Origin of the sequence: Methylophilus sp. 13, assembly GCF_015354335.1 — a bacterium.
Taxonomy (GTDB): domain Bacteria; phylum Pseudomonadota; class Gammaproteobacteria; order Burkholderiales; family Methylophilaceae; genus Methylophilus; species Methylophilus glucosoxydans.
Window position 1 is genome coordinate 630,237 of record NZ_JADKYR010000002.1, and the last position, 57,671, is coordinate 687,907.

Below are 57,671 nucleotides of genomic sequence, written 5' to 3' on the forward strand. Positions count from 1 at the left end.
GCAAAAGCGTGCTGATTGCCGCAGGGGATACGTTTAGGGCCGCTGCCCGAGAACAGTTGCAGGTGTGGGGCGAGCGCAATGATGTGCACGTCATTGCCTCAGAGAGTGGCGACCCGGCGGCAGTGATTTACGATGCGGTGAACTCGGCCATGGCCAGAAAAATCGACGTGGTCATCGCCGATACCGCAGGCCGCTTGCCCACGCAATTGCACCTGATGGATGAGATTAAAAAAGTGCAGCGTGTCATCGACAAAGCGTTGCCTGGTGCGCCACACGAAATTTTGCTGGTGCTGGATGCCAACACCGGCCAGAACGCAGTCAACCAGTTAAAAGCCTTTAACGAGGCGCTCGGTGTCACCGGCCTGGCCTTAACCAAGCTGGATGGCACCGCCAAAGGCGGCGTCATTGCCGCGATTGCGCACCTGAGCCAGCAATCGGCAAGTAAGATTCCGGTGCGTTTTATTGGCGTGGGGGAAAGTATTGATGACCTGCGCCCGTTTGACGCCCATGACTTTATTGACGCCTTGATTGATGACTAGCCATGATTGTGTTTAAAAACGTCAGCATGCGCTACCCCAATAGCGCACACCTGTTCCGCCAGGTCAGCTTCAATATAGACAAAGGCGATTTCGTGCTCGTCACCGGCCACTCTGGCGCAGGCAAAAGCACCCTGCTTAAATTGATGGCGGGCATTGAAGCGCCTTCCAGCGGCCAGATTCTGATTAATCAGCAGGATATCGGCAAACTGCATCCGAATGCCGTGCCCTATTTACGCCGCCGCTTTGGCCTGGTGTTTCAGGACCACAAACTGCTTTACGACCGCAACAGCTTTGACAACGTGGCCTTGCCGCTCAGCATCCAGGGCATCACCGGCGAAGAGGCTGCTCGCCGCGTGCGGGCAGCGCTGGATAAAGTCGGCCTGCTCAATAAAGAAAAAGCCATGCCCATCACCTTGTCCGGCGGCGAGCAACAGCGGCTCGCCATTGCGCGCGCCGTGGTCAGCCGCCCCTCGATTGTGATTGCCGATGAACCGACCGGCGGCCTTGATCAGACGGCCTCGCTTGAAATCATGCAGTTACTCAAAGCCTTTAATGAAGTGGGCGTGACCGTGGTCATTGCCATGCACGATGTCGCCCAAGTCAGCAGCATCGCTTACCGTACACTGCATATCGACCACCAAACCATTAGCACCCTGCCTGCACAGACGGCCATGTTATGAGAATGAGTGCATGAAAAACTGGCTTAACCAACACACGCTGGCCTTAGACCTGGTTTTGCAGCGTTTAAAAAATCACTGGCTCAATACCCTGATTATCTGCATGGTGATTGGCATTACCGTCACCCTGCCCGGCCTGCTATTTGTCGCGCTGGATAACTTGCAGGACATGTCTGGCGCCATCAAGCAGGATGCGCAAATCAGCGTCTTTTTCAAACCGGCGACCTCCAGCAACCTGATTCAACGATTGATCAACGATACACAAGGCCTGCCACAGGTCAAAGAGGTGCGTTATGTCTCCAAAGAAGATGCTATCGAGCAACTGTCCCAGCAGTTTTCGCAAAAAAACTTGCTAGTTGATTTACCGCAAAACCCGCTGCCCGATGCCGTGTTCATTACCTTGACGGATACACAACCTGCCACCGTCAAACCGGTACAAACCCTGCTGCAAACCCGGCCAGAAGTCGATGAAATCGTCATTGATAGCGTGTGGATAGAACGCCTGCACTCCATGCTGCTACTGGGCAAACGCATTGCCATTATTTTTGCCAGTCTGCTCGGCATTGCCATGATTACCGTCATCAGCAACACCGTGCGCATGCAGGTTCTCACGCATGAAGCCGAGATTGAAGTCAGCCGCCTGATCGGCGCCACGCATAGCTTTATCCGGCGCCCGTTTTTGTATATGGGCGGCGCCTATGGCCTGGGCGGCGGCCTGATTGCCGTCGCACTCTTATTTGCCATTGTCTGGAACCTGCGGCAGCCGGTGCAATTGCTGGCTAACAACTATCAAAGCCATTTTCAGTTGGCTTTTCATCTGGTTCATGTGGGTGGGCTGATCTTGCTGTGTACTACTGCGATTGGGTGGATTGCCGCATTTATTGCGCTGACGCAGAAGAAATAGCACGTTCATTGTGTTGATCACATTACACGCCAACAGGGCCATTTTCTAGAATACTTAAAAACTTCTTTTCTTGGCTCAGAGACCTTTCTGTCGCGATACAAGTTACTCCCGTCCTCGAGTGCTGGCTAGAATCATTCATTTCGCCTTGATGGCGAGTTACTTTCTGGTGCTTGTCCCCCAGAAAGTAACCAAATAGGACGACACCCAGCCATCACGGCCTTCGGCTCCCTTGCGTTGCTCGACAAAATAAGCCGGTCACGAAACTCATCCTAGCAGCTCACACACTACGTGAGCTGCTGCGGGATTCGGACAGTCGCTCCCTCTACTCTTAATTTTGTCTCCGCTACTCAGCGTGATGGGATGGGATTTATCTCGCCAAAGTCACACTGTTGAAGTTTGAACCGTTCAAAAAAATAATTCTTTTATTCAATCCGCCAACAGTGGCAGTCGCATGGTGTTCCGGGGTCCCCATCTGCCGCGCCGAGTAGCGCAGGCAAAATAAGATGAAGCGAGCGGCTGTTCGAATCCCGCGGTGGCCTGCGGTGTGTGCAGGCCGCTAGGATGAGTTTCGCGAGCGCTTATTTTGGTGAGCAACGCAGGAAACAAGCGGAAGCTGGGGTGCACTTTCTTTTGGTTACTTTATCTTTGGGCAAGCAAAGAAAAGTAACTCGCCGAGAGGCGAAAAGGAATGTCACACATATGCATGTCTACTAGCACAATTTGCAATTAGGTCTGATTGCAAGTGTGCAAAGGCATACAGCGCACTACTTTATCCCTACCTGGTGGTAACCAAACGACTTCGCCAATTACTGCGAAACATAATTCGGCCCACTGCCCCCTTCCGGCGGTACCCAATTAATATTCTGCGTTGGGTCTTTAATGTCACAGGTTTTGCAATGGATGCAATTCTGCGCGTTGATCTGCAAGGCCTTTTCTCCGGCCTGCTCCACAAACTCATACACACCTGCCGGGCAATAGCGCTGTTCTGGGCCGGCATACTTCGGCAGATTCACGCGCACGGCCCTATCCGCAACGCCCAGTTTCAAATGGCACGGTTGCTGGTGATCGTGCGAAATATTGCATAAGCTGACCGAGCTCAGTTTATCAAAGGTCAACACGCCATCCGGTTTGGCATACACAGGCGGACGGCTATTGGCAGCCTCGGCCAAAGTCGCATGGTCTGCGCTGTCATGCTTGAGCGTCCACGGCAAGGTCACGCCCCAACTGGACAGCCACATTTCGGCGCCACCCAATACGGTGCCGCCCCAGGTGCCAAAGCGGGACAAATAAGGCTTGACGTTACGCACCGCAGACAATTCTTGCCAGACCCAGGAGGCGCGCAGTTTTTGCGGATAAGCACTCAACACTTCTGGACTGCCTTGTGCGATGGCATCAAACACGGCTTCCGCCGCCAGCATGCCGGACTTCATAGCGTAATGCGTACCCTTGATTTTAGGCACATTGACCAGGCCTGCACTGCAGCCCAGCAACGCGCCCCCTGGGAAAGCCATCTCAGGCAATGATTGGATACCGCCTTCTGAAATGGCACGTGCGCCATAGCTTAAGCGCTTACCGTCTTGCAGCAAAGCCTTGAGCTTGGGATGGGTTTTATAGGTCTGGAACACGTCAAAGGGGGACAAATACGGATTGCGGTAATCCAGATGCACCACATAGCCCACGGACACCAGGTTTTCGCCATGGTGATAAATAAAGCCCCCGCCACCGTTACTGGCATCCAGCGGCCAGCCCAAGGTATGTTCAATCAGGCCTTTCTGGTGCAGCTCGGGCTTCACGCGCCAAACCTCTTTAAATCCGATGCCGTATTTGGCTGGGCTGGATGTTGCGCGTAAGCCATAACGGGCTTCAAGCTGCTTGGTCAGTGAGCCACGTGTCCCCTCGGCCACCAGCGTGTGTTTGGCGCGGATTTCGATGCCTGGGGTGTAGTTGGCGGTCGGGTTGCCTTGCTTGTCCAGACCCATATCGCCGGTAATCACGCCATTCATGCGGCCTTGATCGTCATAACTGGGCGCTTGTGCAGAGAACCCGGTATAGATTTCTACGCCCAGTGCTTCTGCCTGCGTCGCCAGCCAGCGGCAGACTTCGCCCAGACTGATGATGTAATTGCCATGGTTGCGCATCAAGGGCGGCAGTGACCACTCCGGCATGGCCCAGGCATTTTCTTCACCCAGCACCACAAAGGTATCTTTATCGACGGCGGTATTGAGCGGCGCGCCCAAGGCCTGCCAGTCAGGGAACAACTCCTGCAGGGCTTTCGGGTCCAGCACGGCACCAGAGAAAATATGGCTACCGACTTCGGCGCCTTTTTCCAGGACACACACGCCCAGCTCCTGGCCTTGCGCCTGCGCCAGTTGTTTGAGACGGATGGCTGCGGACAAGCCCGCCGGGCCTGCCCCCACAATCAGCACATCGTACTCCATGACATCTCTTTCCATCTTTGCTCCTTCGTCAGGCAATGGCCGGGATATCGATCAGGTCGCTACGCGTCGCCCCTTGGGTAAACGCCTGGCAGAACGCCAGAAACTGTCGAATGCCACCGGTCTGGTATTTTTGCCTGTGCCATAAAAAATAAAAATTGCGGTGAAATTGCAAGCCGTGGTTCTCAATCGGCACCAGGCTGCCGCGCCTGAATGCATCCTTGAGGGCCAGCCGCGAAATACAGCCTATGCCAAGGCCCGATTCTACCGCGCGCTTGATCGCCTCGGTATGTTCCAGCTCCAGCGTAATATTGAGTTTTGAATAATCCTGTTTAAAGGCGCGGTCAAAGGTCTCGCGCGTGCCTGAGCCCTTCTCGCGCACGATCCAGGGCTGTAGCAGTAAATCCGCTTTGTGGATGGGTTTGCCGCTTTGTGCCCACAATGCCAACGGATGCGTGGGCGCGGCAAAAATGACCAGTTCATCGGCAATCCAGGGCGCCACCGCAATATCGGGATGATTGCACTCGCCTTCTATCATACCCAAATCCAGGGTGTGGTTGGCAATCTGCTCGACGATGGTCCGCGTGTTCTGCACCTGCAACTGGATGTGGCTTTGCGGATACTGCTGCAAGAACTTGGCCACCAGCAAGGTGACCAGATAATTGCCCACGGTCAGCGTCGCGCCAATCTTGAGATGGCCGTAGCCCTGCTGCCCCTGCAGCATGCGCTCAATTTCACGCGCGCGGTCCAGCAACTCGACCGCTTTGGGTAAAAGCTGCTGGCCCGCTTCATTGATGCGCAAAGACTTGCCGACCCGGTCAAACAACTGGATATCAAACTGTTTTTCCAGCTCGATCAGGGCGGTGCTGGCGGCTGATTGCGACAAGGCCAACTGGTCGCAGGCACGGGAGACGCTGCCAGTGCGGCTAATCGCGACAAAGATTTCCAGTTGCCTGAGGGTGTATTTCATGGAGGGGGCTGCGTGGCCGAGAGTTGCGCCGCGTCAAAATCAATCTACAGAATAGATATATAATATTATAATAATCAATTTAATAAATATTACAAGCTGGCTTAAAATGCCCGGTTACGAGTAAATACCCCAACAAAGGCAAACGTTTTATGAAAGCATTAGTAGCGATCAAACGGGTCGTTGATTATAACATTCAAGTCCGCGTCAAAGCGGACGGTTCGGATGTGGATATCGAGGGCGTCAAAATGGGAGTCAATCCCTTTGATGAAAACGCCATCGAAGAAGCCATCCGCCTCAAAGAAAAAGGCATTGTCACAGAAATCGTCGCCGTCACCATTGGTGCCGCGACGCATCAGGATATCTTGCGCCATGCCCTGGCCATGGGTGTGGACCGTGTGACGCTGGTTGAAACAGCAAACAGCCTGGCACCGCTGGCCGTCGCCAAGGTGCTCAAAGCCGTGGTCGAGCGTGAACAGCCTGCATTGATCCTGCTGGGCAAGCAAGCCATTGATGATGATGCCGGCCAGACCGGCCAAATGCTGGCGGCCCTGCTCAACCTGCCACAAGCTACGTATGCCTCTCAGATCACCATTGCCGAAAATCAGGCGACCGTGGTGCGCGAGATTGATGGCGGCACGCAAACCTTGTCCGTGAGCCTGCCAGCTGTGATTACTGCTGACCTGCGCCTGAACGAGCCGCGCTACGTCAAACTGCCCAACCTGATGATGGCCAGAAAAAAACCCATTGAAACCCTCCCGCTTGATTCGCTCAATCTGTCACTCACCCATAGTGTGCAACAACTGAAGGTCGCCGCCCCACCAGAGCGCCCAGCCGGCGTGATGGTGAAAGACGTGAATGAATTATTGAGCAAACTGCGTACGCACGAGGGACTGCTGCCATGAGAACATTGATTATTGCCGAACACGACGGCCAACATTTAAACGAACAAGTGGCACGCGCCGTGACTGCGGCCCAACACTGGCAGCAACCAGTGGATGTATTGATTGCTGCTGCACAAGCTGACGGCCTGGCCGCACAAGCCGCCGCTTTGCAAGGCGTCAGCACCGTGCTGGTTGCGACCGATGCCGCCCTGCAACACCCAACCGCAGAACACCTGGCTGCGCTGGTTGTGCCGCTGGCGGCCAATTACAGCGTGGTGCTGGCTGCGCACAGCGCTTTCAGCAAAAACGTCTTGCCACGTGTCGCAGCGCTGCTCGATGTCAACATGCTGTCTGACGTGATCGAGATCGTGAATAGCAACACCTATGTGCGTGGCATTTACGCTGGTAACGTGCTGGCAACGGTGCAAAGCAGTGATGCCAAACAAGTGCTCACCGTGCGTGCCAGTAAGTTCTCTGCCGCTGCGACTGGCGCCAATGCTGCCATTCAATCGGTGACTGCGCCAGCTGCACCAGAAGGCAGCCGCTGGGTGGCAGAAGCCTTTAACAAATCCGAGCGCCCCCCATTGGCCGCCGCTAAAGTGGTGGTCTCTGGTGGCCGTGCGCTGGGCAGTGCGGATGCATTTAAAGACGTGCTGGCCCCGCTGGCAGACAAACTGCATGCCGCCATTGGTGCCAGCCGTGCCGCGGTCGATTCCGGTTATGCCCCCAACGACCTGCAAGTCGGCCAAACCGGTGTAGTGGTCGCCCCAGAGCTGTACATCGCCGTTGGTATTTCCGGCGCCATCCAGCATGCCTATGGCATGAAAGACAGTAAAGTGGTGGTCGCCATCAATCAGGATCCAGAAGCGCAAATCTTCAAGATTGCCGACTACGGCCTGGTGGCAGATTTGTTTGAAGCCGTGCCGCAATTGACGGCTGCGTTATAATTAAGTGTTTACCAATTAACCTTTTGAATTCAGAAACCTGTTCATCTCATGAGTAAAAAATATTCCACCGAAACGGTGTTGAGCGTGCATCACTGGAATGACACGCTGTTCAGTTTCAAAACCACCCGTGATCCTGGCCTGCGCTTTGAAAACGGCCAGTTTGTGATGATAGGCCTGGAAGTCGATGGCCTGCCATTGACCCGTGCCTACAGTATCGCCAGCCCCAACTACGAAGAGCATCTGGAGTTTTTCAGTATCAAGGTGCCCAATGGCCCGCTGACCTCACGCCTGCAACACCTGAAAGTGGGCGACCCGCTGCTGGTGAGCCGTAAGCCAACCGGCACGCTGATCACCTCAGACCTCAAGCCAGGCAAACACCTCTATTTCTTCTCGACTGGCACGGGCTTAGCGCCGTTCATGAGCCTGATTCAAGACATCGAAGTCTATGACCGCTTTGAAAAAGTCATCCTGATTCACGGCGTGCGTTACGTCAATGAACTGGCCTACGAAGACTTCATCACCAAAGAACTGCCGAATAACGAGTTTTTTGGCGAAGAAGTGCGTAACAAGCTGATCTACTACCCCACCGTCACACGCGAGCCATTTAAAAACATGGGCCGCCTGACAGACCTGGTGGAAAATGGCAAACTGTTTACCGATATTGGCTTGCCGCCATTGAATCCGGAAACGGACCGCGCCATGATCTGCGGTAGCCCGGCCATGCTGGTCGACACGGCCGCCATGCTGGACAAACGTGGTTTCAAAGTCTCGCCGCGCATCGGCGAACTGGGTGACTACGTGATTGAAAAAGCCTTTGTTGAAAAATAAGGGTTAAGACACATTGCATGTCCGGCTGTCATGAAAGTACACGCGCATGACAGCCCATGCCACTCTTCAGTTTGAACACGCCACTCTGGCTGACCTGCCTGCCTTATGCGCGCTGCTCGCGCAACTGTTTGCCCAGGAACACGAATTCTCCCCTGACCACGCGGCCCAGCAGCAAGGCTTGAGCCACATTCTGCAACACCCTGACATCGGCCATATTTTAGTAGCACGGCAACAAGGGCAAGTGATTGCGATGGTAAGCCTGCTGTTTACGATTTCGACCGCATTAGGCGGCCGCGTGGCATTGCTCGAAGATATGGTGGTCGATCAGACCTGTCGCGGCCTGGGCATTGGCTCGCAATTGCTGACTTTTGCGATTGCGCACGCGCGCCAGCAGGCGATCCAGCGCTTGACCCTGCTCACCGACCAGGATAATCAGGCTGGCCAGCACTTTTACAGAAAACATGGTTTTCAACCGTCAGGCATGCAAGTCTGGCGCCTGATCCTGTAAAGGTTTATGTCGTTAGCGCTTGCGGTCCTGCATGCCCAGTGCCACCATGATCGCCAACACAATCACGGCAGATAGCAGCAAGAAGCCTTGGGCATAGGCCTCGAAAATACCCGGCGGCAGCTGTCCATAAATACGCTCACGCCACTCCATAAATACCGCCATCATGGCCACCCCTACCACGCCGCCTAACTGGCGGGCATAACTGACCACCACCGAAGACTGGCCCAAATGCTGCGGCTCCATTTCATGCAAGGTGGCCAGATTTAATGCCGGCAAAATCAGGCCAAGACCAATGCGGCCCACAATGGTCGCTGCAACAATTTCCCAGTAGCGCACCTGATCGGCGGCCACGGCAAATACGATAAAAGATGCGCCGAAAATGACCAGGCCAGCCAGCGTAATCCGCCGTGGAGACAGTTGATCAGCCATCCGGCCAGCGATCGGGATGGTCAACACCAGGGCCATGCCTGAAGGCAACAGCAACACCCCAGCCTCTGTGGCCGAAAAGGCCATGGCATTTTGTAAAAATACCGGGATCAGATAAGTGGAGGCATACAGGCCAAAGCCATAGGCAAAGGCCACCAAGGTGCCGCGGCTAAAGGTGGGCCGCTGGAACAGATGCAATTGTATGATGGCATGCGGTAGTTGCCGGGCATGACGCATATAACAAAGCAGCGACCCTACCGTGAGCAAGGCCTGCCCCCAGGTCCACGGCGCAAACAGCCCACTGTGATGCAAGCTGGAGACAAACTCAATCAAGCCGATGGTCGCCGCCGACAACCAGCCCAGGCCCGCCCAGTCAAACGCATTGACCGGCTGCTGCCTGGGCGCAGGCAACCACCGCCAGGCACACAGCAGGGCGATCAGCGCAAACGGCACGCCAAGCAGAAAAATCGCCTGCCAGCCAAACTGATCCAGCAACCAGCCACTGATAGAGGGCGCGATGGCAGGCGTAAACGCAATGCCGACGATCAGGATCCCCGACGCGCGTCCCTGAATGTCTGGCGGAAACAGACGCATGAGCGCCATCACCCCCAGCGGTTGCAGCACGCCTGCAGCCAGGCCTTGCAGCAGCCTTGCAATCACTACCTGCACAAAGCTGTGCGCATAAAAGCCCGCTACGCTGGCCGCCACCAACAGCCACAGCGTCCACATAAACACGCGCCGCAAGCCAAAGCGCTGCAACCACCAGGCGGCAGGCAACATGCCTATGGTCATCGCCGCCAAAAATGCCGTCATGGCCCACTGCACATGATCCTGCCCCAAATGAAACGTGCGCGTCAACGCTGGCACCGCCACGTTAAAGCTGGACGTACATAACACCCCCGCCATCGTGCCGACGCCAATGATCAATAACACCATCCATTTGTAGCGCTCCCCATACCGCTGGGACAAGGCTTCAAAAGAATGTGGCAACAGGCGCAGGGACATGGGGTGGATGGCTTGAGTGGGCTAACAAGAAAGAGGACCTTAGCATGCATTTTTTGCAGTGTCACGCTGTCCGACCCTGCAAAAAAAGCAGAGTTCACGCACCCTAGCTTACAACCAGCTTTCAAGCGTTCAAGGGCAAAACAGCAACTGTTTGATTTTTATACCTATTCAATCAGCGGCGCAGACTGGCATCGTTTTTGCAAAAATGGGATGACTCAACTGCATTTAATTCAATAATTTACGAGGAGTGATTGTGAAACGCTGGATGATCTATACCTGCCTGGCAATGCTGACCAGTGCTGCTTTTGCCGATGAAATGCTAGACAACGAACTGGCCACGCTGCAGCATGCCTGGGCCAAAGCGACCTATCAAACTAGCAAAGACCAGCAAGAACCCGCCTTCAAAGCCCTGACCGAGCAAGCCCATCAACTCACGACCCAGCATCCTGACGCCAATGAAGCCATGATCTGGGAGGCGATCGTGTTAAGCGGTTACGCGAAAAGCATGGGGCCACTGCATCCGGTGAATGCCTTGAAAGCAGCTGAACAAGCCCGCGACCTGTTGCTGGCCAGCATCAAAACCAACCCGCAAGCGCTGCATGGTTCCGCATATACCACACTGGGCTCGCTCTACTTCCGCGTCCCTGGCTGGCCGATTGGCTTTGGTGACAAGAAAAAAGGCCGCGAGTATCTGGAGAAAGCACTGCAACTGAACCCGACCGGCATAGACAGCAACTATTTCTATGCAGACTTTTTACGTGCCCAGGGCGACTACAGCCAGGCCGTGACCTACTACCAGAAAGCCCTGCAAGCCCCTGCCCGCCCCGGCCGCGAAGATGCCGATGCTGGCCGCAAGCAGGAGATTGAAGAAGGCCTGCGCCTGGCACAAAGCAAACTGAAATAACCGTATTTGAAATAACGTCACTTGGAGAAGCACTGATGCGTCAATCTGTTTTCAATCTGTTGGTCAGCAGCCTATTGCTGACAGCCCCTCTGCTTGGGCATGCCGAAGGCTTTTATGGCGGCTTTAATGTCGGTGTAGCCAACAACAACCTCAGCACGCCAAATGGCGTGGACAAGGAGAACCAGGCGATTGCTGGCGTCGTCGGCGGTTATCGATTCAACCAGTATATTGCCGTCGAAGGCCAATATACCGGGATAGGCAAGGTGACGGATAACCTCAGCGGCAGCGCCAAGGCCGATGCCCTCAGCTTGACGGCTGTGGGCAGCATACCCCTCAATGAATCCTTTGATTTTTATGGCAAACTCGGTGTCGCCGCCACCAAAAGCAAAGTCTCTTCTGGCTTGAGCGCCTATAACGATGCCACACACACCGGGGCCACCTATGGCCTGGGTGCGGAATATCACTACGATAAAACCTTGTCCATGCGCGTAGGCTGGGATCACTACCGAGCAGAAGTGGATGTGACTGGTGGGGGCAGTAAAGGCTTTGATACCAACGTCGGTACGGTGGGTCTTATCTACAACTTCTGATATTGAGCCGGCATGCGGCTGGCAACGATGACTCGCCTGCCAGCCCGCTAAAACTTGATTTTTGAGGCGACCAGCGAAGCAGCTGCAGTTCTGGTTTCAACCCCCAGCTTCTGGAACACATGCTCAAGATGTTTGTTGATCGTGCGGGGGCTGGTGCCCAAAATTTCGCCCACATCCTTGTTGGTTTTGCCTTTTACCGTCCAGTACAACACCTCGGATTCGCGTTTGGTGAGCTGGAACAACTTGCCCAAGGACTCGATCTGCGCATCGTCAGAATACTCGCGCAACACCACCACCCATTGCTCTTCGCTGGTATTGGCCACAGTCAGGCTCAGGCGGGCGTTGCCCTGATTCACATTCAGCGTCTGCATGGACTGGCCTTCGGATAACTGTTGTACACAGTTTTCCAGCCATTGGTAAATCATGGGCGGCAAGGTTTGCACGGCATGATAAGCCTCTTTGGCGGCCCACTCTGCAAAGTATTGCTCCAGATATTGCTTGGCCAGCGGGGTTTGCCATATCAGGCGCTTGTCGCCGGGCAAGATGGCAATGGTCGCCTGACCAAAGGCATCCAGCGCCGAGGTGGCCTGATGCATTCTGGTGGCATTTTGCACATGCGCCTTGAGGCGGGCCAACACTTCTGCCGGCCTGACCGGCTTGGTGACATAATCCACGCCACCGGCATCAAACGCCATGGTCACGTGCTCCACTTCGGTCAAGCCGGTCATAAAGATGACCGGGATATGCTGGGTTTCTGCCGCAGCTTTAATCCGCCTGCAGGTGGCAAAGCCGTCCATCCCGGGCATCATGGCATCCATGAAAATCACTTGCGGCTGCATCAGGTGCGCGATTTGCAAGGCCATCTCGCCAGAGTTGGCCACCAGCACCTGATAACCGGACTCATCCAGCGCGTCGTGCAGATAGGCCAGGTTTTCTGGCACATCATCCACAATTAACACGGTATGGCTGGGACTGGTCATTTGGCATACTCCTCAATCAAGCGCAGCAGTTTAGCAAAATCAAAGCGTTCCATGGCCTGTTGCAGTGCGTAAATAAATGTTTGATGTTGCGGATGCTCGCGGCTCAGTGTGGCCAGCACCTCGCGCACGCCTTTGACATAGCCCATGCGGGCAAACTGCACCAGGTTATCCAGTAATACCTGCGGAATCGCTTCCGCAGGCGTGGCCGCAGCCTCAGCACTCGCTTGCGGCGCCAGCACAGGGGCGGCTAACGCCGGTGCAGTGCCCTGGCTAGCTTCATAGCGCCAGGTCAGGTTTAACTGATGGCCTATCCAGTCCAGCACCTCTTCGAGGTTCACCGGCTTCACAAAAAAGTCGCGCGCCGGAATCTTGGCCTGATTATCCAGGTTACGGTCATAGGCATTGGCCGACACAATCGCAATCGGCAACTGTGCGTGATGCACCTGGCGGATGATGTAGGCAGCCTCCCAACCATCCATCACCGGCATCGCCAAGTCCATTAAAATCGCATCCGCCTTAAGCATCTGGTATTGATTGACGCAGGCCTGGCCATTGGCGGCCTCATGCACAATAAAGCCCAGCGGCTGCAAGGTGTTGCGCAACAACTCGCGGTCCACCTCTTCATTATCCACCACCAGGATGGTTTTCACCGGCCCTTCATAACCCAGGCGCTGGCGCACCGTTTTCTTGGGGAGATGCGCAGTTTCACGGATCTGCGGCAAGAACAACCGGATTTCAAAGCGCGTGCCGTGGCCGAGCACGCTCTCAAACTGCATTTCGCCACCCATTAACTGCGTCAACAACTTGCTAATGGTCAGGCCCAGGCCGGTGCCGCCTATGCCAACCACATCGGCCGCGCTACCGCGCTCAAACGGCTCAAAGATTTTTTCCACCTCATTAGGGGCGATACCCGGCCCGGTGTCGGCAATATCAATTTGCGCAATCTCGCGCGCATAACTCACCTTGAATGTCACACTGCCCTTGCTGGTAAACTTGACCGCGTTACCGACAATATTGACCAGAATCTGCATCAGGCGCTTATGGTCTGCCCGCACGTACTCGGGCAGGTTGCCTTGCTTTTCAAAAATAAATGCCAGGCCTTTGTTTTGCGCCTGAATCTCAAACATGCTGACAATCTGGTCGATAAACTCGGGGAAATGCAGCGGTTTGACATCAAAGGTCATTTTGCCGCTTTCAATGCGCGCAATGTCCAGCGTACTTTCGATCAATGACAGCAAATGCTCGCCGCCGCGGCTGATGGTTTTAATCGCCTGCTTGCGGTGCTCGGGGATGCTGGCATCGTTAGTGAGCAACTGTGCATAGCCCAGAATACTGTTCAACGGTGTGCGCAACTCATGGCTAATACCGGTAATGTAGCGGCTCTTGGCCTGGTTGGCCTCTTCCGCCAGTCGGCGCGCCTTTTGTAACTGGGCATCGGTTTTTTTGTGCGACTCGATCTCTTCAAGCAACAAACCGGTTTGCCGGTTGGATTCTTCCTGTGCCACCCGGCGGCTAGCCGAGGTCAGCACCAGCCACCAGGCGACAATGCCGCCCAAAAACAGCAAGGCGACAAAAATCTTCAAATAGCCCAACCTGAAGTGACGCATCAACTCGGGATATTCGCGGCCGATGGTCAAGGCATCATGCAGGTAAATCAGGCCTATGGTGGCACCAAACAGCACCACCGCAATCACCATCAACAACAGAAAATGCGCCACGCCACCATTCAGGTGCGGCCACAAGCGTTGTGGCAAAAAGCGTTTATTTAACGCCTCCCACTGCGCACTGAGCCGCGCTTGCGGCTTGCACGCGTCATGGCAGCGCGCATCGAGGCAACAGCATAACGAGCAAATCGCCCCGCCATACGCCGGACAATGCGCCATGTCATTCATTTCATATTCACGCTCGCAAATCACGCAGCGCTGGGTCTTGGTTGGCTGCAAATACTTGGGCCGCGGTCTAGCCAGGTAATACTTGCCCTGGGTCCACCAGGCAATCAACGGTGACATCACCAGCGCAGTGATCAACGAAATAAACGTAGAGAATGACTGCGCCACCACGCCCATCGCCCCGGTATACGCCGCAATCGACACCGCCGAGGCAATAAACATGGCGCCCACACCCACCGGGTTAATGTCATACAAATAAGCGCGTCTGAACTCAATTCCCTTGGGGCTCAACCCCAGCGGTTTATTGATCACCAGATCCGCCACCACCGCCGCAATCCAGGCAATCGCCACATTGGCATACAGGCCCAAAATCTCTTCCAGCGCCTGGAACACATTGAGCTCCATCAGCACAATGGCAATCATCACGTTAAACGCCACCCACACAATACGGCCAGGGTGGCTATGCGTCAGCCGGGCAAAAAAGTTAGACCACGCCAGCGAGCCGGCATAGGCATTGGTCATATTCACCTTAAGCTGCGACACACAGACAAATAGCGCCGTCACCGCCAGCGCCACATGGTGATTGCTAAACACATGCTCAAAGCCTATCCAGTACATATGCGTTGGATTCACCGCCGAACTTAAAGGCATATCGCGGTTAAACACCAGGTAAGCCAGCAAGGCCCCCGCCAGCATTTTGAGCATGCCCAGCACCACCCAGCCAGGCCCCGCCATCAGCACACCCAGATTCCAGCGCCAGTAGTTTTCTTTATTGCGCATCGGCATAAAGCGCAAAAAGTCCACCTGCTCGCCAATCTGCGGGATCAACGCCACCCCCACCGCCGTCGCCGCGCCAAACATCACCCAGTTAAAATGCCCGCCCTCAGGCGAGATCCCGGCAAAATGGCTGAGCCGGTCAATCACACCCGGATCCATCTTGAAAATCGCAAAAAATGGCAGCAGCATCAGCGCAATCCACAGCGGCTGCGTGATCATCTGAATGCGGCTGATCAGCGTCACCCCATGCGTCACCAACGGAATCACAATCAACGCACTGACCAGATAGCCCAGATAAAGCGGCAAATGAAAATACAATTCGAGCGCATAGCCCATAATCGCCGCTTCCAGCGAAAACAGGATAAAGGTGAACGAGGCATAAATAAACGACGAGATCGTCGAGCCAATATAGCCAAAGCCCGCGCCGCGCGTGAGCAGGTCCATATCCAGACCATACTTGGCGGCGTAATAACTGATCGGCAACCCGGTTAAAAAGATAATCAGCCCCACCGCCATAATCGCCCACAAGGCGTTCTGAAAACCGTAGTTGATGGTAATGGTGCCGCCAATCGCCTCCAGCACCAAAAACGAAATTGCCCCCAGCGCCGTATTAGAGACCCGCAGAATAGACCACTTACGAAACGCCCGCGGCGTATAGCGCAAGGCATAATCCTCAATGGTTTCATTCGCCACCCAACTGTTATAGTCGCGACGAATTTTCACGATCCGCTGAATCGGCTCAGCGCGCGTAGGGGTCTCTGGTTCGGTGGTAAATCCGGTTACGGACGGGTTAGACAATCAACAATCCTTAGTATCAATAGCCAAGCGGGGAACAAGGCCAGCTTTCCCCGAGCATATACTAGGAGAGTTCGCTCATGCAATCACTACGTTAATTGACGTAGAGCATTGCTGAGAAATGTGTTGAGTTGACCAAATCGCAAACATGACTCTTGAGATGCCATGTCATACAAGATCAAAATAAAGCTACTCTCAACAGAATATATTTGAGAGTATTTAATTAATCAGTAAAAGAATTAGGAAATGTAATTCATGAGATTGCTGACTTATAGCTATATTAGGTTTTATTAGAATATTCAGTGAAAAATATATCTCTCTGAAGCCATTAAGTAAAAATACAAACTAACCAACAAAATATCCTTTTCAAAAAGTGAAGGGTATCGTTCAAGAAATATACCGAATTTTAATGGGTGAAAGTCAAAGAAATGATTGTGTACTCAGCGACAAAAAGAAAATTTCTAGAAGACGTCAGATCAAATAACATTGCTGAAATAATCGAGAGCGAGGTATTAAGAAAACTGAATAGAAACTCCCCTAGAAATGAGAGATTGTCCTGGGAAAACTCTCTGCAATATATGTCTCAAATCTTATGGGACGAAGATATACCATCTTCCGCAGGAGTAGCTATTGAATACAATCTACCCATGACTAACAGACGGGTAGACTTCATTCTTACGGGCAAAGATTCAGAACACAATGACACAGCCATTATTGTTGAGCTTAAACAGTGGCAGGAAGTAGAAAAAACAAACAAAGACGCTATCGTTAAAACGTGGTTGCAGCGAGGAGAGGTAGAAACAAATCACCCGTCTTATCAAGCATGGTCATATGCGGCGCTAATCGAAGACTATAACGAAACAGTTCGTAAAGAGTCCATTCGTTTGCAACCATGCGCCTATCTACACAACCTCAGATCGAGATCAGTTATAGATGATCCTTTTTATTCGAGCCATACAGAAAAAGCCCCAGTATTTGTATCGCAAGATGCAATTAAGCTTTCTGAGTTTCTCAAGCGCTATGTAAAGTATGGTGATAGCAATAACATCATGTATCGCATCGAACATGGTGTTATCAAACCATCAAAAAATTTGGCTGATGCTTTAGCTTCGATGTTGTCAGGTAATTCAGAGTTTTTGATGATTGATGAGCAAAAGTTGGTCTATGAAACCGCTCTGGATTTAGCGCACAAAGCTCAGCACGGTAAGAAGCAAACGTTGATAGTAAAAGGTGGGCCAGGCACAGGTAAATCCGTAGTTGCTATCAATTTATTAGGCGAGCTTACAAATCGCGAAATGCTCGTGCAGTATGTTTCAAAAAATGCAGCCCCTCGTGCAGTATTCAAGGAAAAGCTGACAGGTTCTAAAAAGAAAACTCAAATTGATCAAATGTTCAAAGGCTCTGGCGCTTATATCGAAGTGGAGCAGAATCAATTTGCAGCATTAATCATTGACGAGGCTCATCGACTTAATGAAAAGTCGGGGCTTTACAGCAATCTTGGTGAGAACCAAATCAAAGAGCTCATAGAGGCATCAAAGTTTAATGTTTTTTTCATTGACGAAGCTCAAAGAGTAACTTTAAGTGATATTGGCACCATTAACGAGATAAAGCTTTGGGCGAGTAAACTTGGCTCTACTGTTACTGAACTCGAACTAGTTTCTCAATTTAGATGCAATGGTTCCGATGGCTATCTGGCATGGGTTGATAACAGTCTACAAATTAGAGAAACAGCTAATCCCACGCTTGAAGATATTGATTACGAAGTCAAAGTATTTGATGACCCTAATCAATTAAGAGCAGCCATTTTTGATAAAAATAGAGCTTCTAATAAAGCTCGTTTAGTAGCTGGGTATTGTTGGGATTGGGCGAGCAAAAAAGATAAATCAGCTTTCGATATTATTATTCCAGAGTTTAGTTTCAAAGCTCAATGGAATTTAGACGAAGATGGAAGTTTATGGTTGATAGCTGAGCATTCAGTAGAGCAAATCGGGTGCATTCATACTTGCCAAGGATTAGAGCTTGATTACGTGGGTGTGATTATTGGTAATGACTTTGTCATCCGTGATGGGGTTGCAATAACAGATGCCGGAAAACGTTCTTCAAACGACAAGTCGATACGTGGCTATAAAACCCTATTAAAAAATGAACCCAATAAAGCCAAACAACTAACTAGCGAAATCATAAAGAACACTTATCGAACATTAATGACGCGAGGGCAAAAGGGTTGTTTTATCTTTTGTACTGACAAAGAAACACGAGAGTACTTTAAACAAATAGCAGATCGACAAAATCAAGTTAAAGATGATTTAACTACAGAATATCCTGGTTTGGATTTAAACGTTGTTCCATTTGAGCAAGCGAACCCCTTTAAAACGCACGTTCCAATTTATGACTTGCAAGCTGCGGCTGGTGGATTTAGTGACTTTCAAACAATCGAAGGTTGTCAGTGGGTCGAGTTACCAAGCCACATCAATGTTAGCGAAGGTATGTTTGTAATGCAGGTTATTGGCGAGTCAATGAATCGCCGCATACCTAATGGTTCATGGTGTTTGTTTAAAGCGAATCCGGGTGGCACTCGAAATGGAAAAGTTGTCCTTGTTCAGCATCGAGAAATTGAAGACCCTGATCATGGCGGTGAATACACTGTTAAGGTCTATCAAAGTGAAAAAACATTTGAAGATGGAATAGCCATAAATTCTCGAATATTATTAAAACCAGACACTACTGCTTTTGGATATAAACCAATGATATTTAATGATGGATCAGAAAGTTTGCTAGTACTAGGTGAGTTTTTAGCAGTAATTTAATAGCACTAATTTTTCGCGGTGAACTAATCGAAGCGAGGTGTTAAATTGAAAATAAGCCAACGACTTGATTTACGAAAAACTCGAATCGATGGGATCGGTTTTGATTGATGGCAAGGATGTATCGGAAATGAAGAGGAATGCAGATATGAGAAAAGGCGCATGAATTACTCGATATATGGCGGTGTGGCCGTTGATTTTGATCCATTTTAATATATACTTAAAATATATACTTCAAAGGTGGCAATGATGAAAACAGCTAAACTTTTTCAAAATGGTCAAAGCCAGGCGGTACGTTTGCCTAAAGAGTTTAGGTTTGACGGCGATGAGGTGTTTATCAAGCGATCGGGCAATGCGGTAGTATTGATTCCCGCCAACCACTCTTGGGATGCCTTATTTAGTAGCTTAGACCAATTTAGCGATGATTTTATGTCTGAGCGTGCCCAGCCAGAACAGCAAAACCGCGAGGATTTGTTTTAATGAAGTTGATGCTGGATACCAATATCTGTATTGCAATTATCAAGCAGAAGCCGCCTGCTGTTTTGCAGCAGTTTGAGGCGTATCAAATTGGCGATATTGGCATCTCGACTGTCACTTTGGCTGAGTTGCGTTATGGTGTGGCGAAAAGCCAACAGCGTGAAGCGAACCAAGCAGCGCTAGATGCGTTTGTACTGCCGCTGGAAATAGCCGATTTTGACGAAGCGGCTACACTGTATTATGGGTCTTTACGTGCCAGCTTGGAAAAACAAGGCACACCCATTGGACCGCTGGACACCATGATTGCGGCACATGCTTTGAGCTTGGATGTGACGCTGGTGACTAATAACACTAAAGAGTTTGCGCGGGTGGATAGGCTGAAATTAGCAGATTGGCTCAATCAATAAACCATTTAGTTAGCCATTGGTGAACATGCGTTGTTTAAATGCCGCGGCATCAAACGGTTGTGGCTCACCACTGTTTTCGCCTTCAATCAATGCTTTTCTGAGGTCTTCAACTTGGACTGTGCGCTCTTGCTCTTTGCGGATCAGGTCCCGGATATATTCGCTGTCGTTGGTATACTGACCGCTTTCAATTTGCGCTTTAATCCAGCTATTTTTCTGGGCGGTCAAGGTGATGGTTTTGCGAACGAGTGCCATAACTAAACCTTTTCACTTTTCAAGCTCACGCCGCTTGTAACTGCGGCACTTCAAGATTAATTTTTTCGCTTAACGTGTTTTCAGCAATTTTTAAATCGTAGGCGGTTTGCAGGTTTAACCAAAACTGCGGGGTGGTATTAAAAAACCTTGCCAGCCTGAGGGCGGTATCCGCCGTGATGCCTCTTTTTTCGCGCACAATATCGTTGATGCGTGGCGCGGGTACTCGCAACTGCATTGCCAGCGCGTGCGGGGTCATGCCCAGGGGAGCCAAAAACTCTTCGCGAAGAATCTCACCTGCATGGATGGGCCTTAATTTACTTGGTGTCATCATTGCTCCTATTTGCGGTAATCCACAATTTCAACATCCGTTACCCCTGAACGAATGCAGTCTTCTATCTCTGTAGCATAGCATTTTGCGGATATGCGCAAAATGGATTATCCCTAGATTACCCCTCCACCGCTATTACTCACAACCGCTGCCAACTCTTCCGCAAACACCGCTAATGCCCTAGCCTCCAGTTGCAGTATTTTTTGCGTAAGTGCCGGGTTATCTACAGGTAAAAAAGAAGCACCGCCCAAATCGCTCAACACGACCTTTTCAGGCCCCCACAAAATATTATGCGCGTATAAATCGCCGTGCATGAGGCCATGGGCATGTAGATGCTCTGCGGCTTGCGTGATGCCTTTTAAAATAAATTCGGCTTGTTGTGGCGTGAGTGTTAAGTCATCCGCGTAGACATCGCGTGTGCAGCTTTCATAGCTGGGGGGCTTTGCCAGCACTTTTAAATGGGCGTCGAGTAGCGGCATGACCAAGCCATCAACGCCTTGCGGGTGATTGTGTATCACGCCTTTAACGCCGACTAAATTGGGGTGCTCGCCGGCTAGCATATTGGCATGCATTTCACAGCGTGGCAGGCCGTCGCTGGTGAGGCCACTCTTGAAGAGTTTTACTGCCACAGACTCTGGCATGTTTTTGTTTTGCATTAACGCCTGGTAGGTAACGCCAGAGGCACCTTCACCTAAGACCTGTTGCAGCGTGAGGGTTTGCCAATCGATATGCTGCATGGGATGTTGGCTGATTAACGCTTGCTCGATGGTGTTACAAAACGGGTTGCCAGCATAGGCGAGCCAGGTGAGTTTGGGTAGGTCAAATAAAAATTCGGGCAAGGTCTCAAACTGGTTGGCAGAAATCCGCAATAACTCTAAGCCGTGGCAATTTGCCAGGCTGGCGGGCAAGCTGCTGAGCTGGTTACCTGCCAGCATGAGTTTTTGCAGTTTGCTGCACTCGCCCAAGGCATGAGGCACCCTACTTAATGCGTTATCAGTGACGATAAACCAGCGTAAGGTGTGGGTGGGGATGGCGGCTTCCGGGATGTGTTTGATCTGGTTGGCTTTAAAACCAATCATGCTTAGGTTCTCGCATTGCCCCAACACCTCCGGTAGGTGCGTAAACTGGTTGTTTGAGCAAAACAAAATGCGCAGTTTTTTCAAGCGATTGAGATCACTGGGCAAATCAGTCAGCGCATTGCCGGACAAATCCAGAATTTCGAGGCTATCAGCTAACTCGAAAATCTCAGCGGGGAATTGCGTTAACTGCGCACTTAATTTGAGCTGTTTGGCCCCTTGAAGTTTGCCTGCCTTGAGTTGAGCGAGGGTGTCGTCGGGCGCTGGGGTGGGTGTCATCACAGTCTATGTGTTTTTTTGATGCGCTATGTTACTTCAATTACTCTGCATGCAAGGCGAACTGAGTGTCTAGAAGCAAAAATAAAAGCCAGCAGTGACGCTGACTTTTATTGTGCATGAGACAATTAGGAACCCCGCTGAATACGTGCAGCACCTTATCGGGGTATACCCTACTACGACGCTACGCCAACATCCAGACAGCGCCCAAGCCCAGCATCAAGCCGCCCAGTAATTGCGTGGCTTTTTGCAGTTGCGGATTGGTCTGGCGGCCCAATACCCAGCCTAAGCCATGCAGTACAGCGGTTGCCAACACCATGCCCGCCAGGCCTGACCATTGGTTGCCGATTTCCATGCCATGCAAATAACCGTGCGCCGCAGCGGCGATGCTGACAACGCCAATTTGTACGGCGCGGTTTACTGTTACATTGCTCACCAGTAACAAGCCCATGACCACCACACTGGCCGCCACCAGGGTTTCAGCCAATGCGACTGGCAGCCAAGCCATTGCCAGTGAAGCCGACAAGGCCATCACAGTCACAAACAGCACAGGCAACTGCCAACCTTGCGCGGCCGGACGGCGTGCTGCCCAGATCCCCAGCGCGAACATTACCAGCAGATGATCCCAGCCACTGAATGGATGCATGAAGCCAGCGGCAAAGCCAGATTCCAGGCCGTGGCCGGGATGGGCAACCGCGCTGGTTGAAGCTGCGAGCGCACCTAAAAATAAAAGAATATTTTTTTTCATTGAATCTTCTCCAAACGAATTACATTGCGATGAGTCTGTCTTGCACCCACCATTTTTCACTTCGATTTCAACCCTAAAATTGGCAATGCGCGTTTGTGGCAAGCCGTATCGGCGCAGACAGTACACAGGAGTACGGCAAGCTGATACAACACCGCCACGGACGCGTAGCATTTGCTTGATTAAAGCATCAGGCCTTGTTTTTCGATGAACCTGACAATTTCTTCTAATCCCTGCCCCGTCTTCAGGTTGCTGAAAATAAACGGTTTCTCGCCGCGCATCTTCTTGGCGTCACGGTCCATCACTTCGAGCGAGGCACCCACCATAGGCGCCAGGTCTATCTTGTTGATCACGAGCAAATCAGATTTGGTAATACCGGGGCCACCTTTGCGCGGGATTTTCTCCCCGGCGGCGACATCAATCACGTAAATCGTCAAATCAGACAATTCGGGGCTGAAGGTGGCGGCCAGGTTATCGCCACCGCTTTCGACAAACACGATATCCAGCGTCTGAAAACGTTTGCTCAGTTGCATCACCGCTTCGAGGTTCATGGAGGCGTCTTCGCGGATGGCGGTGTGCGGGCAGCCACCGGTTTCGACGCCGATGATGCGTTCTGGCACCAGCGCTTCGTTGCGGGTTAAAAATTCGGCATCTTCTTTGGTATAAATATCGTTGGTGACCACGGCAATGTTATATACCTCGCGCAAACGCTGGCAGAGCGCCAGGGTCAGCGCGGTTTTGCCGGAGCCCACCGGGCCACCAATGCCCACGCGCAGCGGCTCTTTGAACTCGGTGACTTCAGGCATGGGGCTATCAAATTGGGTATGTATTTTCATCATGGGTTAAACGCTCTTCAACAAACAGGTTATGACCTGAACAAACGGCTGTACTGGGTCTCGTGCAAACAGCCCGCGATACTCAGCAATGGGTTAAAGTTACTCACCTCTTCATCTTGCAGGGCCATCGCGCTGGCGACCACTTGCGGCAATTGTTCACCTAGCGCCAGTAAAATGGTCTGCCCGGCCACTTGGCCCAGCGGCACGGTTTTCATGGCGGCGCTGGCCTGATTTTCACACCAGCCCCAGGCGTAGCCATGCAACATATGCTCAGGCGCAATCTGCCAGTGTTGGGCGATGGCGGCATACATTGTGGGAAATGCCGGGCTCGTCAGGGTGTTGAGTTTTGCCACCAACGCAGGTGGCGTGTCTTTGAGCTCGGACAGCAGGCGACGCAGTGAATAGCCCATTTGTCGGGTTTCAGCATAGCCTTCGGCGGTATCGCGGCCCGCCTGGTAAAAATCATCCCACGCCTGCACTTGCGCCAGGTCATCGGCTTGCCAGGCTTGATACAAGCGGTAGAGCACCGGCAACTCGAAGCGCGCCTGATACACCTGCAAGCTATCGCCTATCCAGGCTTGTGCGCTCGGCACATCCTTGACCTGGCCGGATTCAATCGCCCACTCCAGCCCCTGCGAGTAACAATAGGCCCCCACAGGGAGCAACGGGCTGGCCAGCTGCAGCAAGCGACTGAGGGCCAGACTCGCGTTTAATGGGCTGACACTCATTCGCTGCCCTGCCCGCTTTTCACGCGTGGGCGCAACGCTTGCAAACTGTCCTCATCATGGCCATGCCGGTGACCGCCACCATAGGCCCCGGCCTCCGGCTCAAACGGCGCATGGACTTCACTCACTTGCATACCCAGCCCAAGCAACATGTCACGTAACACATAATCTTGCTCCAGCCGCAGCCAGCCATCGCCAATTTGCAGTGGCACATGGCGGTTGCCCAGATGATAGGCGGCGCGCATCAAGTCGCGCGGCGTCGGTGCAATGACGTTATACACCGGCTCCTGCGCCGCCACGATCTGCACCACCACACTGCCGTCTTCAGACTGGATCAAATCACCCCCGCGCAGAATCAGGCCGCGCGATAAAAACAGCGCCGCTTCACGGCCAGAAGCCAAGGTCACGCGCAAACGGCTTTTCTGGCGCTGGTCAAACGGCAGCTCCAGCGTGTCGTCAATATGGCCACTGAGGGCAATGCGTTCGGTTAAATGAATCATTTTTTAATTTCAATCACAATCAATGTGCCCGCACAGCCCATGATTAAAACAAGAAGTACCGCTGCGCCATTGGCAGCACTTCTGCCGGTTCACACACCAGCGGCATACCATCCGCCAGCACTTCATAGGTTTCCGGGTCCACGTCTATCTTGGGCATCCAGGTGTTATGCACCATGTCCGCTTTTTTGACGTCGCGCGTGCCTTTGACCGCCACCAATGGTTTTTGCAAACCGAGCGCCTTAATTTCGGGGTTCTCCAGCGCGGCTTGCGAGACAAAGGTCAGGGCGGTTTTGAGGCCGCCGCCATAGGCACCAAACATAGGGCGGTAATGCACGGGCTGTGGCGTCGGGATAGAGGCGTTAGGATCGCCCATCGCAGCCGCGGCAATCATGCCCCCCTTGATAATGGTAAATGGCTTCACGCCAAAGAAGGCGGGTTTCCACACCACCAGGTCAGCCAGCTTGCCGACCTCGATCGAGCCGACCACATGACTGATACCATGTGTCAGCGCCGGGTTGATGGTGTATTTGGCGATATAGCGTTTGACGCGGAAGTTGTCGTTGCCCGCCGCATCTTCAGCCAATGGCCCGCGCTGGATTTTCATTTTGTGCGCAGTTTGCCAGGTGCGGATAATCACTTCACCGACACGGCCCATGGCTTGCGAGTCGGATGACATCATGGAAAATGCGCCCAGGTCATGAAAAATATCTTCGGCAGCGATGGTCTCACGACGGATACGACTTTCGGCAAAGGCAATATCCTCGGCAATCGCCGGGTCCAGATGGTGACACACCATGAGCATATCCAGATGCTCATCTATAGTGTTGACGGTAAATGGCCGCGTCGGGTTTGTAGAGGATGGCAGCACATTGGGTTGGCTGGCCGCTTTGATAATATCTGGCGCATGACCACCGCCTGCCCCTTCGGTATGAAAGGTATGGATGGTGCGACCCTTGAACGCGCCTATGGTGGTCTCGACAAAGCCGGACTCATTCAGGGTATCGGAGTGGATCGCAACCTGGATATCCATTTCATCCGCCACACTCAGGCAGTTATCAATCGCGGCGGGCGTAGTGCCCCAGTCTTCATGCAACTTGAGGCCAATGACCCCTGCGCGCACCTGCTCTCTGAGCGGTTCAGGCAGGCTGGCATTGCCCTTGCCTAAAAAGCCCAGGTTCATGGGGAAAGCATCGGCTGACTGCAACATACGGTGAATGTGCCAGGGGCCGGGCGTACAGGTAGTCGCAAAGGTGCCAGTCGCAGGCCCGGTGCCGCCGCCTATCATGGTGGTGACGCCAGACATCAGGGCTTCTTCAATCTGTTGCGGGCAAATAAAGTGGATATGGGTATCAATGCCGCCGGCCGTGATGATCATGCCTTCGCCGGCAATCACCTCGGTGCCCGCGCCTATGGCAATGGTCACGCCGGGCTGGATATCCGGGTTGCCGGCTTTGCCGATGGCAGAAATATAACCGCCCTTGATGCCGATGTCGGCCTTGACGATGCCCCAGTGGTCGATAATCAACGCGTTGGTGATGACGGTATCTGCCACTTCGGCGGCCAGCCCCTGGCCTTGGCCCATGCCGTCACGGATGACTTTGCCGCCACCAAACTTGACCTCTTCACCATAAATCGTGAAATCCTGTTCGACTTCTACCCACAGCTCGGTGTCGGCCAGCCTGACCTTGTCACCCACGGTGGGGCCAAACATTTCCGCGTATGCGCGTTTATCCATTTTCACTGTCATTGCTACTCCCTACTTTAAGGCGCCCATTACGCGGCCAGCAAAGCCATACACTTTGCGCGCACCCGCCAGTTTGACCAATTGCACGGTACGGGTCTGTCCCGGCTCAAACCGCACCGCAGTGCCCGCCGCAATATTCAGGCGATAGCCATAGGCCAGCGAACGATCAAACGACAAGGCATCGTTGGTTTCATAAAAATGGTAATGCGACCCGACCTGTATCGGCCGGTCGCCTGTATTGGCCACATCCAGCGTGACCGTTTCACGCCCAACATTTAATTCGATGTCGCCTGCTGCGACCTGCATTTCGCCGGGAATCATATGCTTTCCTCGTTTTTAATATGCATTCTTAATACCTTTTTTTTACCGCCGATACACGCAGATAAACGCCGATATTTTGTGCATCCGGTTTCGACAGAGTGTTTACATAAATCCACCACTCCAAAACCAGTGCTGGCCAAAGATGATATTGATTTTATCGGCGTGCATCGGCGTTTATCGGCGGTTTAATTTTTTGTATCTATTAGGGAATCGGATGATGCACCGTCACCAGCTTGGTACCGTCTGGGAAGGTGGCTTCGATTTGTATATCCGGGATCATTTCCGGCACACCTTCCATCACCTCATCCCGTGATAACAGCGTGGTGCCGTAGCTCATCAGCTCGGCCACCGTTTTACCGTCACGCGCGCCCTCCATAATCGCTGCGGAAATAAACGCCACCGCCTCAGGATAATTCAGTTTCAAGCCACGCGCCTTGCGCCGTTCAGCCAGCAAGGCCGCGGTAAATATCAATAACTTGTCTTTTTCTCTGGGAGTTAATTCCATAGGATTGTTCTCTGACTATATTTTTGTGCACGCAGCTTATGTATTCCAAATCCGCGGTCTGACTGCGTCTCTTTGATAATACCATGGCCGCAGTAACTGCCAGCACTGCTCAAAATACTGCCTGGCCTGCTGTGAAGCCTGGCCAACATAACGGATACATAACACCTCTGGCAAGGCGGTCACGCCAGTATTGGCATCAGGCAAAGTAATCTCGCGACAAGCATGCAGCACCTCTGCGGGCACGGCCCCGGCACACACCAGAAAAGTACCGAACACCACCGACCCACCCAGGCCGACAGGACTGCATTTTAAGCGGTCATTGGCGTGCATGCGGGCACGCTCATTCCAGATCAAGCGGCCATCGCGACGGATGCGCTGATTGAGCTGATAGGCGCCGGTCTGCCAGCGTTCCTGCTGCGCCTGACGGCCCAAACAGACGATGTCCCACGTCGCAAGGGTGGCATCGCCCGCCAGATCAATCTCGGCATTAAAGCCAACTTCGGCGGCATCAAACAGGATATTTTCTTGCGGCAGCCACTCGAGGCCACTGCCGGACGCCAGCTGAAAATGCAGCGTTTGTGTAGCCATCGTGCCATTGGCCTTATACCACTTGCCAGCGCCGGGGGTGGTCAGCAAGGCGTTTGCGCCCTCCCCCACGTGCACTTGCAAATGCAGCGCATCGCCCCCCGCCACCCCGCCAGGCGGATGCACAATGACGGCATGGCAAATGGCTTCGCCTTCAGGATGCAGGCTTTTTTGCACCACCAACGGGCCTTTATGTAAGCGGTGTGCCAGGTAAGAACGTGCTTCACGTTTGGCAAAGCCAAGCTCTAATCGAGCTTGCCAGTGTTTTGTTGCGATCGTTTGCGCTAGCGATGGTGGCGTATGCTTTAAATCATCCATAACGGCATCATGCCACAGTCAAATCAGGAATATTACTTTTTAATGCTTGCCACAGAGGACACAGCACACAGAGGAACGGCAAATTCGTTTTGCTCTGTGGACGCCGTGTCCTCTGTGGCTAAAAAAGCACTTATACAGACAAATAACTTTTTACCTTAGCTGCATCCACGTTGTCGCGCGTATCCTCATGGATAAAACGGCCTTTATCAATGACGATAATACGGTCTGCCACTTCCATGGTGAAGCTCAACACCTGCTCGGAGACGATGATGGTGATTTCACGCATTTTGCGGATTTCGTTGAGCACCTTGGCGATGTCCTTGATGATGGACGGTTGAATCCCTTCGGTCGGCTCATCCAGCAGTAATACTTTTGGATTGGTCACCAGCGCGCGGGCAATCGCCAATTGCTGCTGCTGACCACCGGACAGGTTACCGCCCTTGCGTTTACGCATTTCATGCAACACCGGGAACAACGCGAAAATATCATCCGGGATCTCGCCTGAAGCCGATTTTTCGAGACCGGTTTCGATGTTTTCCTGTACGGTCATGTTCGGAAAAATCCAGCGGCCTTGTGGCACATAGGCAAGCCCCTTCATGACGCGTTCATGGGTAGCTGAGCCTTGCAGATCTACCCCATCAACGGTGGCTTTGCTGGCTTTGCTTGGCAAAATGCCCATCAGTGATTTGAACAGCGTGGTTTTGCCCATGCCGTTGCGGCCCATGATGGCCAGTGTTTCGTTTTTGTTGGCTTTGAAATTCAGGCCATGAATGACCTGACTTTGGCCATAACTCACCTGCAAATTTTCAATTTCAAACATGCTGTGCTCCTTGAATGGCCTAATCCAATTAATGTCCTAAATACACTTCGATGACTTTTTCGTCTGCCTGGACTTTCTCCATCGGCCCCTCGGCGAGGATTTTGCCCTGATGCAGTACTGTCACCTTGTGCGCAATTTTCTTCACAAACTCCATATCGTGCTCGATCACAATCACCGAGCGGTTCTGGCAGATGCGGTTGAGCAAATCGGCGGTCTGGTCGCGCTCCTTGGCGCTCATGCCTGCCACAGGTTCATCCAGCATCAACAGCTCAGGCTCTTGCATGAGCAACATGCCGATTTCCAGCCATTGTTTCTGGCCGTGACTGAGCAAGGCAGATTCCATCTCAAGAAACTCGGTCAACATGATGTCTGCCGCCACTTTGCGTACACGGTCTTCCACCTCTTGTGTCCGTTTGAAGGTCAGGCTGCCAAACACGCCGCGGCCTTTGGGGTAAGACACTTCCAGGTTTTGATAAACCGTGAGGTTTTCATAAATGGACGGGTTCTGAAACTTGCGGCCGACGCCGGAACGCACAATTTCGTGCTCGGACAGCTTGGTCAACTCAGTGTTTTTAAACTTGATTGAACCGGCTGTAGATTTGGTTTTACCGCAAATCAGGTCCAGTACCGTGGTCTTGCCGGCGCCGTTAGGCCCCACCAGCACACGCAGTTCGTTTTTGTCGATATACATGGTGAGGCTATCCACCGCTTTAAAGCCATCGAAGGAGACGGTCAGGTCTTCTACTGCCAAGACGAAGTCGGTATTACTCATGCTTCTGCTCCTCTCATTTTATTGCTTTCGATCGCGGACGGCTGATCAGTGCTGGCCGCCGCTTTCTTACGTGATGTTTTCTTGACGCCCGCTTCGGTAGAGGTTACGGCGCCCGTGGTTGAAGATTCGGTAAGTACTGCTTGTGCTTCTACCTCAGAAGTACTTACCTCAGGCTTTTTTGCGTCAGCCTTGTCTTTGAACCAGCCATATTTGGTCGCCAGGTTGTCCCAGATACCAGCCAGGCCATTCGGGAAGAACATCACCACAGAGATAAACAGGCCACCCATGAGGAACAACCACAACTCTGGATAGGTCTCTGAAAACACGGTTTTACCATAGTTAACCAGCAAGGTGCCATATACGGCGCCAATCAGCGAGGCACGCCCACCCACGGCACAGAAAATCACCATTTCAATCGAAGGCACAATGCCGACAAAGGACGGTGACATAAAGCCCACTTGCAAGGTAAACATTGCACCACCAACGGCAGACATCATCGCCGCCAGGCAGAAGATAAAGATTTTAAAGTTGGAAACGTCGTAACCAGAGAAACGCACCCGCTCTTCTTTGTCGCGCATGGCTAGCAACAACATACCGAACTTGCTGCTCATGATGTATTTGGACAGGAAGATCGCCCCGAACAGCAACAAACCATTCACGTAGTACAGGATATATTTGGCAGAATCGGTGCGAATATCCCAGCCCAACATGGTACGCAGGTCTGTCATGCCGTTCACACCACCGGTATAGCCTTGCTGACCAACAATCAGGATACTCAGGATCAGGGCAATCGCTTGCGTGATGATGGAGAAATACACCCCACCCACACGACGCTTGAACATGGCATAACCGATGATGTAGGCAAAGATGGCTGGCACGGTGAGTACAGCAATCAGCGTGAAGGGTAAGCTTTTGAACGGCTCCCAGAACCATGGCAAGGCCGTGAGCTGGTTCCAGTCCATAAAGTCAGGAATGCCTGGCGTAGACTGGATTTTAGTGGTTTCTGGATCGGACGCTTCCAGCTTGAGGAACATCGCCATCGCATAGCCCCCCAGACCGAAGAAGATGCCCTGGCCCAGACTCAAAATACCGCCATGCCCCCATAACATCACCAGGCCAACGGCGACAAAGGCGTAGGTCAGGTATTTACCAATCAGGTTCAGGCGGAAAATATCTACCCCCAGTGGCAACACGACGAAGATCAGGGCGGCCAGCGCAGCCAGGCCGATCACGCCTTCCTTACCACCCAGTACAGGACTGGCTTTCATTTTTTCCCATAATGTCATCAAAAATCTCCTCTATTGATGCGTTGATTCTAGTGCGACAGATACAAAGTACTAATACGTCTATTTACTTATGGCAACGCGTGAGAAGCATGCTCACACGTTGCCGTATCTGTTATTTACGCAGTTTGGAGGCAAACAAACCTTCAGGTTTCATCATCAAGATTGTGACGATGGCAAGCAGCGTGGACACTTTACCCATGGAGCTGGTCATAAAGAACTGCAGGATAGATTGCGCCTGGGCGATGCCGAAGGCTGAGGCAATCGTCCCTACAATGCTGGCTGCACCGCCAAACACCACCACCATAAAGCTGTCTACGATGTAGAGCGTACCCGTGGTTGGCCCGGTAGAAGCAATCGTGGTAAACGCAGCGCCCGCGATCCCGGCAATGCCGCACCCCAAGGCAAAGGTCACACGGTCGACTTTTGCAGTGTTAATGCCCACTGCACCCGCCATGGTACGGTTCTGCACGGTGGCACGCACACGTAGGCCCCAGCGTGATTTATACATAAACATATATACACCGAGGGTCACCAGCGCAGCCAGGGCCATCACAAAAACACCGTTGATCGGGATATCAATGTCTGGCGTCGGCTTGAAAGAGCCCAACATCCACTCAGGCAACTCGGCACTCACCTCTTTGGCGCCAAAGGTAGAGCGGAAGATCTGCTGCATGACCAGGCTTAGCCCCCAGGTCGCCAGCAAGGTATCCAGTGGCCGCTTGTACAGGTGCCGGATCATGCCGTATTCAACAACATAGCCGACCGCGAATGCCAGCCCGAACGCAATGAGGATGGCAAACAAAAAATAGTAATTGGTGAAGCCGTAAGTGGCAGCCACCTTGGATAGCATGACTGTGGTATAGGCACCGATGGTCATAAACTCACCATGCGCCATGTTAATCACACCCATCTGCCCGAAAATAATCGCGAGACCCAGTGCCATGAGTAGCAACACTGTAAACATGCTCAGGCCGGAAAAGCCTTGCATCACCACAATATTGCCTATATCTGCCATCGAATAACCAAACATATCGGTCTCCTTAAAATGCAACTTCTCAAAATTGCTGACTGCTTGAAATTGTTTACAACTTGAATGCTGTTTGCGCCAAACGGTAGCCGGAGTAACCGGCTACCGCTTAAGCATTTACGACAGGACTAGCTTATTGATAGCCTTTTGGAAATGGATCAGGTTTGATGTAATCAGAGGTGTATACCACTTTGGCCTGGCCATCTTTACCCCACTGACCAATACGCAGCTTGGTGGTCAGGTGGTGGTTGGCTTCCACAGTAACAGGGCCTTCTGGTGCATCTTTGAAAGTGTAGCCTGGCAATGCTGCTTGCACTTTGTCTACATCGAAGCTACCTGCGCGCTCAACGGCTGCCTTGTACAACCATGGACCCAGGTAAGCAGCTTGTGTCACGTCGCCGATCACAGACTTCTCACCCCAGCGTTTTTTGAACGCCTCTACAAATTTCTTGTTAGCCTCATTGTCTTGAGACTGGAAGTATTTCATCGCAGAGTAGAAACCAGCCAGGTTTTCACCGCCGATACCCAACACTTCGTCCTCGGTCACGGAGATCGTCAACATGGTTTGTTTGCTGGAGTTCAAACCAGCAGCGTTCAATTGTTTGAACCAAGCCACGTTACTGCCGCCCACCACCGCTGCGTAGATCACGTCAGGTTTTTTCAGTTTGATTTTGTTGATCACAGAACCGAACTGGGTGTCACCCAAGGCGATGTATTCTTCACCCACCACAGTGCCATGCAAGTGTTGCTCGATGTGTTTACGGGCAATCTTCATGGAAGTACGTGGCCAGATGTAGTCAGAACCAATCAGGTAGAAAGTCTTGGCTTTTTTCTCTTTAGCGATCCAGTCCAACCCTGCCAGAATTTGTTGTGTCGCTTCTTGACCGGTGTAGAACACGTTTTTGGATTGCTCCAGACCTTCGTAGAAGGTTGGGTAGAACAACAAGCCATTGTCTTTTTCAAACACTGGCAAAGCCGCTTTACGTGAAGCAGACGTCCAGCAGCCCATCACAGCAGCCACTTTGTCTTTTTCCAGCAGTTTCTTCGCTTTTTCTGCGAAAGTTGGCCAGTCAGACGCACCGTCTTCCTGGATAATTTCAATCTTGCGGCCCAGAATACCGCCCATGGCGTTGATCTGTTCGATCGCCAGCTTTTCAGCCTGGATAGAACCGGTTTCACTAATCGCCATCGTGCCGGTGGCAGAGTGCAGAATACCTACTTTTACTGTGGAGTCAGTCACTGCCAAGCCAGTCGTATTCACTTTTGCAGTCGGATAATCCGCTGCAAATGCATGACCGCTGATAAGGCCTGCGGCCATCATGGCACCGACCAATGCGCCCTTCATAAAACCGCGTCTGTTTGAGGTACTCATTACTTCTTCTCCTTTATGGATAAATCAATAAAATCAATAATTAAGGGATTGATGTCGCTGATTAATGCCCGACCATCCACGGCCGTGCCGTTTTCTTGGTCTGCATTTGCAAGCCCGGTTTACCTGTATCCTGGTTGACCGGCGGCTTGGTTTTACACGTGTGTGATCCGGTACAGCCACAGCTGGAACGTCTGGCTGTACGCGGCTCGTTAGCAGATTTCTCGTTACGTTCATGCGCAGACCGTTGCATTTTGTCCATGATGGCCAGTTTGGGCGCAGATAAAATCCGTGGACTCTCTGCCCCGCAACAATCGCAGTAGGCAGGCAAACTCGACTCACTCATTTTGCGTAGCGCAGTAAACACGCCACAACTGTCACATTCATATTCGTAAAGAGGCATCTTGGTTTCCTATCAAGTCTGATCAAATAAACTGCACGCGATCAACACTCATTGTTATGTGCAAGTGGACACATCGATGCCTGGCGGCACCATGATCTTCGGTCCATCCGCGTTAGGTCGGATATCAAACTCAAAGATCTCGGTCGGGACCCACAAGGTGGCACAAGCGTTAGGGATATCGACGATGCCACTGATATGCCCCTCTACCGGCGCAGTCCCCAGGATGGATACCGCTTGTTCGCCGCTGTAACCAAATTTTTTCAGGTACTCAATCGCGTTGAGGCAAGCCTGGCGGTAGGCAATATGCACATCCAGGTAATGTTGCTTGCCGGCTTCGTCAACCGAAATGCCTTCAAAAATCATGTAATCACGGTAAGTCGGTGTAATCGGGCTGGGCTGGAACACAGGGTTTTTAATCCCGTATTTCTTTACACCATCCTTGATCAGGCCCACTTTGATATCGAGGTAACCGGCCATTTCAATCGCACCGCAGAAAGTGATTTCACCGTCGCCTTGTGAGAAGTGCAGGTCACCCATGGAGAGACCGCCATCCTTCACATAGACCGGGAAGTACACCCTTGAGCCTTTGGTCAGGTTCTTGATATCGCAGTTACCGCCGTGATCACGTGGTGGCACGGTACGCGCGCCTTCGGCTGCTGCTTTTTTGGCAGCGTCGCCACTCAAACGGCCCATGACGGCAGATTGTGAAGTCGGAGGGCAAGCCAGTGGCGGGACACGATCCGGATCCGTTGCAATCAGGTCGCCTTCACGCTTGTTCCAGGTTTCGAGCAGTTCTTTGGATGGCAGGCAACCAATCAGACCCGGGTGCATAATGCCGGCATACCGCACCTTAGGCACATGACGGGAAGTGGTATACACGCCGTGGAAATCCCAGATGGTTTTGCTCGCTTCAGGGAAGTGGTCGGTCAGAAAGCCCCCACCATTTTCCTTGGCAAACAAACCGTTAAAGCCCCATTGATATTCATCAAAAGTACCCACATCCAGAATATCCACCACCATCAAGTCACCCGGCTCAGCACCTTCCACGCCAATCGGGCCACTCAGGTAGTGCACCTGGGTTAGATCAACGTCACGCACATCATTGGCGCTATCGTTATTACCGATCTGACCACCTGTCCAGTCCATACACTCAACACGGAACTCATCCCCTGGCTTGACCATGGCAATCATCGGCAGGTCGGGGTGCCAGCGGTTATGAATCTGGCCGTCCTGCTCCCATGGTTTTTTATCCAAATCCAACTTCACTATTGTTTTCATTACGCTCATCTCCTTTGTGGGAAAGGGTTATAAGGTGTTGATTAGAACTGCATCTGCAGGGCGACTCGGACGAAATCTTTATTAGAAGCCGTCGCGGTATCTTCTTTGCCGTAGGTGGCTGTCAAAGTCGCGTTGTAAGGTGCAATCACGTAATTGGTGCCCACTTCAAAGCGTTTGCTTGCGCCACCGCCGGTGGTATTGGTAAAAGCTGTCGTTGTCGAGTTGTAGCTTGTCACACCATCGGCGTTAAATTTCTGGTAACGAATGATAGGCATGAATTTGCCCCAGCCTACTTGTTCCTGGAACAGGTAGCCTAAGCCAGCGGAGTATGCATGACCTTGCTCACCTTTAAATACACCATCGGTGCCGTAGTAGTAGTAAGCAGCTTCAGCAGAAAAGGTACCAGGACCCACATCTTTTTTCTCTAACAGGAAGTCCACGCTGTAAGCTTTGTAATCACCCACCACATTGGTAGGGCTGACAACACCATCTTTTTTGTAACGTCCAGCAACCCCGATGGCAAGAATGTCTTTAGCACCAAAGTAGTTGCCTGTACCGTAGTAGCCTGGTTCTGCATCCCAGAAATCGTATTGCACACGACCGGCATACATCAGGTTATCTTTATGTGTTGAAGATTGTGACTGCGCGCCAACCCCACTAAAACGGAAAATCTGGTTACCTTCAAAGGCACCGAATGAAACATTAAGATGATCCTCAAGAAAGCTGGTAACCATAGCCACACCGTCATCACGACCAATCACACCACCGTTCCAGCCATAACGTGAAGCAATGTTGGCCCAGTAGCCACCACCCATGGAGTAGTAAGGACCTGCCATGTTGGCACGGTCACTCGGAGACAGGAAACGACCTGCCCAGATGGCCACTTCAGGGGTTAACTGAAATTGCACGTTGGCATCAATCACTTCAACATTAGAGCCTGCAGAGCCGCCACCTGATTTTTCAGTGTTCAGCATGCCTTTGATATACTTGTTAAAAGAACCAGAGATATAAATACGAGCACTATCCAGAGCGAAGTCGTTTGAACGATCGCTGCCTTGATTCACAGCGTCCTCTTTTGAGTTATAGCTGCTGATAAAGCCAAACCCAAGGCCAATATATTTATCTTCGCCAAAGTTGATTGTTGCACCCGCATTTGCCAGTTGTGCACCCAGGCCACAAGCCATTGCTACCGCAGTATGCAAGGCACATTTTTTCAAGTTCATCATCTAAGTTCCCTTTCTCGTTAAATTCAAATCACAGTTGATCAAAACTTGCGCTCAGCTTAACGAGAGGGGGGTGTAGGACAAATACGTCAATTTGCGTAGTGGCGAGGGCGTGAAAAGCCCGCTAGACTGCGCATAACAAATCACGAACAGGACTCGCAATGCGTCTTTTAACTTACCTATTCATGACCGCTGTATTGGCAGGATGCGGCCAGATTTCTTACAAGCAAGGCGGCAACCAGCAGGACATCGAACGGGCGCATCAAGCCTGCCGTGGCAGCGGCGATCAGCTCTCGGCATGCCTGGCCGAGCATGGTTGGAAAAAACCCAAGCTTGATGCGGTTGATCCTTTATTTGCAACCATAGAGGCTTCGGATAACCGCGGTGGCATGCAAAGCAAGCCCAGTCCTTTTATAGACTTATCCAAAGAGAATGCAGCGAAAGCGCAAGCTGCAGCTGTTGCAAAAAAACCACAAGCAAGCCCGGCAGCAACCAGTGGTGCCTCTGCCCCAGCCAGCTCGGCACCGTTAACGCCAGCGGACGACGCACCTGAATCAGCCCCTGCTGCACCACACAGCACCGTGAATGACGGTCCCGATGTCGCGTATTCGATCAATTCATGGTGGAAAATGGGGGCTTTCCCCAACCAGCTATCTCGTGACCAAGCCAGCTGCGAGAAAAAGCTGGGAGAAAACTACCTGCCTGATTACAAGACACAGACTTTTAAACGTGCGTTTGTCTCCTGTATGCATGACTTGGGCTGGATGGCCGTACGAAATGTGAAGTAAAAAATTGCTTGCCAGTCGCCGTCCGTCAATCGGATGGCGCTATTGGCAGGCACGCGAGGCTGTCAATAGAGACCACTTTACACTCGCGCCAAGACAGAAGCATCACAAGCCAGTAATTAACAAGCTATTGATTTAACCATCTCATCTGCCCAGGTGCCCTGACCTGAGCCTGTTGATCCGCCCCATGCCATTAGTTCTCTCAAAAATCATTCATCATAAAACCCAGGCAATGACTGTCAGCACCCTCTGACAACGCTATCAGAATAATCAGACTGCTCTGCGGGGCATAGCCTTTCTAAAATCCGCCTATGCAAATCAATCTGCATTTTTCTGAAACAGATAGAAAGAAGGTAACCATGCTCAGAATACTGATGGCAGGTGCATTATGTTGGACAATTGCCCTGGCCACGACCGCAGAAGCCGGTGTCGCGGTCAGCGTGGGGCAACCCGGCTTTTACGGCCAGATAGTCCTCGGTGATGCTTATCCAGTGCCGCAAGTGGTCTACCCGCAACCCGTGATTATCCAGCCACCACCGGTGGCCGTGGTGCAGCCCCCCATGTATCTGCATGTACCGCCCGGCCATATGAAGCGCTGGGCACGCTATTGCGGCGGCTATGGCGCTTGTGGTCGTCAGGTCTATTTTGTCCAGGATGGCTGGTATCAGAATGTTTATGTGCCACATTACCGGGCACATCCTGGTCCACCTGGGCCTGGTCCCGGTTGGGATCACTGGCATGATGGCCCACCAGGGCCAGGAGGCAGACCTGGCGGCCCGGGACGTGGCCATGGTCACGGCAGGGATTAATCTGAAACCATTCAATACCGTGAGCCTGATGACAGACCGGATACTGTAAGCACAATGTCAGCCAAACCGATTATGATGCTTTATCCTTTATCAGGCTCAGCACATTGCTGTGCCGCGATGAAGGATAAAGCACGCATGCGTAACAAGCGGCGCTGCCCCACCCAACATCACAACGGATTGCAGTGACTGGCTTCAAGCGGTAACTATTAAGGTTCAGCTTCATGCAACCGGTTCTGCGCCTTGTGTTGCATAGGATCCAATAAGTTGCACAACATATTTACCCCACTGCCCCATGCCCTTGCTAACGTCAGTATTGCCTGCCCGCCATATGAATATCCCCCCATTATCCCGATCTCCCTGCCAACGCCTTCCGGCAGTGATTGATCCTCCAAAATTGAGGTTGAATTCCGGGTTTTATTCTGCTTTTCGAGCCGGATTTAGTTTATAAAATGCGATAGCCAGTTGGAACTTTGCCAGAGACTAGCACTCTCATACATTGAGTGCTAAAATTGTTTTAAATCTCTTTTGATACCAAGGAGTTTGTTATCAACGCTTTTACATTACCTGTCGTTGCATCGGCAGACAGCCTGGATAAATACCTGCAGACCATCAAGCAGTTTCCGGTGCTGACCGCTGAAGAAGAATACGGTTATGCGACCCGCCTGAAACAAAGCGGGGACCTTGAGGCTGCGCGTGCGCTAATTGTGTCGCACTTGCGTCTGGTCGCCAGCATTGCCCGTGGTTACAGCGGTTATGGCCTGCCCCAATCAGACCTGATCCAAGAGGGTAATATTGGCTTGATGAAAGCAGTTAAACGCTTTGATCCCGATCGCGGTGTGCGTCTGGTTTCTTTTGCCATGCACTGGATCAAGGCTGAGATTCATGAGTATATTGTGCGCAACTGGCGTTTGGTCAAGACCGCCACCACCAAAGCGCAACGCAAGCTGTTCTTTAACTTGCGCAGCATGAAAAATGGATTTGAGACCTTAAGCCAGGAAGATGTTCAACGCATTGCGACTGAACTGAATGTAAAGCCAGAAGACGTGACCGAGATGGAATACCGCCTCAATGGTCAGGAAATCTCTCTGGATGCGCAAGTGGACGAGGATGGCGAAGAAGTGTACAGCCCAATCGCGTTTCTGGAAGATGAAGGTCCTGAACCTTCTACCTTGCTGGAAAACCTGCAGACTGAGCACATGCAGACAGAAGGCCTGAGCATGGCTTTGCAGCAGCTGGATGAGCGTAGTCGTCGTGTACTGCAAGCCCGCTGGCTGACCGAGGGCAATACGGCGACCTTGCATGATCTGGCCGCAGAATTTAGTGTTTCGGCTGAACGTATCCGCCAGATTGAGCAAAAGGCGATGCAAAAGATCAAAACCTATATGCTGGAAAGCAAATAAAAAAACGGGTGACTGGCACCCGTTTTTTTATGTTCGTGCTTCAGAGTTCATACCTCTTCCCCCGAAAATCTTGTCCTCAATCACCGCTTAGGCAGCTTTCACGACGACCTCTTCATGCATCAACGCCGTCATGGCTTTGGCATGCAAATGATCCAGATCTGCCAACTGCTGCCGAATAGAGAGTTCCACCTGCTCCAGGTCCGCAATACGCTCTTCCAGGGTATCGGTGGCCTGATAAATACGTTTGATACTTTCGACCCGGCGCTTGAGTTGCACATGATGCTCACGCATCTGGCTTTCCATAGGCGCCATCACGGCTTTAAGCCAGCTTTCCGTATCGCGGTTAGCGGCTTCATACTCGATAATGACATGGCTGGCCAGGGTCTCAAAGAATTTACTGGTCAGCGTCAGCTTTTCATGCGCAATCATGTTAAAGGTGGTATTGAACTGATCGCGGTAAATCGCTTCGAGTTTATTCAGGGCCTTGAGGTAACGTGAAGTGGAAAATGGGGGGGGCGACTTTTGCAACAGTCCATGTTCTTTGGAGAATTTTTCATACATGGCTTCCATCATTTTCTTGATCTCAAGCACATGCACGTCTGCATCCATCATCCGGCGCTTGAGGTCACTGAAAAAGTCATCCATGGCCTGACGCATGGTTTTAGTAAACGCCGCTTTCATCATGGTCTCACGCGTTTCACGCACCTTGTTCTTGAGTGCTGGCATGCCGAGATGGTGAAATAACTGGTTGGATTGCACGGAAAACACACTACGCAAAGCCTGGTAACGTTGCAAGCCGACTTCAAAATTAACCTTGTCCTGTTTCACCTTGCGCATCATCTGCGCAATCACGTCTTCATTTTTGCCTTGCAAGCAACGCAACTCGTCCGACTGGTCTAGCACACTTTGCAGTCGGGTTTCCAGGGTCACCCGCGTTTGCTGCATCATGTCGTCAATCTCACCCTGCAGGCTCTCGCGCACAATTTCCTGCTTGGCCGGGATCAACTCATCCGAGAGATTTTTCTCCAGCTGCAGCAAGCGGCTCTTTTGCAGCAAGGCCACATCGCCTTTGACCTTGGCCAGCAAGCCTTTTTGGGCAGAGGTTGGCAAGATCTGGTCGCGAGACAAGCCCAGTAACTCAGCAGTATGTTGCAATTGACGATAAAGCTCTGCCTCCACCTCATCATCTGTCTTGAGCGGATCCCACAAGCCATCAATCTTGTTGAGCACCGCCATGCGGCCTTTTTGCTTCCAGCGCGCGCCACTAATATAACGGCGCCAGACTTCCATCTCGGACTTGGTAACACCGGTATCCGCGCCGAGAATAAACAGCACGGCATGCGCATTCGGCAGCATGCTCATGGTTAACTCAGGCTCGGCACCGATGGCATTGAGGCCGGGCGTATCAAGGATTACCAAGCCCTGCTTGAGCAAGGGATGCGGGAAATTAATCATGGCATAGCGCCAGCATGGAATCTCCATCAGGCCATCTGCGCCGATCAACATGGCATCATCAGAATTGTCCGGATGATACAAACCCAGCGACTGCGCCTCTTGCACTGTCACGCGACGGGTACGACTGACCTCCTTGAAGGCTTCAACCATGCTGTCGCGCGAATGGGCATCGAACTCCACCACAGACCAGGCTTGCGGCATGCGGCGATATTCAGTAATGGAAATCTGGTGGGTATTGGTTTCAATCGGCAGCAGTGACAGGCTAACGGGTTTGCCGGTGTCATAACGCAGCTCGGTGGGACACATGGTGGTACGGCCTGCACCGGATGGCAACAACCGGTGACCATACCCTGAAAAGAAAATGGCATTGATAAGTTCTGACTTGCCGCGCGAGAACTCGGCAACAAAAGCGACATTGAGCTTGTCTTCACGCAAGCGGTTGAGTTGCTGCTGTATGCGCTCATCTAACTGCACATCACTGAGCTGCTTGTCCGCAATCCAGCGTCGATACTCTCCCAGTACATCAGCAATCGATTGACGCCAGCGTGTATACAAATCAAATTGTTGTGCCAGTCGGTTATTTTCCATAGGACCTGCTGCAATTTTATTAAGGTGACCTACTTGTTGTTATTTTTCTATAATCTAACATGAATTGTTAAAAGATCAAATAAATCATGCAAGTACAGCTATTAATTCACAAATAAAATGAATTATCAACCCTAACATGAAACATTTGCTTGCCATGCGGTAGATGCGTGCATCTGCTATCATGCGCAATATTCAAGTTAACGGCCCCAAACACGGTTTTCTTCAATCATATGAGCGGTCTACATCCTGATTGCCCCATCCCTACCCTGATCCAACTGCATCAGGGCTCGCGCTTGCTGGAAATTCATTTCGATAACCAGACGGAATGCATGCTGTCATGCGAGTTTTTACGTGTGTACTCGCCCTCTGCCGAGGTCCGCGGGCATGGCGCAGGCCAGGAAGTGCTGCAACTGGACAAGCAGGATGTGAATATCAGCGCCATTGAACCGGTTGGCCGCTATGCAATCAAATTAATCTTTGATGATGGTCATGATACCGGGCTGTATTCATGGGATTATCTGTATTATCTGGCACAACATTATGAAAGCCTGTGGCAAGACTACATCGCCAAACTCACCATGGCAGGCCATACGCGCAAGGAACCCAAACATGCAATCCAACACTGAGCAGCAAAAAACCACCCACTTTGGCTTTGAAACCGTCGATGAACGGGAAAAACAGAAAAAAGTGGGCGAAGTCTTTCATTCGGTGGCGCAAAAATACGACATCATGAATGACGTCATGTCTGCGGGCATGCATCGGCTGTGGAAACGCTTTGCCGTGGATGTCAGCGGCGTTGGGCAGGGTGACAAAGTACTCGATATTGCCGGCGGCAGCGGCGACCTGTCGCGCCTGTTTGCCAAAAAAGTGGCGACCCAGTCTCCCAGCAATCCCGGCACGGTCATTTTGACCGACATTAACGCCTCCATGCTGGGCGTGGGCCGAGACCGCATGATTGATGCCGGCCTGACCATTCCGGCCACCCAATGTAATGCCGAAGGACTGCCGTTTGCTGATGAAACCTTTGACTGTGTCATTGTGGCGTTTGGCCTGCGCAACATGACACATAAAGACGTTGCGCTCAAAGAAATGCAACGTGTGCTCAAGCGTGGCGGACGCCTGCTGGTACTTGAGTTTTCCAAGGTTTGGCAACCACTGGAGAAACTTTATGACACCTACTCTTTCAAACTGCTGCCTAAGTTTGGTAAATGGATCGCCAACGATGAGCCCAGCTATCGCTATCTGGCAGAAAGCATCCGCATGCACCCTGACCAGGAAACCTTGAAACAGATGATGCATGCAGCAGGCTTTGAAAAAGTCGATTACTACAACCTGACTGCAGGCGTGGTCGCGCTGCACAAAGGCATCAAACTCTAACCCCATGTTCAAGCCCTTGATTCAATTCGTGCTGCAGCACTTGATGCAGCAAAACCGCTGGACCGCTCCCAGGTTACAGCCGTATGCGCACAGTCATCTTTGTCTAGACTTTAAAGTGGCCCGTGTCATGCTGACAGTGTTAAGCAATGGTGAGCTGGCAGTTGCAGGCGATACCGCCATGGCAGATGCCACCATTCACTTGCCGCCCAGCCTGGCCATGCGGCTACTGAGGCAAGATCCGCAGGCGCATAGCCTGATTAAAATTGATGGCGACAGTGCGCTAGGCATGGAAGTCGGCAAGATTCTGGCGGCCATCCGCTGGGATGTCGAAGAAGACTTGAGTAAAGTGGTCGGCGATGTGGCGGCTTTTGAAGTCGTCCAACTCGGTCAGCAAACCATGCAGCGCTTGCAGGGCCAGGCCAAAAACCTGGGAGAAATGCTGGTGGAATACTGGCAAGAAGAGCAGCCGTTACTGGCAAAAAAAGCCCGCATCACGCAATTTAACCAGGCCGTCGACCAGCTCAGGGAAGACACAGACCGCTTGCAGCAACGCGTAGAAAAACTGTTAGCTGCCAACGCCACCGCAGAAAGTCAGCCCTGATGCACTGGATACGCTTTTTTCACATTATCGGCATGCTGATCTGGTATCGGCTGGATATTTTCTTTGTCCGTGACAATCAACCAGGCCTGGGCTCGCGACTACTCAACGGGTTGTTATTCTGGCGCCATGCGCCGGAGAAACGGGCCGTCCGCTTGCGGCTGGCGCTCGAAAAACTCGGCCCGATTTTTGTCAAGTTTGGCCAGATGCTGTCTACACGCCGCGACTTGCTGCCGCCGGATGTGGCCGATGAACTGACCAAACTGCAGGACCAGGTACCGCCATTTGCCTACGCTGAAGTGGAGCGTATTATTGAGCAGGCCTTTGACGCCCCGCTGACGACGGTCTACGCCGAGTTTAACGCGGTTCCAGTCGCGAGCGCTTCGGTGGCCCAGGTGCACTTTGCCAAACTGCATAGTGGCGAACAGGTAGCTGTTAAAGTGTTGCGTCCCAATATTGCCGCCATTATTCATAGAGACATCGCCTTACTCCGCACGCTGGCCTGGTGGGTCAAAAAACTCTCCCGTGAAGGGCGCCGTCTCAAGCCGGATGAAATGGTGGATGAATTTGCCCGCCACACCGAGCACGAACTGGACCTGACCCTGGAAGCTGCACAGTGCGCACAGCTTGGCCGCAACTTCAGTGACCGTCGCCTGCTGGTGCCTACGGTTTACTGGGACTATTCACGCAAGCAAGTGATGACCATGCAGCGTATGTTTGGCACGCCTGTCCGCGAAACCGCCACGTTGCAGGCCTATGGCATCAACCTGACCCAATTGGCTCACGAAGGCGTAGAGGTATTTTTTACGCAGGTATTCCGTGATGGTTTTTTTCATGCCGACATGCATCCGGGCAATATCCAGGTGGTGACAGAGGGGCCGGATAAAGGCAAATTCATTGCACTGGATTTTGGCATCATGGGTAGCCTCACGCCTACCGACCAGTATTATCTGGCGCGGAACTTCCTCGCTTTTTTCAACCGTGACTACCGGGATGTGGCAGTGGCGCATATTGAGTCTGGCTGGGTGCCGGCAGATACCAATGTAGAAGCCCTCGAAACAGCCGTGCGCGCCATCTGCGAGCCGATCTTTGAAAAGCCACTCAAGGAAATTTCATTTGGCCGCACCCTGCTTAGCCTGTTTCAGATGTCACGCCGCTTTGGCGTGAATATTCAGCCGCAACTGATTATGTTGCAAAAAACCCTGCTCAATATTGAAGGCCTGGGCCGTGAACTGGACCCGAATATCGACTTGTGGCAAAGCGCGAAACCATTTCTCAAGCGCTGGATGAGCGAGCAGATCGGCTGGCGCAGCCTGCTTAAATCTGCAAAACGTGAGCTCCCCTATGTACTTGCCCATGCTGCAGAAATGCCGCGCCTGCTGGAGCAATATCTGCGCAATCAAAGCGAACTGGCCAAACAGCAAACCCATATTGATACCTTGCTAAACAGCCAGCACAAGCAAGCCACCTGGCAAAAATGGGCGACGATGGCCATTCTCGTGCTGGTATTGCTACAATTTGCCAGCTTGTTTTTACTGTTCACTCACTAAAGGAGTACTTGATGGCATCCCCCAAGAAGCTACTTGTTGCAGTATTGATGATGTTACCCATGGCCTTGCAGGCGGCTGACTTGAGCGGTCTATGGCAAACGACGGACGATAAAACCGGCAAACCTCGCTCACTGGTTCGCATTGCCGAATCCGGCGGGGAATACCATGCCGTTGTCGAAAAAGGCTTGCTAGCCACAGACACCGGCGATGCTGTGTGTGACAAATGTACCGACGAGCGTAGAGGGCAAAAAATCATAGGCATGACCATCGCCAAACACCTCAAAGCCGGTAGCAAGCCCCATGTGTATGAAAATGGCGAGATTCTGGACCCGGAAAACGGCAAAACCTACCAATGCAAAATGACACTGAGCCCCAACGGCAACGAACTGGAGGTGCGTGGCTTTATCGGGATTTCACTGATTGGTCGTTCGCAAACCTGGAAACGGGTGGAATAGTGGCAATCAAACGTGCAGATTTGTAAAAAAGGCCTGATTTTCGGGCCTTTTTTACTACAGCCAGATTGAGAACCCCTGTGTAGGCCAGGTTTTGTTTTAAAATCGGCGTTTTGCAACTGACTCAAGGGAAACGGACTGTGCTGATCTGGTTTGTGGTGGCGTACTTACTTGTCTCTATCGGGATAGGCCTGTTCGCTGCCAGGAATGTACATAGCACCAAGGATTATGCAGTCGCTGGCCGCCACCTGCCCTTGCCGGTGGTGACCGCCACCGTATTTGCCACCTGGTTTGGCGCAGAAGCGGTCTTTGGCGTGTCCGCCACCTTTGTGCGTGAAGGCTTGACCGGGGTGGCCGCAGACCCGTTTGGCTCCAGCATGTGCCTGATTCTGGCCGGGATTTTTTTCTCCAGCCGCCTGTATAAACTCAACATTCTGACCTTGGGCGACTTTTACCGCATGCGCTACAACCGTAGCGTAGAGGTGCTGACCACCCTGGCCATCGTCGTCTCCTACATGGGCTGGGTAGCGGCACAGATCAAAGCCCTGGGCCTGATCTTTAACCTGATCAGTCATGGCGCCATTTCAGAGCAGGCAGGCATGATGCTGGGGACGGCCATTGTCCTCACCTACACCACACTCGGCGGGATGTTATCTGTGGCTATCCTTGATTTTGTGCAGATGATCGTGGTCATTGGCGGCCTGCTGTTTATCGCTTATCTGGTTTCCGGCCAGACCGGCGGCATTGCGCCAGTCATTGCCCATGCGCGTGACGCGGGCAAGCTGCACTTTTTCCCGCAAAGCACAGACTGGAGCGTATGGCTGACCTTTATGGGAGGCTGGCTGACCATGATGCTGGGCTCTATCCCGCAACAAGATGTGTTTCAACGCATCACCTCGGCAAAAACCGGGAAAATCGCCTTGTGGGGCTCGCTACTGGGTGCCAGCATTTACTTCTGTTTCACCTTTGTGCCCATGTTTATTGCCTATGCCGCAACACTCATAGACCCGGCGACTTTTGGCACCTTGGTCGCCACTGACTCGCAACGCGTGCTGCCGACGCTGGTGTTAACGCATACCCCCCTGCTGGCGCAGGCCATCTTCTTTGGGGCAGTGCTGTCTGCCATCATGAGCTGCTCGTCTGCCACCTTGCTCGCCCCCTCAGTCAGCTTTGCCGAAAACGTGGTCAAGGGCTTTATGCCACAGATGAGCGATCATCACTTCTTGCGCGTCATGCGCTTGTGCCTGGTCGGCTTTGCGGCCATGGTGCTGTTTTATGCCCTTAACTCTGAACTGTCTATTTTTGGCATGGTAGAAAGCGCTTACAAGGTAACGCTGGCCGGGGCCTTTGTGCCGCTGCTGTTTGGTGCGTTTTGGAAGCGTGCCACCAGCCAGGGGGCGCTGGCTGCCATTTTACTGGGCATTACCAGCTGGATCCTGATAGAGGTGATGGTCAAGGACAGCCTGATTCCGGCACAATTGATCGGTCTCATGGTCAGTACCGTCGCCATGGTCATCGGCTCCCTGTTGCCACAAAAACTGGGCGGCACGCCTGCCCCTGCCGCTGGCTACTTACATGAACATGCTGCCAGATCCCATCCGCACTAGCCTCGCCATACACCATGGTGAATCATTCATGCCAATTGTATGAATACGGCATTAAAAAGCGGACTATTCAGCCGAACAGTAGAATGGGGATTTTGTGATAATCCACAGTTATCTCAGCCTTTGGCTGTTCAAGCATCTTCAGGTCATTGGTCGTTATGGTCGTAAACAAGCGTTTCTATACCGTTATTCTCAGCGCGATCGTGCTGGCGGGGTTTGTGGCGACCAGCCTGATCGGCTATTTCGTGGCCAAGGACTCGCTGACTGAGCGCTTGGAGCAGGAAATGCTGCCGCTGACCAGCGACAATATCTACTCTGAAATCCAGCGCGACCTGCTGCAACCCTTGCTGATCTCTTCGCTGATGGCGAATGACGTATTTGTGTTTGACTGGGTCAATGATGGTGAGCAGGATGCCAGCAAAATGACCAGTTACCTGGCACAAATCCAGAAAAAATATAACACCATCACGGCATTCTTTGTCTCTGACAGTTCGCTGAACTACTACCACCCCACCGGCGTGATCAAGCGGGTTTCAAGAAGTAATCCGGACGACAGCTGGTATTTCACGGCCAAAGATTCACCGCATCCTTATGTCATCAATATTGACCGCGATACCGCTGATCACAAACGCCTCAGCATTTTCGTCAATTACCGTATCGAAGATAAATCCGGCAAATTTATTGGTGTGATCGGTGTCGGCCTGTCGTTGCAGACGGTGGTCGAACTGATAGAAAACTACCAGAAACGCTATGGGCGCGAAATTTATTTCGTCAATCGCCAGGGCGAGGTAATGCTGCAAAGCAGTCATTACCACTCAGAGTTACACTTGCAAAACAAGTCTGGCCTGGACAAAGCGTTTTTGAAAGTGCTGACCTCGCCCAGCGCATCATTCTCATTCAAAGCCAACAATGGCAGCATGCTTTATCTCAATAGCCGTCTGGTGCCGGAGTTTGACTGGTATCTGATTGTGGAGCAAGTGAACGACCCAAGCTCCGAGCGTATTGAAACCGCGTTTATGATTAACCTGGCCGTGGCGCTGGTGATTAGTGCTATTGTGTTGTTCCTCGCGCATGTCGCAGTACGCGGTTACCACGACAAACTGGAGACCATGGCCACGCAGGATAAACTGACCGGGGTCACCAGTCGCCAGGTATTTGAGTTTTACTTCAAGCAGGCCGTGGCCCGCCGTAAGCGCCGCGATGAAGCCTTGTCACTGGTTCTGATTGATATTGACCTGTTCAAGCAGGTGAATGACACCTATGGCCACGAAGCAGGTGACCGTGTGCTGTCTCGTGTGGCACAACTGATCAAATCGCATGTGCGCGAAGAGGATGTGGTGTGCCGTTGGGGCGGTGAGGAGTTTTTACTGTTGCTGTCGGGATGCAATATGCAGCATGCACGCGACATCACCGAGTTGATCCGTTCCGCGGTGGCCGGATTGCAGTTTCACTTTAGCAACCAGGTGGTGCATATCACGGTGAGTGCTGGCGTGGCCGAGATGCACAATGATGAAACGCTGGGACAAGTGGTTGAACGGGCTGACCATCATTTGTATGCCGCCAAACGCGCCGGGCGCAACTGCATCCGGCCAGATACGGATGAAGCCTAAGGCTGCTTGATCAAGGCTTCATCAAGCCCAGATCCGCTGGTCTGGGCTGACAATGCGCACAATAGAACGTTGAACGTTGCCCCAGGCGGATATTCTGAATCGGGCGGGCGCATATACGGCAGGGCTCTCCGGTGCGTCCATAGACCGTATAGGTTTGCTGGAAATAGCCCGGATTGCCGTCTGCGCCAAAAAAATCGCGCAAACTACTGCCCCCCGCCGCGAGTGCCGACTGCAACGTCGCCTTGATTTCTTGTACCAGCAAGGCACACTGCGCCTCGGTCAACGCCTTGGCAGGCGTTTCGGGATGAATCCGGGCTCGGAAGAGTGATTCACTCGCATAAATATTGCCGACCCCCACCACCAGATGCCCATCCATGATAGTGGTCTTGATCGGCGCATTGCGCGTGCGTAATTGCTGGTAGAGATATTGGACGTTAAATCCAGCCTCAAGCGGCTCCGGTCCGAGACGGTTCAGCAGCGCATGTTGCAGTGGATCCTGCCCCAGCCACAACACGGCACCAAATCGGCGCGGATCACGCAAACGGATCACCCGGCCATCGGTAAAACGGATATCAAAGTGATCATGTTTTTCTGCGGGGAAATCGCGCTCAAGCAAGCACAGGCGGCCAGACATGCCCAAGTGTAATAACAACACGCCCTCGGTCGCATCGGTGCCGATCTCGGCCAGAATATATTTTGCCCGGCGCGTCAGCTTGAGCAAGCGCTGCCCTTGCAGGTGCTGCGGCAAGTCGGCAGGAATCGGCCAACGCAAGCCATGATGGCGTATGGTGACCTGTTCAATCAACGCGCCCTCTACCGGCAACAAGCCGCGGCGCGTGACCTCAACCTCGGGTAATTCAGGCATGCTACTTCTGAAGGTTGATGGGCGGGTTCACCATGGTAAAGCCCGTGTCGTTACTAAAGTGATAAATAATGCCTTCATCCGGACGTGCCAGTTGGTACTCCGGCGATTCCTGCAATTTTTCAAAGTGGATTTTCTTGCCATCCCGCAGCAACACCTCAAAAGAAGGATAAGTTTGCTTGCGGTCTGGGGTGTAAAACTCGACCGAGACCGCCTGCGCCTGCACCCAGCTAAAATCCATCCACTCATTCAACTCATTTTGCGTGGGTTTAGCCTTGGGGTCATTCACCGCCCATTTGCCGTCAGTCGCCAGTTGCACTTTCAAGGCATTTGCTTCCCACTGCTCCAGATGCGCCAGGTCAAAGCCAGCCAACTGTTTGCGCTCAGCGGGTGCCAAAGGCATTTTATCGACCATCTCAATCGGTTGGGTAGACGCAGCCTCGCTATACTGACCAGCCAGTAAATACACCTGTCCGGCATAGCCCACATACTGCTCCTCGGTTACCGGATTATAGGTGCCAAAACTAAAAACCTGGTCGCCTTTGGCGCCGGACAGCGTCAGCTTCAGCACGGGCTGATCCAGACCATATTTAGACGCATCCTGTAGTGGCAACCTGGTGGCTGTGGTAGCGGCGATAATCGAAATGATGCGCTGCACCGAGGCCTGGTCGGCACGCGCCGCATAGGGTTTACGCATCATCCAGTAGCCATTCTGCTTTTCAAAGACCGTGGGCGCTTTGGCCGGAAATTCGGCTTTGACGGCATCAAAATCTGCCATCTTGAGCGTGGAGACTTCAAACTTGGCCGCGGGCGCCTGCGCTTGCGGTTGCAAATGCAAAAACACCGCAATGCCCACCACCACCGCCAGTAACAACAGATTCAATAACCATCTTTTTTTCATGACTGACCTACTCCACCCTCAGCTCACCAGGCATTAAGCCTTGCGGCGTCTCCACCACAAGAACAAACCTGCCACAAACAACCCGACCGGAATGAAATACTGGAAGGCATGAAAGACGCTCCAGGCCACCAGCCGACCCTGATCAGTGGCGGGAATCGTGACGTTGATATCCTTGAGCGGCATCGGCTGAATGGTGATCAAACGGTCATCGCCTGCCAGCCAGTTGATGATATTGATGCCCAAATCGAGGTTGCCACCGTTGGTGATAAAAGTATTGGCCAGGAAGTTGGCATTGCCTATCACCACGACGCGCTGGCCTTTTTTGCCATATTGGCGCTCTAACGCCACGCCAACATTGATCGGACCGGCTTTATCCTTGCCTTGATCAAAGCGGACCTTGAGGTTCTGTGCTCCGGCAGGAATCTTGTCAGACTCCAGCCAGCCATTGGGCGCCACATCAATCAGGCGCCCGACTTTCCAGCCCAGATCATCCGAGGCCTGGCCATCGACTTCATGTGCTTCCGGGAACACGGTGCGCAGCATAAAGTTGCGGGTGATCGGATGATCGCCATACAGACTGGCAAACGCCATTTTCGGATCGGCACCATACTGCTCGGCGGCACGGTCAACCACGATACCCGCAGACACTTTGATGCCCAGATAGTCAGCCACTTCTTGCAAGCCATGCAGATTATCGTCATCCAGCAGCCACAACACGTTACCGCCTGCCTCAATATACGCCTTGATTTTTTTGGCCTCTACCGCAGAGATATCCACTTGCGGTGCCGCAATCACCAGCATGGCGCCATTGGCGGGCACGTCCTGGGCAATAGTCAGATCCGGGTTGGCAAACTTGAAGCCCTTGCTTTCCAGTTGCTTGCCAAACTCACCCAGGTCATGATTCTTGACGCCTTGCAGCAGACGCTCACCATGGCCATCCAGATACATGACTGGCTGGTTGTTGGTACGCGACAGGCGCACCAGCAAATTGGTCATTTCCTGCTCGGCAAACGGTGGCGTGATATGTTCACTGCGCTTGTTGTATTCGACGATGGTTTCACCGTCAACTTTTACCCCGGCCTCCTGCGCCATCTTGGGCTCTTCAGACGGATTGATAAACTTGATGAATACATTTTTCTTTTCGCGCTGGTAGCGTGCAACAAAATCCAGCATGCCTTTACGGAAAGTGTCGCCGTTATTGGCGTCATCATTGGTGGCAAACACGGTGATATTGATGTCGCCATCCATCTGCTTGAGCACATTGACACTGCCCTGGGTCAGGATGTTGCGGTTGGCCTGGGTAATATCCTTGGCCCAGCGATATTGGCTGGACAAGTAGCCCAACATCACCACCAGCGCCAGAAACACCAGCACAAACATCCAGTTTTGTGCCAGCAACTGCCATCTAAACTTACTGTTAATTTTCATAGTGCTTTCAAACTCGACAACAACGCGGGCTTAGCCGCGCAAACGATCTGCATCCAGACGACGGATCGTCAGGGTAATAAAGGTAAGGATAAACAGGCCAAAATAGGCCAGGTCAGCCGTATCAATCAAGCCACCGGCAAATGACTGAAAATGACGCATTAACGAAAACTTGAGCATGGTGCTGGTCGGGTCACCGGCAAAAAAGCGGTCCAGAATCATGAGCACAAACAGGGCAATAAAACTCAAAATGCCGGCAATGATCGGCTGTGCCGTCAAGCTGGAAAAATACAGACCCAGCGCGGCAAAGCTGGAGACCAGCAGCAACAGCCCTAGCGAATTGGCAAAAATATAGCCAAAATCAATATCTGACCAGATATTCAAGGTTGTCAGCATCACGCCGATGTAAACCACCAGAATGCTCAGGAACACCACCAGGCCTAAAAACTTGCCCATCACAATTTCGCTGATGGACAACGGCGCACTGAACAAAAATGGCAGTGTCTGGCTGCGGCGCTCCTCTGAAATCAGGCGCATGGAAAGCAAAGGCACGGCAAATAACATAATGAAGGAGGCCAGGCCGTAGACAGTTTGCCCGACAAACTGTGTGACCCCAATCCGCTCGGCCGGACGGATGGAGCCGGACATGACTTCAAAGTAGTTATTCACGCCATTCAGGTAGTAGGTGCCAAACGAAAACGTCAGCAGGGCCAGAATAATCCACCCCATGGGCGAGGCGAACATACTCTTGAGTTCTTTTCTTGCAATATTCAACATACTTTATGCTCTCTAAATCGACTTAAGCTGCTTTTGCAACGTCTGCCTCGTGATAAGTCAATTGTACAAACACATCCTCAAGGCTGGTTTGATCGGGCGCAATGTGGAACAGGTCCCAGCCTTGCTGCACAGCCGCCTGCACAATCGCTTCGTGCGGCTGGCTGCCTTCATGAAAACGGATACGCCACATACCCTCGGCAGGCTCAACTTCGGCCACGCCTGCAATTGCAGCCAATTGTGCTACTGGCGGCGGGTTACGCAGGCCAACCAGCAATTTGTTACCAATACGCTGCTGCTTGAGCACATCAATGCCGCCATTAAACACCAGCTTGCCCTTGTCAATAATTTGCACGTGGTCACAGACCATTTCCACTTCGGGCAAAATATGGGTAGAGACGATGACGCTGTGCGCCTGGCCGATTTCCTTGATCAAGGCGCGGATATCACGAATCTGGATCGGATCCAGGCCCACGGTCGGCTCGTCCAGAATCACTACCATGGGGTTATGAATAATGGCCTGGGCAATGCCTACGCGTTGCTGATAGCCGTTGGACAGGTTTTCGATCAAGCGTTTGCTCATGTGGGTCAGGCCACAACGCTCTTTGGCATGTTCCACCGCTTTTTTAATGTGTTTGCTGGAGACGTTGTGCAGTCTGGCTGCAATGGTCAGGTACTCGTCTACCGTAAACTCTTTATATAAAGGGCGCATTTCCGGCAGGTATCCGATCAAGGCTTTTGCCTCTTTGGGCTGCTCTATCATGTCGATGCCGCAGATTTTGACGCTGCCTGCACTCGGCGCGAGGTTGCCCGTCAACATTTTCATCGTGGTGGACTTGCCGGCGCCATTTGGCCCCAAAAAGCCCAGCACCTGGCCTTGCTGCAGGCTGAACGTCACATCACTGACGGCGGCACGTCCGCCATACAAACGGGTCAATTCAATTGCTTCAACTGTCAAATTTGCCATGATTTCTTCACATACCTCGCGACTGGGAAAGATGCTTTCAAGCCTGACTTTACAGCGCCAGACCGCAAATCCCTAGACAAATATTTCACCAAAAAGTTATAGTGCTGTAGACGACGCTTTCACCTGTGTTTAAACGCCGATTACAATTTAGTTACAAATCGCACATTATGGATGAACTTGCAGCAACTGTCACGGACTAAACTAAAATTCCAGACGGATTAAGCGCCCCTTCTGCCCCAGTGACGACATCATTCATGCAACCTCTTTTTAAACAGGAATCCAGTATGCCTCTTACCCGCCGCCTCAACTTGAAAACCCCGTCATTACGCCGTCCGACACTGGCATTATGGCTGGCGTTGATGAGCAGCCCGGCCTGGTCTGCCAGCGGCACCCCCACCATTACCACCCCCACCGCAGAGTTTGTCTACAAATACCTGCTCGGTGAAGTGGCCGCGCAACGTGGCGAATTTGTGTTGGCCGGGCAGCTGTTTCTGGATTTGGCCAAGCAGACGCGTGACCCCTTGCTCGCCGAGCGCGCCACGCAGGCAGCGACCATTGCCCGCACACCGCAGTTGGCATTGCCCTCTGCCGAATTATGGTCTGAGCTGGCCCCGGATTCTATCCCGGCAGCCCAAACCGCCAGCCAGTTGCTGATTGCCAATGGCAACCTCGAAAAAGCGATTCCACAGATCCAGAAAGTGCTGGCCAATGAAAACATTCGCGCCAATGCCTTTATGGAACTCAACAGCCTGATGGTGCGCATCACCGACAAAACCAGCGTGCTCAAAACCATACAACAGCTGGCCAAGCCTTATCCCAAGCTGGCTGAAGCCCACTTTGCCATTTCGCAAGCCGCTTACTTTGCGCACGACGAGAGCCTCATGAAAGCGGAGCTCAAAGAAGCGTCCAAGCTGCGCCCAGGCTGGGAACCGCCCGCGCAGATTTACGGGCAAATGCTGATGGAAAAAGATGTCCAGAAAGGCATGGCATTTTACCGCGACTTTTTAAAGACCTATCCTGAGTCCGATCAGATTCGCTTATCGTTAGCGCGCGCCTTGCTCTTGCAAAAAAATACCACCGAAGCCAAGGTAGAGTTCACCAAGCTGCTCGAACGCCACCAGAACAATCCTGACATGAACGTGATTGTGGGCCTGCTGGCGCTGGACGCCAAAGAATACACTTTCGCCGATCGTTATCTGGAACACGCGCTCGAAGCCGGCTTCAAGGAGCCGAACAAGGTCTACTTCAACCTGGGCCGCTCAGCCATCGAGCAAAAAGACGATGCACGCGCTTTGCAATGGTTTGACAAAATCACCGATGGCGAACAATACCTGGCCGCTCGGATGGCCGCCGCCGGCATTATTGCCCGCCGCGACGGCGTCGATGCTGCGATTACAATGCTGGACAATGTGGATGGCCTGACGCCCGAGCAACAGGCGCTGGTGATTCAAAACCAGGCACTCATGCTGAGCCAGGCCAAACGCGGCGATGAAGCCTACACCCTGCTTGAAAAAGCCGCCAAAACCTTCCCGGAAAGCCCCGAGTTACAGTATGACTACGCTCTAAGCGCCGAGCGTAAAGGTAAATATGACATCATGGAAGACACGCTGACCCGGGTCATTAAAATGAAGCCAGACTTTGCCGCTGCCTACAATGCGCTAGGCTATTCCTATGCAGACCGCAATATCAAGCTGATCGAAGCGAAGAGCCTGATTGAAACCGCCACCAAGCTCTCCCCGGAGGATCATTACATCATGGACAGTCTGGGCTGGGTCTATTTCCGTTTGGGCGACTTGTCGCGTGCCACCGAAGAGCTACGCCGCGCCTATGCGATTCAGCAAGATCCTGAAATTGCGGCCCACCTGGCCGAAGTCCTTTGGAAACAAGGCCAGCGTGAAGAAGCACAACGCATTCTGGATCAGGCCTTGTCGGCCAACCCCGGCAACGAGATTCTGGTCGCAGTCGCGCAAAAACTGAAATCCGCCCTGTAGTGTTCGTATGCCGTCCACACCTGCGCTAGCGAGGCTGGCCCAAGCTTTTGCCATCTGGTTATTACTGAGTCTGCTGGCAGGCTGCGCCAGCCAGGCCATCGCCCCTACTCAAACCAGCGTGCCGCCCGCGGCCCAGCACAGGTTTGCCACACTGCAAGCCGTGCAATCCTTTGACGTGGAGGCGAAGCTGGCCGTGCAATATGCGGGCAAGGGCTACACTGCCAGGCTGGAATGGCAACACAGCCCGGCACTGGATACCCTGCGTATTTTTAGCCCGCTCGGTCAGCAAGTGGCCGTCATCGAGCGCAGTGCGCACAGCGTCACCCTCACCGACCAAAGTGGCAACACGCACCAGGCGGCGGATGTTTCCAGCCTGACAGCGCAGTTGTTAGGCTGGCGCCTGCCTTTGACCGGGTTAACCCAATGGATTTTGGGGGCTCCGCACATCAATAGTCCGTTCCAGGCCAGCTATCTTGCGCAGGGTGAACCTGCCCGCCTCATGCAGGACCAATGGCAAATCGATTACGACGATTACCGTGAGGTTCAATTGCAAGGCGTGCAGTCATCCCTACCGCACATCACACGCTTGCAGCAGCAAGATGTCCGGCTAAAGCTGGTCATTCAACACTGGTAAGCTACGCCACGCAGCAATGACGGCGTGGATCCGCGTCGTCATTAACACGCAAAGCATACGGGCCCCTTAACAGCTTTCGCGTTAAAGATTCAGGGCATGCCGTCGATAATGCCAGTATGCGCTGCAATCTGTTTACCCCTCTCTCGTTTCGAATCTGGCTGCTGGCCTGCCTGTGGCTGGGCCTGAGTTTGCCTGGGTACAGCGTGGCCGCACAATGGCTGTCGATCAAAAAAACGGACGATAGCCAACTCATGATAGACAAGCAGTCCCTGCTCGAAGAAAAACCCTATGTCAAAGCCTGGATCAAGGTCGATTACCGCCAACCTCAAAAAAACATAGAGTCTGTAGACCGCGTTTACACCCATGCAAAAGCGCTCTGGTACTTTGATTGCGACAAGCGCAAGGCAGCGACCATCCAGGTGTTCCAGTATGAAGGGGAAGAGCTGGTCTATTCTGCGGGCATTACTGCCAAGCAGGCAGATTTTATTGAGCCCTTGCCGGATTCCGAGGTAGAGATCACGCAACAGTACGTCTGCAAGTGGCAGAACAAAGAGAAGCAACGCGCTGAAGCGGCAGCCAAACGTGCCGCCAACCCGGTCATGCCTGCCGTCGCCAGCAGCAAAGACAAGCCCGCTGCACCAGATAGCGTGGCCGAGCCTGCCCCTGCACCAGATGCAGCACCTGCCAAACCTGCTGACAAGAAGGCTGACGGCAAGCCAGCTAAAGACGCAACGGCTACAGAAGCCAGTGCGACTAAATCCAAGGAAACCACTGCCAAGTCCAAAGAAGACGCGGCGAAAACGGGCAAGCCTGAAAAAACAGAAGCGGCAGCTGATCATCAGAAACCTAAAGACAAGAACAAAACCGGTGCTGCGGATGATAAGTCCTGGGCCTACAGTGGTGAGCACGGTCCAGACAAATGGGGCAGTCTGAATCCTGAATTTGCCGTCTGCAATGCAGGTAGCCAGCAATCGCCTATCCACGTGGATAATACGATCACAGCCGCCCTCAAACCGATCAAGCGACTGCAAAAATTCCCGATCAAGAATATTGCACTCAAGGACCACAGCCTGGTATTGGATGCGGGCAGCGGCAACATGATGGTGCTAGACCAGAAACCCTACCAGCTCAAATATATTAGTGTGCATATGCCCGGCGAACACCAGGTCAAACAGAAGTCCTATGCCGCCGAGATGCAAATGGTGCATGAAGACAAAGCCGGACACCGTGTGATTATTGCCATCATGATAGAAGAAGGCAACGCCCATGCTGGTATAGAGAAGCTGTTAGGCAGCCTGCCCAAAGACAAAGAGCAAAGCAAACCGCTGACCATCCGTGTCACACCGGCCGACCTGATGCCCGTCAAGCCTGCCTACTACCGCTACAGTGGCTCGCTGACAGCCCCGCCCTGTACTGAAGGCGTGCAATGGGTGATCATGAAAGAAGCGCTCAAGGTTTCCAAGTTCCAGTTGGCCAGCCTGCAACAAGCCATCGGTGCGCCCAACCAGCGCCCGCTGCAGGACAGCCAAGGCCGCATGGTCCTTGAATAAGCCTCACAAGCAGGCAGGCATGCTTTACAATAGCGGCCATGCATACCTTGAGCTACCCTGCCCCCTGCAAAATCAACCTGTTTTTGCACATTACTGGTCGCCTCAGCAATGGCTACCATACCCTGCAAAGCCTGTTTTTACTGCTAGACCACGGCGACACCTTGCACATCCGCCCACGTCAGGACGGGCAAATTCTCCACATGAATC

Annotated in this window: 56 protein-coding genes (2 of these 56 cut by a window edge); 26 read left to right on the forward strand and 30 right to left on the reverse strand. The window is 52.5% G+C overall.

What is annotated here, in order from left to right; genetic code table 11:
- The 3 genes in view from ftsY to ftsX are tightly spaced (at most 10 nt apart) and all read left to right on the forward strand, a layout consistent with a single transcriptional unit that may run on beyond the window.
- On the forward strand, window positions 1-539 hold the 3' portion of the coding sequence (gene ftsY / locus INP77_RS07280; protein ID WP_194748341.1) for a signal recognition particle-docking protein FtsY. Its footprint begins 448 nt before the window's first position; only the last 539 of its 987 coding nucleotides appear in the window; its start codon lies off the left edge, out of view; it ends in the stop codon at window positions 537-539.
- 2 nt (window positions 540-541) lie between these two features.
- The gene (gene ftsE / locus INP77_RS07285) at window positions 542-1,219 is read left to right on the forward strand and encodes a cell division ATP-binding protein FtsE (RefSeq protein WP_194748342.1); all 678 of its coding nucleotides are present in this window, start codon (window positions 542-544) and stop codon (window positions 1,217-1,219) included.
- Between the two features lie 10 nt (window positions 1,220-1,229).
- Window positions 1,230-2,120, forward strand: coding sequence for a permease-like cell division protein FtsX (ftsX, locus tag INP77_RS07290; RefSeq protein WP_194748343.1), 891 nt, complete (start codon window positions 1,230-1,232; stop codon window positions 2,118-2,120).
- Window positions 2,121-2,926: 806 nt separating this feature from the next.
- On the opposite strand, the gene INP77_RS07295 is transcribed toward ftsX, so the two are convergent.
- Entirely contained in the window at window positions 2,927-4,573 is a 1,647-nt protein-coding gene (locus INP77_RS07295) for an electron transfer flavoprotein-ubiquinone oxidoreductase (protein ID WP_194748344.1), read from the reverse strand.
- Between the two features lie 13 nt (window positions 4,574-4,586).
- Window positions 4,587-5,525 carry a LysR family transcriptional regulator gene (locus tag INP77_RS07300; RefSeq protein WP_194748345.1) on the reverse strand — a complete coding sequence of 313 codons (939 nt, stop codon included), beginning with the start codon at window positions 5,523-5,525 and terminating at the stop codon, window positions 4,587-4,589.
- A gap of 149 nt (window positions 5,526-5,674) precedes the next feature.
- On the opposite strand from INP77_RS07300, the gene INP77_RS07305 reads away from it, so the two are divergent.
- From INP77_RS07305 to INP77_RS07320, 4 genes are read left to right on the forward strand one after another with little or no spacing between them, the layout of a single operon-like run.
- The gene (locus tag INP77_RS07305; RefSeq protein ID WP_194748346.1) at window positions 5,675-6,427 is read left to right on the forward strand and encodes an electron transfer flavoprotein subunit beta/FixA family protein; all 753 of its coding nucleotides are present in this window, start codon (window positions 5,675-5,677) and stop codon (window positions 6,425-6,427) included.
- Window positions 6,424-7,353, forward strand: coding sequence for an FAD-binding protein (locus INP77_RS07310; RefSeq protein WP_194748347.1), 930 nt, complete (start codon window positions 6,424-6,426; stop codon window positions 7,351-7,353). The genes INP77_RS07305 and INP77_RS07310 overlap by 4 nt, the downstream gene beginning before the upstream one ends.
- Window positions 7,354-7,401: 48 nt before the next feature.
- Complete coding sequence (locus tag INP77_RS07315; protein ID WP_194748348.1) at window positions 7,402-8,181, forward strand: ferredoxin--NADP reductase; 780 nt, start codon at window positions 7,402-7,404, stop codon at window positions 8,179-8,181.
- Window positions 8,182-8,227: 46 nt separating this feature from the next.
- A complete protein-coding gene (locus INP77_RS07320) occupies window positions 8,228-8,689 on the forward strand; it encodes a GNAT family N-acetyltransferase (RefSeq protein WP_194748349.1) in 462 nt (153 codons plus the stop codon).
- Between the two features lie 12 nt (window positions 8,690-8,701).
- Here INP77_RS07320 and INP77_RS07325 read toward each other — a convergent pair whose 3' ends face one another.
- On the reverse strand, window positions 8,702-10,120 hold the full coding sequence (locus tag INP77_RS07325) for a DHA2 family efflux MFS transporter permease subunit (RefSeq protein ID WP_194748350.1): 1,419 nt from the start codon (window positions 10,118-10,120) through the stop codon (window positions 8,702-8,704).
- A gap of 265 nt (window positions 10,121-10,385) precedes the next feature.
- On the opposite strand from INP77_RS07325, the gene INP77_RS07330 reads away from it, so the two are divergent.
- Complete coding sequence (locus INP77_RS07330; RefSeq protein WP_194748482.1) at window positions 10,386-11,024, forward strand: hypothetical protein; 639 nt, start codon at window positions 10,386-10,388, stop codon at window positions 11,022-11,024.
- A 35-nt stretch (window positions 11,025-11,059) separates the two neighbouring features.
- A complete protein-coding gene (locus INP77_RS07335) occupies window positions 11,060-11,614 on the forward strand; it encodes an outer membrane protein (RefSeq protein WP_194748351.1) in 555 nt (184 codons plus the stop codon).
- Window positions 11,615-11,661: 47 nt separating this feature from the next.
- Here INP77_RS07335 and INP77_RS07340 read toward each other — a convergent pair whose 3' ends face one another.
- Together INP77_RS07340 and INP77_RS07345 are read right to left on the reverse strand one after the other, a co-directional pair.
- Complete coding sequence (locus tag INP77_RS07340; protein ID WP_194748352.1) at window positions 11,662-12,594, reverse strand: response regulator transcription factor; 933 nt, start codon at window positions 12,592-12,594, stop codon at window positions 11,662-11,664.
- Window positions 12,591-16,058, reverse strand: a complete 3,468-nt coding sequence (locus INP77_RS07345) for an ATP-binding protein (RefSeq protein WP_194748353.1) — start codon at window positions 16,056-16,058, stop codon at window positions 12,591-12,593. The genes INP77_RS07340 and INP77_RS07345 overlap by 4 nt, the downstream gene beginning before the upstream one ends.
- A gap of 410 nt (window positions 16,059-16,468) precedes the next feature.
- On the opposite strand from INP77_RS07345, the gene INP77_RS07350 reads away from it, so the two are divergent.
- From INP77_RS07350 to INP77_RS07360, 3 genes are all read left to right on the forward strand, one after another.
- The gene (locus INP77_RS07350; protein WP_368667925.1) at window positions 16,469-18,862 is read left to right on the forward strand and encodes a DNA/RNA helicase domain-containing protein; all 2,394 of its coding nucleotides are present in this window, start codon (window positions 16,469-16,471) and stop codon (window positions 18,860-18,862) included.
- Between the two features lie 246 nt (window positions 18,863-19,108).
- The gene (locus INP77_RS07355) at window positions 19,109-19,339 is read left to right on the forward strand and encodes an antitoxin (protein ID WP_194748354.1); all 231 of its coding nucleotides are present in this window, start codon (window positions 19,109-19,111) and stop codon (window positions 19,337-19,339) included.
- Window positions 19,339-19,743, forward strand: a complete 405-nt coding sequence (locus INP77_RS07360) for a type II toxin-antitoxin system VapC family toxin (RefSeq protein ID WP_194748355.1) — start codon at window positions 19,339-19,341, stop codon at window positions 19,741-19,743. Before INP77_RS07355 ends, INP77_RS07360 begins: the two co-directional genes overlap by 1 nt.
- A gap of 9 nt (window positions 19,744-19,752) precedes the next feature.
- Here the strand turns inward: INP77_RS07360 and INP77_RS07365 are convergent, their stop codons facing one another.
- The 19 genes from INP77_RS07365 to INP77_RS07455 form a co-directional block, all read right to left on the reverse strand.
- Window positions 19,753-19,995: a type II toxin-antitoxin system ParD family antitoxin gene (locus tag INP77_RS07365; protein WP_194748356.1), complete on the reverse strand. Its 243-nt coding sequence runs from the start codon at window positions 19,993-19,995 to the stop codon at window positions 19,753-19,755.
- Window positions 19,996-20,020: 25 nt separating this feature from the next.
- Entirely contained in the window at window positions 20,021-20,323 is a 303-nt protein-coding gene (locus tag INP77_RS07370) for a HigA family addiction module antitoxin (RefSeq protein WP_194748357.1), read from the reverse strand.
- A 113-nt stretch (window positions 20,324-20,436) separates the two neighbouring features.
- Window positions 20,437-21,678, reverse strand: coding sequence for a leucine-rich repeat-containing protein kinase family protein (locus tag INP77_RS07375; protein WP_194748358.1), 1,242 nt, complete (start codon window positions 21,676-21,678; stop codon window positions 20,437-20,439).
- Window positions 21,679-21,859: 181 nt separating this feature from the next.
- Window positions 21,860-22,423, reverse strand: coding sequence for a HupE/UreJ family protein (locus INP77_RS07380; RefSeq protein WP_194748359.1), 564 nt, complete (start codon window positions 22,421-22,423; stop codon window positions 21,860-21,862).
- Window positions 22,424-22,602: 179 nt separating this feature from the next.
- A complete protein-coding gene (gene ureG / locus INP77_RS07385; RefSeq protein ID WP_194748484.1) occupies window positions 22,603-23,256 on the reverse strand; it encodes an urease accessory protein UreG in 654 nt (217 codons plus the stop codon).
- Window positions 23,257-23,285: 29 nt separating this feature from the next.
- Complete coding sequence (locus tag INP77_RS07390; RefSeq protein ID WP_194748360.1) at window positions 23,286-23,984, reverse strand: urease accessory protein UreF; 699 nt, start codon at window positions 23,982-23,984, stop codon at window positions 23,286-23,288.
- On the reverse strand, window positions 23,981-24,481 hold the full coding sequence (ureE, locus tag INP77_RS07395; protein WP_194748361.1) for an urease accessory protein UreE: 501 nt from the start codon (window positions 24,479-24,481) through the stop codon (window positions 23,981-23,983). Before ureE ends, INP77_RS07390 begins: the two co-directional genes overlap by 4 nt.
- Window positions 24,482-24,524: 43 nt before the next feature.
- Window positions 24,525-26,228: an urease subunit alpha gene (gene ureC, locus INP77_RS07400; protein WP_194748362.1), complete on the reverse strand. Its 1,704-nt coding sequence runs from the start codon at window positions 26,226-26,228 to the stop codon at window positions 24,525-24,527.
- Window positions 26,229-26,237: 9 nt separating this feature from the next.
- On the reverse strand, window positions 26,238-26,546 hold the full coding sequence (locus tag INP77_RS07405) for an urease subunit beta (RefSeq protein ID WP_194748363.1): 309 nt from the start codon (window positions 26,544-26,546) through the stop codon (window positions 26,238-26,240).
- Window positions 26,547-26,748: 202 nt separating this feature from the next.
- Window positions 26,749-27,051: an urease subunit gamma gene (gene ureA, locus INP77_RS07410; protein WP_194748364.1), complete on the reverse strand. Its 303-nt coding sequence runs from the start codon at window positions 27,049-27,051 to the stop codon at window positions 26,749-26,751.
- A 36-nt stretch (window positions 27,052-27,087) separates the two neighbouring features.
- Complete coding sequence (locus tag INP77_RS07415; RefSeq protein ID WP_194748365.1) at window positions 27,088-27,954, reverse strand: urease accessory protein UreD; 867 nt, start codon at window positions 27,952-27,954, stop codon at window positions 27,088-27,090.
- A gap of 130 nt (window positions 27,955-28,084) precedes the next feature.
- On the reverse strand, window positions 28,085-28,774 hold the full coding sequence (gene urtE, locus INP77_RS07420; protein WP_194748366.1) for an urea ABC transporter ATP-binding subunit UrtE: 690 nt from the start codon (window positions 28,772-28,774) through the stop codon (window positions 28,085-28,087).
- 28 nt (window positions 28,775-28,802) lie between these two features.
- Window positions 28,803-29,546, reverse strand: coding sequence for an urea ABC transporter ATP-binding protein UrtD (gene urtD / locus INP77_RS07425; RefSeq protein WP_194748367.1), 744 nt, complete (start codon window positions 29,544-29,546; stop codon window positions 28,803-28,805).
- On the reverse strand, window positions 29,543-30,832 hold the full coding sequence (gene urtC, locus INP77_RS07430) for an urea ABC transporter permease subunit UrtC (protein WP_194748368.1): 1,290 nt from the start codon (window positions 30,830-30,832) through the stop codon (window positions 29,543-29,545). Before urtC ends, urtD begins: the two co-directional genes overlap by 4 nt.
- Window positions 30,833-30,944: 112 nt before the next feature.
- Complete coding sequence (gene urtB, locus INP77_RS07435) at window positions 30,945-31,862, reverse strand: urea ABC transporter permease subunit UrtB (RefSeq protein ID WP_194748369.1); 918 nt, start codon at window positions 31,860-31,862, stop codon at window positions 30,945-30,947.
- A gap of 130 nt (window positions 31,863-31,992) precedes the next feature.
- Window positions 31,993-33,231 (reverse strand): urea ABC transporter substrate-binding protein, encoded by a 1,239-nt coding sequence (gene urtA / locus INP77_RS07440; protein ID WP_194748370.1) that lies wholly within the window; start codon window positions 33,229-33,231, stop codon window positions 31,993-31,995.
- A 61-nt stretch (window positions 33,232-33,292) separates the two neighbouring features.
- On the reverse strand, window positions 33,293-33,631 hold the full coding sequence (locus INP77_RS07445) for an FmdB family zinc ribbon protein (protein ID WP_194748371.1): 339 nt from the start codon (window positions 33,629-33,631) through the stop codon (window positions 33,293-33,295).
- Window positions 33,632-33,685: 54 nt separating this feature from the next.
- Complete coding sequence (gene fmdA, locus INP77_RS07450; RefSeq protein WP_194748372.1) at window positions 33,686-34,909, reverse strand: formamidase; 1,224 nt, start codon at window positions 34,907-34,909, stop codon at window positions 33,686-33,688.
- A 41-nt stretch (window positions 34,910-34,950) separates the two neighbouring features.
- On the reverse strand, window positions 34,951-36,135 hold the full coding sequence (locus INP77_RS07455; RefSeq protein ID WP_194748373.1) for a porin: 1,185 nt from the start codon (window positions 36,133-36,135) through the stop codon (window positions 34,951-34,953).
- A gap of 158 nt (window positions 36,136-36,293) precedes the next feature.
- On the opposite strand from INP77_RS07455, the gene INP77_RS07460 reads away from it, so the two are divergent.
- The 3 genes from INP77_RS07460 (at window position 36,294) to rpoH (ending at window position 39,126) form a co-directional block, all read left to right on the forward strand.
- Window positions 36,294-36,920, forward strand: a complete 627-nt coding sequence (locus INP77_RS07460) for a hypothetical protein (protein WP_194748374.1) — start codon at window positions 36,294-36,296, stop codon at window positions 36,918-36,920.
- A 356-nt stretch (window positions 36,921-37,276) separates the two neighbouring features.
- Window positions 37,277-37,726, forward strand: a complete 450-nt coding sequence (locus tag INP77_RS07465; RefSeq protein WP_194748375.1) for a hypothetical protein — start codon at window positions 37,277-37,279, stop codon at window positions 37,724-37,726.
- A 545-nt stretch (window positions 37,727-38,271) separates the two neighbouring features.
- Window positions 38,272-39,126, forward strand: coding sequence for an RNA polymerase sigma factor RpoH (gene rpoH, locus INP77_RS07470; RefSeq protein ID WP_194748485.1), 855 nt, complete (start codon window positions 38,272-38,274; stop codon window positions 39,124-39,126).
- 87 nt (window positions 39,127-39,213) lie between these two features.
- On the opposite strand, the gene INP77_RS07475 is transcribed toward rpoH, so the two are convergent.
- Window positions 39,214-41,169, reverse strand: coding sequence for a dynamin family protein (locus tag INP77_RS07475; RefSeq protein WP_194748376.1), 1,956 nt, complete (start codon window positions 41,167-41,169; stop codon window positions 39,214-39,216).
- Between the two features lie 230 nt (window positions 41,170-41,399).
- Here INP77_RS07475 and INP77_RS07480 point away from each other — a divergent pair, with 230 nt between their 5' ends.
- The 7 genes from INP77_RS07480 (at window position 41,400) to INP77_RS07510 (ending at window position 48,360) form a co-directional block, all read left to right on the forward strand.
- Complete coding sequence (locus tag INP77_RS07480; RefSeq protein ID WP_194748377.1) at window positions 41,400-41,795, forward strand: gamma-butyrobetaine hydroxylase-like domain-containing protein; 396 nt, start codon at window positions 41,400-41,402, stop codon at window positions 41,793-41,795.
- Complete coding sequence (ubiE, locus tag INP77_RS07485) at window positions 41,779-42,546, forward strand: bifunctional demethylmenaquinone methyltransferase/2-methoxy-6-polyprenyl-1,4-benzoquinol methylase UbiE (protein WP_194748378.1); 768 nt, start codon at window positions 41,779-41,781, stop codon at window positions 42,544-42,546. Before INP77_RS07480 ends, ubiE begins: the two co-directional genes overlap by 17 nt.
- Window positions 42,547-42,550: 4 nt before the next feature.
- Complete coding sequence (locus tag INP77_RS07490; RefSeq protein WP_194748379.1) at window positions 42,551-43,147, forward strand: SCP2 domain-containing protein; 597 nt, start codon at window positions 42,551-42,553, stop codon at window positions 43,145-43,147.
- Complete coding sequence (ubiB, locus tag INP77_RS07495; RefSeq protein ID WP_194748380.1) at window positions 43,147-44,694, forward strand: ubiquinone biosynthesis regulatory protein kinase UbiB; 1,548 nt, start codon at window positions 43,147-43,149, stop codon at window positions 44,692-44,694. The genes INP77_RS07490 and ubiB overlap by 1 nt, the downstream gene beginning before the upstream one ends.
- A gap of 11 nt (window positions 44,695-44,705) precedes the next feature.
- Window positions 44,706-45,149: a DUF2147 domain-containing protein gene (locus INP77_RS07500; protein WP_194748381.1), complete on the forward strand. Its 444-nt coding sequence runs from the start codon at window positions 44,706-44,708 to the stop codon at window positions 45,147-45,149.
- A gap of 137 nt (window positions 45,150-45,286) precedes the next feature.
- Window positions 45,287-46,753: a sodium:solute symporter family protein gene (locus INP77_RS07505; RefSeq protein ID WP_194748382.1), complete on the forward strand. Its 1,467-nt coding sequence runs from the start codon at window positions 45,287-45,289 to the stop codon at window positions 46,751-46,753.
- Between the two features lie 155 nt (window positions 46,754-46,908).
- Window positions 46,909-48,360: a sensor domain-containing diguanylate cyclase gene (locus tag INP77_RS07510; RefSeq protein ID WP_194748383.1), complete on the forward strand. Its 1,452-nt coding sequence runs from the start codon at window positions 46,909-46,911 to the stop codon at window positions 48,358-48,360.
- A 10-nt stretch (window positions 48,361-48,370) separates the two neighbouring features.
- Here INP77_RS07510 and mutM read toward each other — a convergent pair whose 3' ends face one another.
- The 5 genes from mutM to INP77_RS07535 are packed head-to-tail and all read right to left on the reverse strand — an operon-like array spanning window position 48,371 to window position 53,289.
- Window positions 48,371-49,225, reverse strand: coding sequence for a bifunctional DNA-formamidopyrimidine glycosylase/DNA-(apurinic or apyrimidinic site) lyase (gene mutM / locus INP77_RS07515; protein ID WP_194748384.1), 855 nt, complete (start codon window positions 49,223-49,225; stop codon window positions 48,371-48,373).
- 1 nt (window position 49,226) lies between these two features.
- Complete coding sequence (locus INP77_RS07520) at window positions 49,227-50,123, reverse strand: DUF4340 domain-containing protein (RefSeq protein WP_194748385.1); 897 nt, start codon at window positions 50,121-50,123, stop codon at window positions 49,227-49,229.
- Window positions 50,124-50,156: 33 nt separating this feature from the next.
- On the reverse strand, window positions 50,157-51,551 hold the full coding sequence (locus INP77_RS07525; protein WP_194748386.1) for a GldG family protein: 1,395 nt from the start codon (window positions 51,549-51,551) through the stop codon (window positions 50,157-50,159).
- Window positions 51,552-51,581: 30 nt separating this feature from the next.
- On the reverse strand, window positions 51,582-52,325 hold the full coding sequence (locus INP77_RS07530; RefSeq protein ID WP_194748387.1) for an ABC transporter permease: 744 nt from the start codon (window positions 52,323-52,325) through the stop codon (window positions 51,582-51,584).
- Between the two features lie 22 nt (window positions 52,326-52,347).
- The gene (locus tag INP77_RS07535; RefSeq protein WP_194748388.1) at window positions 52,348-53,289 is read right to left on the reverse strand and encodes an ATP-binding cassette domain-containing protein; all 942 of its coding nucleotides are present in this window, start codon (window positions 53,287-53,289) and stop codon (window positions 52,348-52,350) included.
- Window positions 53,290-53,573: 284 nt separating this feature from the next.
- Here INP77_RS07535 and INP77_RS07540 point away from each other — a divergent pair, with 284 nt between their 5' ends.
- From INP77_RS07540 to ispE, 4 genes are all read left to right on the forward strand, one after another.
- On the forward strand, window positions 53,574-55,280 hold the full coding sequence (locus tag INP77_RS07540) for a tetratricopeptide repeat protein (protein WP_228518772.1): 1,707 nt from the start codon (window positions 53,574-53,576) through the stop codon (window positions 55,278-55,280).
- Between the two features lie 7 nt (window positions 55,281-55,287).
- On the forward strand, window positions 55,288-55,914 hold the full coding sequence (gene lolB / locus INP77_RS07545) for a lipoprotein insertase outer membrane protein LolB (protein ID WP_194748390.1): 627 nt from the start codon (window positions 55,288-55,290) through the stop codon (window positions 55,912-55,914).
- Window positions 55,915-56,030: 116 nt separating this feature from the next.
- Complete coding sequence (locus INP77_RS07550) at window positions 56,031-57,464, forward strand: carbonic anhydrase (RefSeq protein WP_194748391.1); 1,434 nt, start codon at window positions 56,031-56,033, stop codon at window positions 57,462-57,464.
- A gap of 38 nt (window positions 57,465-57,502) precedes the next feature.
- A protein-coding gene (gene ispE, locus INP77_RS07555) for a 4-(cytidine 5'-diphospho)-2-C-methyl-D-erythritol kinase (RefSeq protein ID WP_194748392.1) crosses the window boundary here: on the forward strand, window positions 57,503-57,671 show its beginning. It continues 734 nt past the right edge of the window; the window shows 169 of its 903 coding nt (coding positions 1-169); the start codon lies at window positions 57,503-57,505; the stop codon falls past the right edge of the window.

Bases quoted from the DNA above. Each gene is read 5' to 3' on its own strand.
- ftsE (WP_194748342.1), top strand. From the start codon at position 542: ATGATTGTGTTTAAAAACGTCAGCATGCGCTACCCCAATAGCGCACAC.
- ftsX (WP_194748343.1), top strand. From the start codon at position 1,230: ATGAAAAACTGGCTTAACCAACACACGCTGGCCTTAGACCTGGTTTTG.
- INP77_RS07295 (WP_194748344.1), bottom strand. From the start codon at position 4,573: ATGGAAAGAGATGTCATGGAGTACGATGTGCTGATTGTGGGGGCAGGC.
- INP77_RS07300 (WP_194748345.1), bottom strand. From the start codon at position 5,525: ATGAAATACACCCTCAGGCAACTGGAAATCTTTGTCGCGATTAGCCGC.
- INP77_RS07305 (WP_194748346.1), top strand. From the start codon at position 5,675: ATGAAAGCATTAGTAGCGATCAAACGGGTCGTTGATTATAACATTCAA.
- INP77_RS07310 (WP_194748347.1), top strand. From the start codon at position 6,424: ATGAGAACATTGATTATTGCCGAACACGACGGCCAACATTTAAACGAA.
- INP77_RS07315 (WP_194748348.1), top strand. From the start codon at position 7,402: ATGAGTAAAAAATATTCCACCGAAACGGTGTTGAGCGTGCATCACTGG.
- INP77_RS07320 (WP_194748349.1), top strand. From the start codon at position 8,228: ATGACAGCCCATGCCACTCTTCAGTTTGAACACGCCACTCTGGCTGAC.
- INP77_RS07325 (WP_194748350.1), bottom strand. From the start codon at position 10,120: ATGTCCCTGCGCCTGTTGCCACATTCTTTTGAAGCCTTGTCCCAGCGG.
- INP77_RS07330 (WP_194748482.1), top strand. From the start codon at position 10,386: ATGATCTATACCTGCCTGGCAATGCTGACCAGTGCTGCTTTTGCCGAT.
- INP77_RS07335 (WP_194748351.1), top strand. From the start codon at position 11,060: ATGCGTCAATCTGTTTTCAATCTGTTGGTCAGCAGCCTATTGCTGACA.
- INP77_RS07340 (WP_194748352.1), bottom strand. From the start codon at position 12,594: ATGACCAGTCCCAGCCATACCGTGTTAATTGTGGATGATGTGCCAGAA.
- INP77_RS07355 (WP_194748354.1), top strand. From the start codon at position 19,109: ATGAAAACAGCTAAACTTTTTCAAAATGGTCAAAGCCAGGCGGTACGT.
- INP77_RS07360 (WP_194748355.1), top strand. From the start codon at position 19,339: ATGAAGTTGATGCTGGATACCAATATCTGTATTGCAATTATCAAGCAG.
- INP77_RS07365 (WP_194748356.1), bottom strand. From the start codon at position 19,995: ATGGCACTCGTTCGCAAAACCATCACCTTGACCGCCCAGAAAAATAGC.
- INP77_RS07370 (WP_194748357.1), bottom strand. From the start codon at position 20,323: ATGACACCAAGTAAATTAAGGCCCATCCATGCAGGTGAGATTCTTCGC.
- INP77_RS07375 (WP_194748358.1), bottom strand. From the start codon at position 21,678: ATGACACCCACCCCAGCGCCCGACGACACCCTCGCTCAACTCAAGGCA.
- INP77_RS07380 (WP_194748359.1), bottom strand. From the start codon at position 22,423: ATGAAAAAAAATATTCTTTTATTTTTAGGTGCGCTCGCAGCTTCAACC.
- ureG (WP_194748484.1), bottom strand. From the start codon at position 23,256: ATGAAAATACATACCCAATTTGATAGCCCCATGCCTGAAGTCACCGAG.
- INP77_RS07390 (WP_194748360.1), bottom strand. From the start codon at position 23,984: ATGAGTGTCAGCCCATTAAACGCGAGTCTGGCCCTCAGTCGCTTGCTG.
- ureE (WP_194748361.1), bottom strand. From the start codon at position 24,481: ATGATTCATTTAACCGAACGCATTGCCCTCAGTGGCCATATTGACGAC.
- ureC (WP_194748362.1), bottom strand. From the start codon at position 26,228: ATGACAGTGAAAATGGATAAACGCGCATACGCGGAAATGTTTGGCCCC.
- INP77_RS07405 (WP_194748363.1), bottom strand. From the start codon at position 26,546: ATGATTCCCGGCGAAATGCAGGTCGCAGCAGGCGACATCGAATTAAAT.
- ureA (WP_194748364.1), bottom strand. From the start codon at position 27,051: ATGGAATTAACTCCCAGAGAAAAAGACAAGTTATTGATATTTACCGCG.
- INP77_RS07415 (WP_194748365.1), bottom strand. From the start codon at position 27,954: ATGGATGATTTAAAGCATACGCCACCATCGCTAGCGCAAACGATCGCA.
- urtE (WP_194748366.1), bottom strand. From the start codon at position 28,774: ATGTTTGAAATTGAAAATTTGCAGGTGAGTTATGGCCAAAGTCAGGTC.
- urtD (WP_194748367.1), bottom strand. From the start codon at position 29,546: ATGAGTAATACCGACTTCGTCTTGGCAGTAGAAGACCTGACCGTCTCC.
- urtC (WP_194748368.1), bottom strand. From the start codon at position 30,832: ATGACATTATGGGAAAAAATGAAAGCCAGTCCTGTACTGGGTGGTAAG.
- urtB (WP_194748369.1), bottom strand. From the start codon at position 31,862: ATGTTTGGTTATTCGATGGCAGATATAGGCAATATTGTGGTGATGCAA.
- urtA (WP_194748370.1), bottom strand. From the start codon at position 33,231: ATGAGTACCTCAAACAGACGCGGTTTTATGAAGGGCGCATTGGTCGGT.
- INP77_RS07445 (WP_194748371.1), bottom strand. From the start codon at position 33,631: ATGCCTCTTTACGAATATGAATGTGACAGTTGTGGCGTGTTTACTGCG.
- fmdA (WP_194748372.1), bottom strand. From the start codon at position 34,909: ATGAAAACAATAGTGAAGTTGGATTTGGATAAAAAACCATGGGAGCAG.
- INP77_RS07455 (WP_194748373.1), bottom strand. From the start codon at position 36,135: ATGATGAACTTGAAAAAATGTGCCTTGCATACTGCGGTAGCAATGGCT.
- INP77_RS07460 (WP_194748374.1), top strand. From the start codon at position 36,294: ATGCGTCTTTTAACTTACCTATTCATGACCGCTGTATTGGCAGGATGC.
- INP77_RS07465 (WP_194748375.1), top strand. From the start codon at position 37,277: ATGCTCAGAATACTGATGGCAGGTGCATTATGTTGGACAATTGCCCTG.
- INP77_RS07475 (WP_194748376.1), bottom strand. From the start codon at position 41,169: ATGGAAAATAACCGACTGGCACAACAATTTGATTTGTATACACGCTGG.
- INP77_RS07480 (WP_194748377.1), top strand. From the start codon at position 41,400: ATGAGCGGTCTACATCCTGATTGCCCCATCCCTACCCTGATCCAACTG.
- ubiE (WP_194748378.1), top strand. From the start codon at position 41,779: ATGCAATCCAACACTGAGCAGCAAAAAACCACCCACTTTGGCTTTGAA.
- INP77_RS07490 (WP_194748379.1), top strand. From the start codon at position 42,551: ATGTTCAAGCCCTTGATTCAATTCGTGCTGCAGCACTTGATGCAGCAA.
- ubiB (WP_194748380.1), top strand. From the start codon at position 43,147: ATGCACTGGATACGCTTTTTTCACATTATCGGCATGCTGATCTGGTAT.
- INP77_RS07500 (WP_194748381.1), top strand. From the start codon at position 44,706: ATGGCATCCCCCAAGAAGCTACTTGTTGCAGTATTGATGATGTTACCC.
- INP77_RS07510 (WP_194748383.1), top strand. From the start codon at position 46,909: ATGGTCGTAAACAAGCGTTTCTATACCGTTATTCTCAGCGCGATCGTG.
- mutM (WP_194748384.1), bottom strand. From the start codon at position 49,225: ATGCCTGAATTACCCGAGGTTGAGGTCACGCGCCGCGGCTTGTTGCCG.
- INP77_RS07520 (WP_194748385.1), bottom strand. From the start codon at position 50,123: ATGAAAAAAAGATGGTTATTGAATCTGTTGTTACTGGCGGTGGTGGTG.
- INP77_RS07525 (WP_194748386.1), bottom strand. From the start codon at position 51,551: ATGAAAATTAACAGTAAGTTTAGATGGCAGTTGCTGGCACAAAACTGG.
- INP77_RS07530 (WP_194748387.1), bottom strand. From the start codon at position 52,325: ATGTTGAATATTGCAAGAAAAGAACTCAAGAGTATGTTCGCCTCGCCC.
- INP77_RS07535 (WP_194748388.1), bottom strand. From the start codon at position 53,289: ATGGCAAATTTGACAGTTGAAGCAATTGAATTGACCCGTTTGTATGGC.
- INP77_RS07540 (WP_228518772.1), top strand. From the start codon at position 53,574: ATGCCTCTTACCCGCCGCCTCAACTTGAAAACCCCGTCATTACGCCGT.
- lolB (WP_194748390.1), top strand. From the start codon at position 55,288: ATGCCGTCCACACCTGCGCTAGCGAGGCTGGCCCAAGCTTTTGCCATC.
- INP77_RS07550 (WP_194748391.1), top strand. From the start codon at position 56,031: ATGCGCTGCAATCTGTTTACCCCTCTCTCGTTTCGAATCTGGCTGCTG.